General features: G+C 57.4%; 54 protein-coding genes (2 of these 54 cut by a window edge). 31 read left to right on the top strand and 23 right to left on the bottom strand.

The genetic code is table 11. The annotated features are described in order from the left end of the window. The 9 genes from ACR0AW_RS12405 to ACR0AW_RS12445 form a co-directional block, all read right to left on the bottom strand. A protein-coding gene (locus ACR0AW_RS12405) for a S41 family peptidase (protein ID WP_170733017.1) crosses the window boundary here: on the bottom strand, positions 1–869 show its 5' portion. 322 nt of this gene lie to the left of the window's left edge; only the first 869 of its 1,191 coding nucleotides appear in the window; it begins with the start codon at positions 867–869; its stop codon lies off the left edge, out of view. Between the two features lie 107 nt (positions 870–976). Continuing rightward, positions 977–2,050 carry a BMP family ABC transporter substrate-binding protein gene (locus tag ACR0AW_RS12410; protein WP_170733016.1) on the bottom strand — a complete coding sequence of 358 codons (1,074 nt, stop codon included), beginning with the start codon at positions 2,048–2,050 and terminating at the stop codon, positions 977–979. A gap of 34 nt (positions 2,051–2,084) precedes the next feature. Continuing rightward, positions 2,085–3,005 carry an ABC transporter permease gene (locus ACR0AW_RS12415; RefSeq protein ID WP_170392493.1) on the bottom strand — a complete coding sequence of 307 codons (921 nt, stop codon included), beginning with the start codon at positions 3,003–3,005 and terminating at the stop codon, positions 2,085–2,087. Between the two features lies 1 nt (position 3,006). Then, positions 3,007–4,089, bottom strand: a complete 1,083-nt coding sequence (locus ACR0AW_RS12420; protein ID WP_170392492.1) for an ABC transporter permease — start codon at positions 4,087–4,089, stop codon at positions 3,007–3,009. 38 nt (positions 4,090–4,127) lie between these two features. Continuing rightward, positions 4,128–5,645 (bottom strand): ABC transporter ATP-binding protein, encoded by a 1,518-nt coding sequence (locus ACR0AW_RS12425; protein WP_170420509.1) that lies wholly within the window; start codon positions 5,643–5,645, stop codon positions 4,128–4,130. Beyond that, the gene (gene xdhC, locus ACR0AW_RS12430) at positions 5,642–6,577 is read right to left on the bottom strand and encodes a xanthine dehydrogenase accessory protein XdhC (protein ID WP_170420511.1); all 936 of its coding nucleotides are present in this window, start codon (positions 6,575–6,577) and stop codon (positions 5,642–5,644) included. Before xdhC ends, ACR0AW_RS12425 begins: the two co-directional genes overlap by 4 nt. Next, on the bottom strand, positions 6,577–8,979 hold the full coding sequence (gene xdhB / locus ACR0AW_RS12435) for a xanthine dehydrogenase molybdopterin binding subunit (protein ID WP_170594400.1): 2,403 nt from the start codon (positions 8,977–8,979) through the stop codon (positions 6,577–6,579). The genes xdhC and xdhB overlap by 1 nt, the downstream gene beginning before the upstream one ends. Next, on the bottom strand, positions 8,976–10,337 hold the full coding sequence (xdhA, locus tag ACR0AW_RS12440; protein WP_170733014.1) for a xanthine dehydrogenase small subunit: 1,362 nt from the start codon (positions 10,335–10,337) through the stop codon (positions 8,976–8,978). Before xdhA ends, xdhB begins: the two co-directional genes overlap by 4 nt. A gap of 86 nt (positions 10,338–10,423) precedes the next feature. Next, positions 10,424–10,681 (bottom strand): hypothetical protein, encoded by a 258-nt coding sequence (locus ACR0AW_RS12445; protein WP_170733013.1) that lies wholly within the window; start codon positions 10,679–10,681, stop codon positions 10,424–10,426. On the opposite strand from ACR0AW_RS12445, the gene dnaE reads away from it, so the two are divergent. The 3 genes from dnaE to ACR0AW_RS12460 all read left to right on the top strand — a co-directional run bounded on the left by dnaE (position 10,680) and on the right by ACR0AW_RS12460 (position 14,853). Then, positions 10,680–14,180 (top strand): DNA polymerase III subunit alpha, encoded by a 3,501-nt coding sequence (gene dnaE, locus ACR0AW_RS12450; RefSeq protein ID WP_170733012.1) that lies wholly within the window; start codon positions 10,680–10,682, stop codon positions 14,178–14,180. The genes ACR0AW_RS12445 and dnaE overlap by 2 nt on opposite strands. An 86-nt stretch (positions 14,181–14,266) precedes the next feature. After that, entirely contained in the window at positions 14,267–14,479 is a 213-nt protein-coding gene (locus tag ACR0AW_RS12455; RefSeq protein WP_170733011.1) for a YMGG-like glycine zipper-containing protein, read from the top strand. A gap of 5 nt (positions 14,480–14,484) precedes the next feature. Then, on the top strand, positions 14,485–14,853 hold the full coding sequence (locus ACR0AW_RS12460) for a hypothetical protein (RefSeq protein ID WP_170392485.1): 369 nt from the start codon (positions 14,485–14,487) through the stop codon (positions 14,851–14,853). Between the two features lie 4 nt (positions 14,854–14,857). Here the strand turns inward: ACR0AW_RS12460 and ACR0AW_RS12465 are convergent, their stop codons facing one another. Next, complete coding sequence (locus ACR0AW_RS12465) at positions 14,858–15,052, bottom strand: SlyX family protein (RefSeq protein ID WP_170392484.1); 195 nt, start codon at positions 15,050–15,052, stop codon at positions 14,858–14,860. Positions 15,053–15,177: 125 nt separating this feature from the next. On the opposite strand from ACR0AW_RS12465, the gene hisS reads away from it, so the two are divergent. From hisS to hisG, 3 genes are read left to right on the top strand one after another with little or no spacing between them, the layout of a single operon-like run. Beyond that, entirely contained in the window at positions 15,178–16,677 is a 1,500-nt protein-coding gene (hisS, locus tag ACR0AW_RS12470) for a histidine--tRNA ligase (protein WP_170733010.1), read from the top strand. 3 nt (positions 16,678–16,680) lie between these two features. Continuing rightward, a complete protein-coding gene (locus ACR0AW_RS12475) occupies positions 16,681–17,769 on the top strand; it encodes an ATP phosphoribosyltransferase regulatory subunit (RefSeq protein ID WP_170733009.1) in 1,089 nt (362 codons plus the stop codon). Further along, a complete protein-coding gene (gene hisG / locus ACR0AW_RS12480; protein WP_170401909.1) occupies positions 17,766–18,455 on the top strand; it encodes an ATP phosphoribosyltransferase in 690 nt (229 codons plus the stop codon). Before ACR0AW_RS12475 ends, hisG begins: the two co-directional genes overlap by 4 nt. Here the strand turns inward: hisG and ACR0AW_RS12485 are convergent. After that, on the bottom strand, positions 18,452–18,883 hold the full coding sequence (locus tag ACR0AW_RS12485) for a DUF1489 family protein (protein WP_170392480.1): 432 nt from the start codon (positions 18,881–18,883) through the stop codon (positions 18,452–18,454). The genes hisG and ACR0AW_RS12485 overlap by 4 nt on opposite strands. Before the next feature lie 129 nt (positions 18,884–19,012). Here ACR0AW_RS12485 and ACR0AW_RS12490 point away from each other — a divergent pair, with 129 nt between their 5' ends. From ACR0AW_RS12490 to rpsD, 3 genes are all read left to right on the top strand, one after another. Beyond that, complete coding sequence (locus ACR0AW_RS12490) at positions 19,013–21,295, top strand: adenosylcobalamin-dependent ribonucleoside-diphosphate reductase (protein ID WP_170733008.1); 2,283 nt, start codon at positions 19,013–19,015, stop codon at positions 21,293–21,295. Positions 21,296–21,721: 426 nt separating this feature from the next. Continuing rightward, positions 21,722–22,036: a hypothetical protein gene (locus ACR0AW_RS12495; protein WP_480439136.1), complete on the top strand. Its 315-nt coding sequence runs from the start codon at positions 21,722–21,724 to the stop codon at positions 22,034–22,036. Positions 22,037–22,248: 212 nt separating this feature from the next. Continuing rightward, positions 22,249–22,869, top strand: a complete 621-nt coding sequence (rpsD, locus tag ACR0AW_RS12500; RefSeq protein WP_170392466.1) for a 30S ribosomal protein S4 — start codon at positions 22,249–22,251, stop codon at positions 22,867–22,869. 123 nt (positions 22,870–22,992) lie between these two features. Here the strand turns inward: rpsD and ACR0AW_RS12505 are convergent, their stop codons facing one another. Beyond that, positions 22,993–23,454: an Lrp/AsnC family transcriptional regulator gene (locus ACR0AW_RS12505; protein WP_170392465.1), complete on the bottom strand. Its 462-nt coding sequence runs from the start codon at positions 23,452–23,454 to the stop codon at positions 22,993–22,995. 103 nt (positions 23,455–23,557) lie between these two features. Between ACR0AW_RS12505 and ACR0AW_RS12510 the strand changes: the two genes are divergently transcribed. From ACR0AW_RS12510 to ACR0AW_RS12525, 4 genes are all read left to right on the top strand, one after another. Next, a complete protein-coding gene (locus ACR0AW_RS12510; RefSeq protein ID WP_170733007.1) occupies positions 23,558–24,973 on the top strand; it encodes an aminotransferase class V-fold PLP-dependent enzyme in 1,416 nt (471 codons plus the stop codon). Between the two features lie 64 nt (positions 24,974–25,037). Further along, on the top strand, positions 25,038–26,123 hold the full coding sequence (hisC, locus tag ACR0AW_RS12515) for a histidinol-phosphate transaminase (RefSeq protein ID WP_170392463.1): 1,086 nt from the start codon (positions 25,038–25,040) through the stop codon (positions 26,121–26,123). Further along, the gene (locus tag ACR0AW_RS12520; protein WP_170392462.1) at positions 26,120–27,040 is read left to right on the top strand and encodes a prephenate/arogenate dehydrogenase family protein; all 921 of its coding nucleotides are present in this window, start codon (positions 26,120–26,122) and stop codon (positions 27,038–27,040) included. The genes hisC and ACR0AW_RS12520 overlap by 4 nt, the downstream gene beginning before the upstream one ends. Beyond that, positions 27,037–27,858 carry an extensin family protein gene (locus ACR0AW_RS12525; RefSeq protein WP_170733006.1) on the top strand — a complete coding sequence of 274 codons (822 nt, stop codon included), beginning with the start codon at positions 27,037–27,039 and terminating at the stop codon, positions 27,856–27,858. The genes ACR0AW_RS12520 and ACR0AW_RS12525 overlap by 4 nt, the downstream gene beginning before the upstream one ends. Here the strand turns inward: ACR0AW_RS12525 and ACR0AW_RS12530 are convergent. After that, on the bottom strand, positions 27,855–28,856 hold the full coding sequence (locus ACR0AW_RS12530) for a DUF2125 domain-containing protein (RefSeq protein WP_170392459.1): 1,002 nt from the start codon (positions 28,854–28,856) through the stop codon (positions 27,855–27,857). The two genes, ACR0AW_RS12525 and ACR0AW_RS12530, sit on opposite strands and share 4 nt — an antisense overlap. Before the next feature lie 67 nt (positions 28,857–28,923). Here ACR0AW_RS12530 and ACR0AW_RS12535 point away from each other — a divergent pair, with 67 nt between their 5' ends. The 3 genes from ACR0AW_RS12535 to ACR0AW_RS12545 all read left to right on the top strand — a co-directional run bounded on the left by ACR0AW_RS12535 (position 28,924) and on the right by ACR0AW_RS12545 (position 32,384). Then, positions 28,924–29,454: a gamma-glutamylcyclotransferase gene (locus ACR0AW_RS12535; protein ID WP_170392457.1), complete on the top strand. Its 531-nt coding sequence runs from the start codon at positions 28,924–28,926 to the stop codon at positions 29,452–29,454. A gap of 68 nt (positions 29,455–29,522) precedes the next feature. Then, positions 29,523–30,701 (top strand): biopolymer transporter ExbB, encoded by a 1,179-nt coding sequence (locus tag ACR0AW_RS12540; protein WP_170636081.1) that lies wholly within the window; start codon positions 29,523–29,525, stop codon positions 30,699–30,701. A gap of 3 nt (positions 30,702–30,704) precedes the next feature. Next, positions 30,705–32,384 (top strand): peptidoglycan -binding protein, encoded by a 1,680-nt coding sequence (locus ACR0AW_RS12545; protein WP_170636080.1) that lies wholly within the window; start codon positions 30,705–30,707, stop codon positions 32,382–32,384. 87 nt (positions 32,385–32,471) lie between these two features. Here ACR0AW_RS12545 and clpA read toward each other — a convergent pair whose 3' ends face one another. Together clpA and gloB are read right to left on the bottom strand one after the other, a co-directional pair. After that, entirely contained in the window at positions 32,472–34,796 is a 2,325-nt protein-coding gene (gene clpA, locus ACR0AW_RS12550) for an ATP-dependent Clp protease ATP-binding subunit ClpA (RefSeq protein ID WP_170401887.1), read from the bottom strand. Between the two features lie 174 nt (positions 34,797–34,970). Beyond that, entirely contained in the window at positions 34,971–35,738 is a 768-nt protein-coding gene (gene gloB, locus ACR0AW_RS12555) for a hydroxyacylglutathione hydrolase (RefSeq protein ID WP_170512527.1), read from the bottom strand. A gap of 61 nt (positions 35,739–35,799) precedes the next feature. Here gloB and ACR0AW_RS12560 point away from each other — a divergent pair, with 61 nt between their 5' ends. The 8 genes from ACR0AW_RS12560 to ACR0AW_RS12595 all read left to right on the top strand — a co-directional run bounded on the left by ACR0AW_RS12560 (position 35,800) and on the right by ACR0AW_RS12595 (position 42,962). Then, on the top strand, positions 35,800–36,534 hold the full coding sequence (locus tag ACR0AW_RS12560; RefSeq protein ID WP_170401881.1) for a methyltransferase domain-containing protein: 735 nt from the start codon (positions 35,800–35,802) through the stop codon (positions 36,532–36,534). 302 nt (positions 36,535–36,836) lie between these two features. Next, positions 36,837–37,397: a F0F1 ATP synthase subunit delta gene (locus tag ACR0AW_RS12565; RefSeq protein WP_170392445.1), complete on the top strand. Its 561-nt coding sequence runs from the start codon at positions 36,837–36,839 to the stop codon at positions 37,395–37,397. Then, positions 37,398–38,936: a F0F1 ATP synthase subunit alpha gene (atpA, locus tag ACR0AW_RS12570; protein WP_170392443.1), complete on the top strand. Its 1,539-nt coding sequence runs from the start codon at positions 37,398–37,400 to the stop codon at positions 38,934–38,936. It begins immediately after the preceding gene. A gap of 15 nt (positions 38,937–38,951) precedes the next feature. Next, positions 38,952–39,830: a F0F1 ATP synthase subunit gamma gene (locus ACR0AW_RS12575; protein WP_170392441.1), complete on the top strand. Its 879-nt coding sequence runs from the start codon at positions 38,952–38,954 to the stop codon at positions 39,828–39,830. A gap of 20 nt (positions 39,831–39,850) precedes the next feature. Beyond that, positions 39,851–41,275, top strand: a complete 1,425-nt coding sequence (atpD, locus tag ACR0AW_RS12580; RefSeq protein ID WP_039537698.1) for a F0F1 ATP synthase subunit beta — start codon at positions 39,851–39,853, stop codon at positions 41,273–41,275. Positions 41,276–41,287: 12 nt separating this feature from the next. Beyond that, complete coding sequence (locus ACR0AW_RS12585; protein WP_170512562.1) at positions 41,288–41,698, top strand: F0F1 ATP synthase subunit epsilon; 411 nt, start codon at positions 41,288–41,290, stop codon at positions 41,696–41,698. A gap of 117 nt (positions 41,699–41,815) precedes the next feature. Then, on the top strand, positions 41,816–42,166 hold the full coding sequence (locus tag ACR0AW_RS12590; RefSeq protein ID WP_170401869.1) for an H-type lectin domain-containing protein: 351 nt from the start codon (positions 41,816–41,818) through the stop codon (positions 42,164–42,166). A 103-nt stretch (positions 42,167–42,269) separates the two neighbouring features. After that, entirely contained in the window at positions 42,270–42,962 is a 693-nt protein-coding gene (locus tag ACR0AW_RS12595) for a nitroreductase family protein (protein WP_170401865.1), read from the top strand. Positions 42,963–43,013: 51 nt separating this feature from the next. Here the strand turns inward: ACR0AW_RS12595 and ACR0AW_RS12600 are convergent, their stop codons facing one another. Next, positions 43,014–44,033 (bottom strand): ribose-phosphate pyrophosphokinase, encoded by a 1,020-nt coding sequence (locus tag ACR0AW_RS12600; protein ID WP_170512558.1) that lies wholly within the window; start codon positions 44,031–44,033, stop codon positions 43,014–43,016. 108 nt (positions 44,034–44,141) lie between these two features. Here ACR0AW_RS12600 and ACR0AW_RS12605 point away from each other — a divergent pair, with 108 nt between their 5' ends. Beyond that, positions 44,142–44,741 carry a 2-hydroxychromene-2-carboxylate isomerase gene (locus ACR0AW_RS12605; protein WP_170512556.1) on the top strand — a complete coding sequence of 200 codons (600 nt, stop codon included), beginning with the start codon at positions 44,142–44,144 and terminating at the stop codon, positions 44,739–44,741. An 18-nt stretch (positions 44,742–44,759) separates the two neighbouring features. Here ACR0AW_RS12605 and ACR0AW_RS12610 read toward each other — a convergent pair whose 3' ends face one another. The 7 genes from ACR0AW_RS12610 to ACR0AW_RS12640 all read right to left on the bottom strand — a co-directional run bounded on the left by ACR0AW_RS12610 (position 44,760) and on the right by ACR0AW_RS12640 (position 50,873). After that, positions 44,760–45,794 (bottom strand): beta-eliminating lyase-related protein, encoded by a 1,035-nt coding sequence (locus tag ACR0AW_RS12610; RefSeq protein ID WP_170512555.1) that lies wholly within the window; start codon positions 45,792–45,794, stop codon positions 44,760–44,762. After that, positions 45,794–46,267 (bottom strand): YcgN family cysteine cluster protein, encoded by a 474-nt coding sequence (locus tag ACR0AW_RS12615; RefSeq protein WP_170733005.1) that lies wholly within the window; start codon positions 46,265–46,267, stop codon positions 45,794–45,796. Before ACR0AW_RS12615 ends, ACR0AW_RS12610 begins: the two co-directional genes overlap by 1 nt. Then, positions 46,264–47,196 (bottom strand): bifunctional riboflavin kinase/FAD synthetase, encoded by a 933-nt coding sequence (locus ACR0AW_RS12620; protein WP_170733004.1) that lies wholly within the window; start codon positions 47,194–47,196, stop codon positions 46,264–46,266. The genes ACR0AW_RS12615 and ACR0AW_RS12620 overlap by 4 nt, the downstream gene beginning before the upstream one ends. Positions 47,197–47,256: 60 nt before the next feature. After that, positions 47,257–47,700 carry a MaoC family dehydratase gene (locus ACR0AW_RS12625; protein WP_074736482.1) on the bottom strand — a complete coding sequence of 148 codons (444 nt, stop codon included), beginning with the start codon at positions 47,698–47,700 and terminating at the stop codon, positions 47,257–47,259. A 100-nt stretch (positions 47,701–47,800) separates the two neighbouring features. After that, on the bottom strand, positions 47,801–48,676 hold the full coding sequence (locus tag ACR0AW_RS12630) for a TIGR01459 family HAD-type hydrolase (protein WP_170733003.1): 876 nt from the start codon (positions 48,674–48,676) through the stop codon (positions 47,801–47,803). Between the two features lie 196 nt (positions 48,677–48,872). Then, a complete protein-coding gene (locus ACR0AW_RS12635) occupies positions 48,873–49,793 on the bottom strand; it encodes a manganese-dependent inorganic pyrophosphatase (protein ID WP_170512514.1) in 921 nt (306 codons plus the stop codon). 99 nt (positions 49,794–49,892) lie between these two features. After that, positions 49,893–50,873 (bottom strand): TraB/GumN family protein, encoded by a 981-nt coding sequence (locus ACR0AW_RS12640; RefSeq protein ID WP_170733002.1) that lies wholly within the window; start codon positions 50,871–50,873, stop codon positions 49,893–49,895. 121 nt (positions 50,874–50,994) lie between these two features. On the opposite strand from ACR0AW_RS12640, the gene ACR0AW_RS12645 reads away from it, so the two are divergent. The 6 genes from ACR0AW_RS12645 to ACR0AW_RS12670 all read left to right on the top strand — a co-directional run. Beyond that, positions 50,995–51,669: a DUF2161 family putative PD-(D/E)XK-type phosphodiesterase gene (locus ACR0AW_RS12645; protein WP_170594561.1), complete on the top strand. Its 675-nt coding sequence runs from the start codon at positions 50,995–50,997 to the stop codon at positions 51,667–51,669. Positions 51,670–51,843: 174 nt separating this feature from the next. Then, on the top strand, positions 51,844–52,131 hold the full coding sequence (gene groES, locus ACR0AW_RS12650; protein WP_010441779.1) for a co-chaperone GroES: 288 nt from the start codon (positions 51,844–51,846) through the stop codon (positions 52,129–52,131). Between the two features lie 55 nt (positions 52,132–52,186). Beyond that, a complete protein-coding gene (groL, locus tag ACR0AW_RS12655) occupies positions 52,187–53,830 on the top strand; it encodes a chaperonin GroEL (protein WP_170392413.1) in 1,644 nt (547 codons plus the stop codon). Between the two features lie 182 nt (positions 53,831–54,012). Further along, positions 54,013–54,855, top strand: a complete 843-nt coding sequence (locus ACR0AW_RS12660; protein WP_170733001.1) for a DMT family transporter — start codon at positions 54,013–54,015, stop codon at positions 54,853–54,855. Positions 54,856–54,893: 38 nt separating this feature from the next. After that, positions 54,894–55,667, top strand: a complete 774-nt coding sequence (locus ACR0AW_RS12665) for an alpha/beta fold hydrolase (RefSeq protein ID WP_170401841.1) — start codon at positions 54,894–54,896, stop codon at positions 55,665–55,667. Next, on the top strand, positions 55,664–56,101 hold the 5' end (the start) of the coding sequence (locus ACR0AW_RS12670) for an alpha-D-ribose 1-methylphosphonate 5-triphosphate diphosphatase (RefSeq protein ID WP_170401837.1). The gene runs 714 nt beyond the window's last position; only the first 438 of its 1,152 coding nucleotides appear in the window; it begins with the start codon at positions 55,664–55,666; its stop codon lies beyond the right edge, outside the window. The genes ACR0AW_RS12665 and ACR0AW_RS12670 overlap by 4 nt, the downstream gene beginning before the upstream one ends.

Consider the following 56,101-nt stretch of genomic DNA (forward strand, 5'->3'; position numbering starts at 1 on the left):
ACAAACACTATCGCTGCGGAAAACGTGAATTTATCGACAAGCATAACAACCTGCTTGTTTGCACTTTCTGAGATCGCGTCGATCAAGGGCATCGTTAGAAGAAAGTCGCCACCAGTGTTTCCGCGAACATCAATTAGTAGTGTTTTGTTCGAGGATGCGCGCACGCATTCCACCGCGGCTGAGATGGCTTTAGGCAGCGCATTTTCCTTCGGATCAAAGAAGCTTGGTAACGCTATTGATAGCCCTAGCTCTTGCCAGTCCTTTATCTCTACAAATATCTCGGGTTCCCAGGCTGGATCAGCCTTGCCGTGCTCGTTTCTCGGGTAGAGCATCGATCCAGGAACTGTATGTTCATTGGCCACTTTCAGATTGGCTATCCGCCCATTTTCGTCCTGCACACGGAACTCGGTCGTGCCGCCGTTTGACGAAAAACCCAAACGTGCCAAAGCGTACGGCCAAGCCAGTAGAATCGGGCCGATGACCCGTTTCCTTTGGCACGTTCCCGCCAGAAATTTCTCTGCAGTGGCTTCAATCTGGCTCAAAGCTGAGCCGTTGACCGCTATCAACTCTCCTCGCGGTGCGGCTATCTCTGGCGCCGCGTCGATGAATTGAACGGAACGTCCAACGCTCACGAATCTCAGCGGTAGCACCGCGATCGCATCATTCGGGATCAGCCGTGTGTGCCCATTGCCGGGAAGTGCCAATAAACGCATCGCTGACAACAGAAAGGCTTCGACAGAGCCCTCTGAGGCATATTGCCGGGTTTCACCAATACAGTCGTCAATCACGGCCTTTTCGATCTGTCGAAAACTGGGATCGGTCGGCAGGGCAGTTTCTAAAATTTGGTTCAGGTCTTCCGTGAGCGACATGTTTCACGATGCGCATAGCCACTCGTCAATGTCCAGATTGGGCTCAGGGCGACTAAAAAGGCCCGCAAAAAACATGCGGGCCTTGTTGTTAGTTTCCGGGTCAGTTTCTACTGCGGGATTTCGCCTTCCAGCCCCTCAACGTAGAAATTCATGCCCGCCAGCGTACCGTCATCGGCGGTCTCGCCTTCGGCCAGCCAGTCACTGCCGTCCTGCTTTTTCAGCGGGCCAGTAAAGGGGTGGTATTCACCGGCTGCCATCGCGGCTTTCAGCGCCAGTGCTTCTTCTTTAACATCAGCCGGAACGGCGTCCGAAATCTCACCAATTGCTACCATGCCTTCCCGGATGCCATCCCAAGTGTTGGCACTTTCCCATGTTCCGTCCATCACGGCCTGGGTCCGCGCGATGTAGTAGGGAGCCCAATCGTCGATGATTGAAGACACACGCGGGAAGGGTGCGTATTCGCTCATGTCGGAGGCTTGGCCAAAGGTGACAACGTTTCCTGCCTCTTGCGCGGCTGCCTGCGGTGCAGTCGAGTCAGTGTGCTGCAGGATCACGTCCGCGCCCTGTTCGATCAGAACTGTGGCGGCGTCAGCTTCTTTCGCAGGATCGAACCAAGTGTAGGCCCAGACGATCTTGAACTCGACATCCGGATTCACCTTCTTGGCGTGGATATAGGCTGAGTTGATACCACGGATCACTTCAGGGATCGGGTAGGACCCGATGTAGCCGATGATATTCGATTCCGTCATTTTACCGGCGATGTGGCCTTGGACTGCGCGACCTTCATAAAAACGGGCCGAGTAGACCGAGACGTTGTCGGCGGTCTTGTAGCCGGTTGCGTGCTCGAATTTCACATCCGGGAATTTCTTCGCGACATTGATGGTCGGATCCATGTAGCCGAACGAGGTGGTGAAGATCAGGTCCGCGCCTTCCAGCGCCATCTGGGTCATCACGCGTTCTGCATCTGGGCCCTCAGGCACCGACTCGACGAACACGGTTTCGACCTTGTCGCCAAAGTGCTCTTCCACGGCCAGACGGCCCTTGTTGTGCTCATAGGTCCAGCCGCCATCGCCCACTGGGCCGACATAGACGAAGCCGACTTTGGTCTTGTCTTGGGCCACGGCCCCCGAGGCCAGACCCAGCGCCATTGCGGCGCTTGCCAAAAGTGTAGTGAATTTCATGTGTTACTCCCCAAGTTGGTTCAGTTGGCCTCGCCTAGTGCGAGGCATGGAAGGTCCGGCCCAATGCGGCAGGTGCGCTGCTCTTGTCGGCCGAAAGGATCACAAGCACAAGGATCGTGATGATGTAGGGCGACATTGCCAGATACTCGACAGGAATGGCAACGCCCGCTGCCTGCAAATTAAGCTGCAACACAGTGATGCCGCCGAACAAATAGGCGCCCAGCAAGACACGCCATGGTTTCCAGCTGGCAAAAACCACCAGCGCCAAGGCAATCCAGCCGACACCGGCAGTCATGCCCTCGGTCCACTGCGGCACGCGGATCAGGCTGATGTAGGCGCCGCCCAAGCCAGCGCAAGCACCACCAAACAGGATCGCCATGATGCGAATTTTGATGACTTTGTAGCCCAGCGCATGCGCCGCATCGTGGTTCTCGCCAACCGCGCGCAATATCAGGCCGATGCGTGTGTATTTCAGCGTGGCCCAGACGGCGGCCGTCAGGGCAATTCCGACGTAGAGGATCGGGTCGTGCTGAAACAGGATTGGTCCAATAACGGGGATATCGCTGATCACCGGGATATGGATTTCACCCATGCTGGGCGGCTTGATTCCTACGTAGCTCTGCCCCATCAGCGCGCTGAACCCGAGGCCGAACAATGTTAGGGCCAGGCCACTGGCAACTTGATTGGCCAGCGCCACCTGCGTCAGCAGCACAAACAACAGCGATAGCACCGCGCCACCGATTGCTGCCGCAATAAAGCCCAGCCAGGGCGAACCGGTCTCGACCGAGATTGCGAAGCCGCTGATTGCGCCCACGATCATCATGCCCTCGACACCGAGGTTCAGGACGCCTGCTTTTTCGACCACCAATTCTCCGATTGCGGCCAACAAAAGTGGGGTTGCGGCCACCATTAGCGAGGCGACCAGAAGGACGGGGTTAATTTCACCAAGGTCCATATCACGCTACCTCGCTACGGGCCGCACGGATGCGGTAGTTTGTCAGAAGATCGAATGCCAGCAGGAAGAACAGAAGCATCCCCTGGAAAACCTGAATGGCTGCGGCGGGCAGACCCAGCTGAGATTGGGCGATTTCACCGCCAATATAAGTCAACGCCATCAGGCCTCCGGCCAGCAGGATGCCCACCGGATGCAAACGGCCAAGGAAAGCCACGATGATCGCGGTAAAGCCGTAACCGACGTTGAAATCGATGCTGACCACGCCAGCAGGGCCCGAGACTTCGAACATCCCCGCAAGACCGGCCAGCGCGCCGGCCAGACCCAGACAGAACAAGATCAGGCGGGCAGGGTTTACACCTGCGAACTTCGCCGCACGCGGGGCCTCACCTGTCAGGCGGATGTGGAAGCCCAGCATGTGCCGGTTCAGCAAGACATATGCAAAGATAACAGCGATCAGGGCAGTGACTACGCCCCAGTGCATGCCTGAACCCGCAATCAGCTCGGCATTATACGCGCTGTCGTAGGATTGCAGATTGCGCGAACCGGGAAAGCCGAACCCTTCGGGATTCTTCAGCAGGCCTAGCGAGACCGAGGCCAGCATCTGTTCGGCCACATAGACCAACATCAGCGACACAAGGATTTCATTGGTACCGAAGCGCACTTTCAGGAAGGCTGGGATCATTGCCCATAGCCAGCCGCCAAACGCGCCTGCAATCACCATGATCGGAAAGATGTAGAATGCATCCAGCGGATAGAATGCCAGACCAGCGCCCGCACCGAAAATGGCCCCCATAATGTACTGACCTTCGGCCCCGATATTCCAGATACCGGCGCGGAAGCCTAAAGACAGGCCGATGGCGATCAAAACCAGGGGCGCGCCCTTAACCAGCAATTGCGGCCGATAATAGAAGGCGAACTCGCCAAACAGGGGTTCCCAGAAAATGGTTCCAATAGCCTCGACCGGGTTTTTGCCTAGAATGGCGAACAGGATGCCACCAAAAACCATCGTCGCCAGGACCGCGACCAGAGGGGTGGCATAAGACCACGCCTTGGACGGCTGAGGCCGTTTCTCCAACACAATCATTTGCTCATACCCCCGCGTTTCTCTTTTCTTTTAAGTGTTTAGACATGGGCCACCTCCATGCCATGCGCGCCGCCCATCATCAGGCCGATCTCATCGACCGTCAGACCCGTAGTTTCACGCGGGGCGCTTAGTCGTCCTTCGTTCAAGGCGGCGAAACTGTCTGAGATTTCCATCAGTTCATCGAGGTCTTGCGAGATACAGATGACCGCAGTTCCCTTGGCCGCCAGATCCAGAATGGCCTGCCGGATCGAGGCCGCCGCCGCTGCATCCACGCCCCAAGTCGGCTGGTTCACGACCAGAACATCCGGGTTTTGCAGCACTTCGCGACCAATCACGAACTTCTGCAGGTTCCCGCCCGACAGGGACCGGGCGGCATTCTCAGGACCCGGCGTACGCACGTCAAAGGCGCTAATGATCTTTTCGGCAAAGCTCTTGGTCTCAGACCACTTCAGAAAGCCGTTATTCTCCAGCCCCTCGCGGACCGACCCAGTCAGCAGAGCGTTTTCAGTGAGGCTCATATCAGGGGCAGCCGCGTGGCCCAGCCGTTCTTCGGGTGCGGTCAACACGCCCAGCTTACGCCGCGCGGTCGGGCCGAGTTTGCCGATGGGTTGACCGTTGAATTTGATCGCATCTGCGGTGGTCGGAATTTCGCCAGAAAGCACACCCAGCAATTCATCCTGACCGTTCCCCGCGACACCCCCGATCCCCAGAACCTCGCCCTTGCGGACGGTCATGTGGACGTTGCGAAGCGCGGTTCCGAATTCCGACGGCGACGGCACTGACAATCCGCTGACATCCAGCGCAACGTCACCGAATTCCCGGCCGGAACGTTCAGGTGTCTGCAGGGTTGACCCCACCATCATCTCAGCCATATCGCGCGCTGAGGTTTCGGCTGGTACACATTCGCCCACATTCTTACCCAGCCGCAGAATCGTGGCGTGGTCGCATAGCGTTCGAATCTCTTCCAGCTTGTGCGAGATATACAGGATCGATGTCCCTTCCGAGCGCAATTTGTTCAGCGTTTCGAAAAGGATTTCAACCTCTTGCGGCGTCAGAACCGAGGTCGGCTCGTCCATGATCAGCAACTTCGGGTCCTGCAACAAGCAGCGGATGATTTCGACCCGCTGACGCTCACCTGCAGACAGATCGCCAACCGTGCGGAAGGGGTCCAAGGGCAGGCCGTAGGTTTCGGATACTTCGCGGATACGCGAGGCCAGATCACCCATTGGGGGCGGGTTCTCCATCCCCAGAGCGATATTCTCGGCGACGTTCAACGCATCGAATAGCGAAAAATGCTGGAACACCATCGCGATCCCGTCCGCACGGGCGGCGCGCGGTTCAGGCGGTGCATAGGGCTGCCCACGCAGCAGCATCGTGCCGCTGTCGGGTTTCACCAGCCCATAGATCATTTTGACAAGCGTGGATTTGCCCGCGCCGTTCTCGCCCAGCAGTGCGTGAACTTCGCCTTCACCGATGTCAAAGGACACCTGATCATTGGCCACGACGCCGGGATAGGCTTTGGTCAGCCCTTGCAAGCTCAGAAGTGGAGTGGTCACGCGCTCAGGTCCTTCTTCAATTCGTTCTGTCGGGCGGGGCGTAACAGTTGCGCTGCCACGCCAACGGCGATCATCTGCGGGTGTTTGCCCAAGCCCGGATCGCCGATCGGACAGGTGATCCGGCTGATCCGCTCGGGCGGATGTCCAAGGGCCGCAAGCCGCGACCGGAATCGCGCCCATTTCGTAGCCGAGCCGATAAGCCCCGCAAAGAGGAAATTGTGCGAAAGCAGCCGGTTGCACAGTTCCAGATCCAGATTGTGCGAATAGGTAAGCACCAGATGCTCGGCGTCGGTTGGCGCGTGGCGAACCAGCTCGGCGGGTTTTGCGGTCGGAACCGGGGTTACACCGGTTGGAACCACATCGGGAAACCGCTCGGGTCCGGTATCGACCCAGGTGATTGCCAGATCGGGTAGGGGGGACAAAACGTCCACCAGCGCCCGGCCGACATGGCCTGCGCCCCAGATCCACAGATTACGCGTCGGTTTGTGAACGGGTTCGACCATCCAACCTTCGATCAGTCGGGGCTCGGGCACGACACCCTGTCCTCGCGCTGCCGCCAGCAGACGTTTGACCGATAGCGGCATCTCTCCGCCCGACGCCGAACGCGCGATGACGGTATCGTCCAGTGCATTCAGCGTTTCATGATCAAATACTTCACTCAGCAATGAAACTGCACCGCCGCAGCATTGCCCCATGTCGGGGCCAAGAGCGTGATGCGTTAGTCGGGTGGCGGTGGTTTGGGATCGCGCAGCTTCAGTTGCCTGATACTCCAACGTGCCTCCACCGATGGTGCCACTTTGCCCGTCCTTCCAGACTAGCATCGCGGCCCCCACTTCACGTGGAGACGACCCTTTGATGCCGGCGATGACCACCCGGACCACTGTTCCGTGGGTTTTGACCGCCTCCCTCAAAGCCTCCAAGTCAAATCCCATCAGATGCCTCCCTTCATCTTTTGGACGCCGCGCCAAACCTCTTCAGCCGTGGCTGGTGCATCAAGAGCGGGGTAGACCTCTCCACAGGCCGCGACCGCATTCGACAGGGCCAGCCATGCTGAAATCCCGAGCATGAACGGAGGTTCGCCCACCGCTTTCGAACGATAGATCGTGTCCTCACGGTTTTCGGCATTCCAGAGTGCGACGTTGAATACGTCGGGTCGATCTGAGCAGGCGGGGATCTTGTAGGTCGAGGGTGCGTGTGTGCGCAGGTTGCCCGTGCCGTCCCAGACCAGTTCCTCGGTCGTTAGCCAGCCCGCGCCTTGCACATAACCGCCTTCGACCTGCCCGATATCCAACGCCGGGTTCAACGAAGCACCGGCATCATGCAGGATATCGGTGCGCAGAATGCGGTTCTCACCAGTCAGAGTGTCGACGGCCACTTCAGTGACCGACGCTCCGTAGGCGAAGTAGAAGAACGGACGGCCTCGTCCGGCGATCCGGTCCCATTCGATCTTGGGTGTCTTGTAGAAACCGGTCGCCGACAGGCTGATCCGACCCTGATAGACCAGCGCCGCAGCTTCAGCGAAGGTGTAGCGTTCTGCGCCAACCGAAACATGGCCATCAGAGAAGGTGACAGTCGACGGATCGGCCTGATGCCGCTCGGCCAGATAGTCCGCCATTCGATCGCGGATCGTATCGCAGGCCGCCTTCACGGCCATACCATTCAGGTCACTGCCCGAGGATGCTGCCGTGGCCGAAGTGTTCGGTACCTTGGCCGTATCCGTGGCGGTGATTTTGACCATCTCCAGGGGGATGCCAAAGCGCGAAGCCGCCACCTGCGCGACCTTCTGGAACAGGCCTTGACCCATCTCGGTGCCGCCGTGGTTCAGATGGACCGAGCCATCCTGATACACATGCACCAAAGCGCCTGCCTGATTCAGGTGGGTCAGCGTGAAGGAAATCCCGAACTTGACCGGAGAGAAGGCGATGCCCTTCTTGATCACACGATTCTCGGCGTTCCATTTCGCAATGGCGGCCTTGCGCGTTTCGTAATCGCTGGATTTCAGTAGGGCCTGAGTCATCCCGTGCAATTCGAAATCGCTGACCTCCATTCCGTAGGGTGTGGTATTGCCACCAGCGGGCAGAGGGCGCACGGGGGCGTCCCCGGTTTCGACCGCGCCGCGGCTCGTCAGGTCCTCATGCGGGTCGGGATGACCCAAAGGCTTCTCGGACGGCGTGATCTCGGCAATCGCATGGGCCGGTTCGTAGTAGTTTCGGCGGCGCAGTTCCACCGGGTCCAGACCCAGCTCATACGCAGCGTGGTCCATCACGCGTTCGATGCCAACCATGCCCTGCGGGCCGCCGAAGCCGCGATAAGCGGTGGCGGATTGGGTGTTGGTCTTCAGCCGGTGGCTTTCGATCCGTGCATTTGGCAACAGATAGGCATTGTCCGAATGCAGCATCGCGCGGTCGGCGACGGGCAGGGACAAGTCCTGTGCCCAGCCGCAGATGGCGTAGTGGTGGAACGAGACGCCCTGAATATGGCCGTTCTCGTCAAATCCGGCCTTATAGGCGATGCGGAACGCGTGGCGTTTGCCGGTGATTGTCATATCATCGTCGCGGTCATAGCGCATCTTGCACGCCTTGCCAGTTGCGCGAGCGGCGACCGCGCAAGCAACGGCCAGCGCATTGCCCTGGCTTTCCTTGCCGCCAAAACCGCCGCCCATACGGCGCGTCTCGACCCTGACGGCGTGCATCGGAACGCCCAACGCATCAGCCACCTTGTGTTGGATCTCAGTCGGGTGCTGGGTCGAGCTGTGAACCAGCATATCCGCGCTTTCATTCGGCACGGCTAAAGCGGCCTGACCTTCCAGATAGAAATGCTCCTGCCCGCCAAGCTCGAATGACCCTTCGATCACATGGGCGGATCCTGCAATAGCCGCATCAGCATTGCCTTTGGCATAGATGCGCGGGCCGTCTTCGAACCGACTGTCGGCGGCCAGAGCCTCTTCGACGGTTAGGATCGGGGTTTCCTCGGCGTAGTCGATCTTGCCCAAACGGGCCGCCTTGCGGGCGGCCAGATGGCTGCTGGCGATGACCAGAAACACAGGCTGGCCGATATAGTGAACCGTGCCGTCCGACAGTAGCGGTTCATCATGGATCGAAGGCGATACGTCGTTGGCGAAGGGCAGATCATCCGCAGCCATAACCATCACGACGCCCTCGGCAGCCTTCACCGCAGATAAGTCCATTGCGGTGATCTTGCCTTTGGCAATCGGGCTGAGGCCAAAAGCCAGATGCAAACTGTCCCTGGGTGTTGGGATATCGTCCACATACCGCGCGGTTCCTGAAACGTGCAGCGGTGCTGCGTCGTGGGGGAGGGGTTTGGTCACGCTCATGCCGATACCTCCAGCACATTGGTCACTTCGCCCTGATCTTCCAGGAAGTATCTTTCGAGCATCGCTTTGGCGGTTTCCAGTCGATAGGTGGCCGAGGCGCGCATGTCCGTGAGTGGTGAATAATCGTCAGCAAAGGCAGGCAGCGCGGCGTCAATCGTCTCGCGCGCCCAAGGTTTACCGACCAATGCGGCCTCGACATGGGTTGCCCGTTTCGGGATGCCGGCCATGCCGCCGAACGCGATGCGCGCCTGCGTGACGATGCCGCCCGAGACGGTGATGTTGAAACACCCGCAGACGGCCGAGATGTCCTGATCGAACCGCTTGCTGAGTTTATAGGCCTTCAGGCGATCCAGCTGACGGGGGAAACTGACAGCTTCGACGAATTCACCGGGAACGCGGTCCTGTTTGCCATAGTCGATAAAGAACTCTTCCAGCGGAAGGGACCGGCGGGTGTCGCCTTTGCGCAGATGAAGGGTTGCGTCCAGAGCAATCAGCGCAGGCGGGTTGTCACCAATGGGCGAGCCATTGGCGATGTTGCCGCCCACCGTTGCAGCATGGCGCACCTGAACACTGGCATAGCGACGGATCATTTCGGCGTAAGAGGGGTGAAGATCGGCCAGAGCCTCACCCATCCGATTCATGTCGACCATTGCGCCAAAGCGAATTTCATCGTCGGTGATGGTGATTTGTTTGAGATCATCGCAACGGTTGAGGAAGATTACTGGATCCAGGTCGCGCAGTTGCTTTGTCACCCACAGGCCGACATCTGTTGCTCCGGCAACCAGCGTGGCATCCGGGTTTTCAACATATACAGCTGCCAGTTCATCGGAAGATTCAGGCAGCATGCGCGACGCAGCAGAAGATGCGAGTGGCTTGTCTTTGACCCAGACTGGCACGGGACGGTCCTCGACCGCTTTCGCGGCGCGAATAATCGGTGCATAGCCAGTGCAGCGGCACAGGTTTCCGGCAAGCTGGGTGTCATGATCCGTGGCGCCCGTCGCATGACTGGCGACCATCGACATGACAAAACCCGGAGTGCAAAAACCGCATTGCGAACCGTGCAGGTCAACCATTGCCTGTTGAACGGGATGTGCTTCGCCATCCGGGCCGCTTGCCCCTTCGACTGTACGAACCGCTTTGCCATGCAGCTGGGGCAAGAACAGGATGCAGGAGTTCAGAGCTTTTGCACCGTCTTCGTCCGTCACCATGACCGTGCACGCGCCGCAATCGCCTTCGTTGCAGCCTTCTTTGGTGCCTGTCAGACCGCGATCTTCACGCAGCCAGTCCAGTAGGGTGGCCGTCGGATCGACATCCGGCAGCTCCACTGTCTCTCCGTTCAGAAGAAACGTGATGTTCATTCGAGAAACCCGTCGCGTTACCCGGTTGCGCCCGTTCGGCCCTCCTTCGATGCGACGTAGAAAGAGTGGCGGGCGGTAGCTTGCTGTCAGATGTTAGAAACAGCGTACCTTATCTGGCAAGAAAAACTGCCTATATGATACACCATTGCACCCGAGCGGCCCATGATTGTCGTGTATGTGTGAAGCTTAATAAATTGAAAATAAACACTTTTGGGGAAGGTGTGCGTTCCTGCGCCCGAAGCACCTTCTGAAAAAGCCGAATAATCACCGATGATTTTTTCGGCATTCGATGGTGCCGGTTCCCGCTTTTGCAACGTCGCTGGCTGAGATAGCTTAGCCTGCATGAGCAGTTCCCCCCGATTCATTCACCTCCGCGTTCACACTGAATATTCGTTGCTGGAAGGTGCCGTGCGGCTGAAGAAGCTGCCGGACCTGTGCCAGAAGATGGAGATGCCCGCCGTCGCAGTGACGGATACCAATTCAATGTTCTCGGCCTTAGAGTTTTCGGTCACCGCCAGCGGGGCGGGTGTGCAACCGATCATGGGCTGTCAGGTCGATCTCAGTTACGTTCAGGCGCAGCCGGGAGAAAAGCCAAAATCACCCGCGCCGCTGGTGCTGCTGGCACAATCCGAGGTGGGATATGAGAATCTGATGAAGCTCAGTTCCTGCCTGTATGTAGACAAAAGCGGGCAGTTGCCGCAGGTCACTTTGGACGAATTGGCGGAACGATCAGATGATTTGATCTGCTTAACCGGCGGTCCAGACGGGCCCGTAGGGTTGCTGTTACAGCAAGGTCAGCGCCCTGCTGCCGAGGCTTTGGTGGATCGTTTGTCCGCGATTTTCCCGGATCGCCTTTATGTTGAGTTGCAGCGTCACCCAGGCGAAGGAGGCCAACCTGAGGCCGAGCGCTTGACCGAGCGCAGTCATGTCGAGATGGCCTATGAAAAGAACTTGCCGCTGGTGGCCACCAATGACGTCTATTTTCCGACTTCGGACATGTACGAGGCCCACGACGCGCTGATCTGTATCGCCGAGGGGGCTTATGTCGACCAGCAGGACGGTCGCCGACGTCTGACCGCGCAGCACTATTTCAAGTCTCAGCAGGAGATGGTGACGCTGTTCGCCGATCTGCCCGAAGCCGTCGAGAATACGGTTGAAATCGCGCAACGCTGCGCCTTCATGGCTTATCGCCGCGACCCGATCCTGCCGAAGTTTGCAGATGATGAGGTCGCCGAACTGCGTCGCATCGCCAACGAGGGTCTGCAAAAACGTCTGGCCGTGATCCCGCATGCCGTGACTTCCGAAGAATATCAAGAACGGCTGGATTTCGAACTTAGCATTATCGAAGGGATGGGTTTCCCTGGCTATTTCCTGATCGTTGCCGACTTTATCCAATGGGCCAAGGATCATGACATTCCGGTGGGTCCGGGGCGAGGCTCGGGTGCGGGATCACTGGTGGCTTATGCGTTGACGATTACCGACCTTGATCCGCTGCGGTATTCGCTTCTGTTTGAACGGTTTCTGAACCCCGAGCGGGTTTCTATGCCCGACTTCGATATCGACTTCTGCATGGATCGCCGTGAAGAGGTTATCCGCTACGTGCAGCAGAAATACGGGCGCGACAAAGTGGGGCAGATCATCACCTTCGGTGCCTTGCTGTCGAAGGCGGCTGTGCGCGATATTGGGCGTGTATTGCAGATGCCATACGGGCAGGTTGATCGCCTGTCCAAGATGATCCCGGTCGAAGGCGTCAAACCCGTTTCCATCGAAAAGGCGCTGAAGGATGAGCCGCGCCTGCGGGAAGAGGCACGCAATGAAGAGGTCGTGGACCGTCTGCTCACATATGGCCAGCAAGTCGAGGGGCTGCTGCGCAACGCCTCGACACACGCTGCCGGCGTGGTGATCGGAGATCGGCCGCTGGATGCACTGGTTCCAATATACCAGGACCCGCGTTCGGACATGCCTGCGACCCAATTCAACATGAAATGGGTTGAACAGGCCGGCCTTGTAAAGTTCGATTTTCTGGGTCTGAAAACACTGACCGTGATCCAGAACGCAATGGATTTGATCTTTAAGTCAGGGCGTGACCTTCACATAGCTCCCGATGGCACGGAACTCTATGAACCCGCCGAAGGGGCAATAAATCAGATCAACGCCATCCCGCTGGATGACGAGGCGACGTACAAACTCTATTCGGCGGCCAAGACGGTGGCGGTGTTCCAGGTTGAATCCTCTGGCATGATGGATGCGCTCAAGCGGATGAAGCCGGATTGTATCGAGGACATCATCGCCCTCGTCGCGCTTTATCGACCCGGCCCAATGGAGAACATCCCCAAGTTCTGCGAGGTCAAGAACAAGCTTAGCGAACGCGACACGCTGCACCCGTCCATCGACCATATCTTGGATGAGACGCAGGGCATCATCGTTTATCAGGAACAGGTGATGCAGATCGCGCAGGAAATGGCGGGTTACAGCCTTGGGGGCGCGGACTTGCTGCGCCGCGCGATGGGTAAGAAAATTCAGGAGGCGATGGATGCAGAGCGGCCCAAGTTCCTCAAAGGTGCTGCCGAAAACAATGTGGATGAGGCCAAGGCGACCGAAGTCTGGAACCTGCTGGACAAGTTCGCCAACTATGGCTTCAACAAATCCCACGCCGCCGCCTATGCGGTGGTCAGCTATCAAACCGGCTGGCTAAAGGCGAACCACCCGGTCGAGTTCATGGCAGGTGTCATGAACTGCGATATCCATCTGACCGACAAGCTCGCGATCTATTTTGAGGAAGTCCGCAAGGGGCTGCAGCTGCCCTATGTTCCGCCGTGCGTAAATCGATCCCAAGCGACCTTTGATGTGGTCGATGAGCATTTGGTCTATGCGCTGGGCGCGCTCAAGAACGTAGGCGTCGAGGCAATGAATCTTGTGGTTGAGGGGCGTGGCGAAAAGCCTTTCGTAAACCTGTTCGACTTCGCCCGCCGTGTTGACCTGAAGAAGGTCGGCAAACGCCCGCTTGAGATGCTGGCGCGCGCCGGTGCCTTTGACGAGCTCGATAAAAATCGTCGCCGTGTGTTTGAAAGCCTTGATCCGTTGGTTCAGTATTCGGCGGCGATTCACGAGCAGAAGAATTCCAACCAAGTTTCCCTGTTTGGCGAGGCAGGCGATGACCTGCCCGAACCGCGTCTGTCCCCTTCGCCTGATTGGCTACCTGCCGAACGCCTAAGCGAGGAATTCAAGGCGATCGGATTCTACCTGTCTGGCCATCCGCTGGATGACTATATGCCGGCCCTGAAGCGCAAACAGGTACTTACACTGGATCAGGTGACTGAAAAGGCGCGCTCTGGCCCATTTATTGCCAAGATGGCAGGCGTCGTTGCCGGACGGCAAGAAAGGAAATCAGCGCGCGGCAATCGGTTCGCTTTTACCCAGCTCTCTGACCCCACCGGAGCATTCGAGGTCACGTTATTCTCGGAAACACTGGAGAAATCCCGAGAGTTTCTGGAAACCGGCGCACAGGTGGTACTGACGGCTGAAGCGACCATGGAGGCCGATCAGCTGAAACTGCTGGGCCGTTCCGTTGGTCCGGTTGATACAGTTGTGGCCGATGCGGGTGCAACGGGTTTGCGTGTGTTTGTCGAGGATTCGAAGGTTTTGCCGAACATGGCCACGGTACTGGAAGGCGCAGAGGCTTCAGCCAAAAGGGTGGCCAAGGGACCTGTTTATGTTTGTCTATTCGATCCCGGACTGCCAGGCGAGGTCGAGATGGATCTGGGCCGGGAATTTCCGATCAACCCAGAAATCAAAGGCGCGCTGAAATCGCTCGAGGGGATATCGGAGATCGAAGAAATCTGATCCCGAACCGTAATGTTGCCACACGCGATGGACCCCGCTAGGCTGGGTGAACATCCTCAAAGGTCATTTCACAGGAGGGTTCCGAAATGGCAAGTTCAGGCAATGTTTTCAGGATATTTACACTCGCCGCGGCATGTTCACTGGCATTGGCCACCGTGGTACATGCAGACGACAAAAAGAAGAAAAACACTCTTACCGGGGCCTTGGTCGGCGCGGGCGTTGGCGCGCTGGTCGGCGATGGTAAAGGGGCTGCGGTCGGTGGGGTGGCCGGTGCGATTATCGGACATAACTGGAAGTGAAGCTGATGCAGTCAATTCTCGTAAAATCTACTTTCTGTGCCACGCTCTTTGTCGTACCCACATTCGCGCTGGCTGACGATTCAGCAGAGCAGATGGTACAGGATGCCTTGCCTGTGATGCACTACACATGTGCGTCGATCGCAGAGGAGGCTGATGGCGACGAAGAATTTGTCGTGGCCGTTGTTGGAAAAATGACGGCCCTGTCACTCTATAACCGCCAGATCAATATCGAAGATCATGCGGCCACTGACGAGGAAAAGACCCAACTGCGCGAAGCCTTCATTGCTGCTCTGTCAGAGGGTTGTGCCGCCGACAAGAATGCCCTTCTGGGCGGTGTGGTCGATAACGCGGTGAAGTCGACGCTGGGGTTGTAACCCCTCAGTAATGCGGCGGGCGTTCGTCTCCGAACACAACTCCGCCTGAACCTTCCTGCGCGCGTTCTGCTTCACGCTGCAGCAACATCTCGACGCGGCGGGTCAGGCGGTCGATCTCGTTCTGTTGGTTTGTGACGACCGAGTTCAGCTCTTCGACCGTGCGGGTCAGATGGGCGATCTGCTCTTCCAGATGCTGCATGGGGCTCTCCTTATAGGCGTCTCATAGCGACCCTGTGACGCCCTGACCAGAGAAACCCCGCCTTGCTCCGATGCGGGCCATGGGATAGACCGCGCGCGGAACACTAAATCCCAAGGACGCCCCACATGGCCAAGCCCAAGAAACAGCCCCGCCCCAAGGCCGTAACGCCGAAAGGGTTCCGTGACTATTTCGGCGAGGAAGTCACGCAGCGCACCGAGATGCTGCGGACGATTGCGGGTGTCTATCATCGTTACGGGTTCGATGCCTTGGAAAGCAGCGCGGTTGAAACGGTTGAGGCGTTGGGCAAGTTCCTGCCCGACGTGGACCGCCCGAACGAGGGCGTGTTCGCATGGCAGGAGTTTGACGAAGGCGGCTCAAAAGGTTCCGGGGGCGACTGGATGGCCCTGCGCTATGACCTAACTGCGCCTCTGGCCCGCGTCTATGCGCAGCACCGCAACGACCTGCCGACGCCTTATCGCCGCTATGCGATGGGTCCGGTCTGGCGGAACGAGAAGCCGGGGCCGGGACGGTATCGTCAGTTTTATCAGTGCGATGCGGATACGGTGGGCACGGCCTCAATGGCTGCGGATGCCGAGATTTGCGCTATGCTGTCGGACACGCTGGAAACCGTTGGAATCCCGCGCGGTGACTATCTGGTGCGGGTCAACAACCGCAAGGTTCTGAATGGAGTGCTCGAAGCGATGGGTTTGGATGAAGACGCCGCCGCCCGAGATAACGTTCTGCGCACGATCGACAAGTTCGACAAGGTGGGCGAGGCTGGTGTGCGTGAGCTTTTAACCAAAGGCCGATTGGATGCCTCTGGCGCTTTTATCGATGGTGTTGGTCTTAGCGGTGATCAGGCCGAGCCGGTGATTGCCTTCCTGACTTCTAAAGCTGCAGATATCGCCGGAACGCTGGCCAACCTGCGCGCCGCTGTGGGTGACAGCAAGATCGGTGCGGACGGGATCGCTGAGTTGGAGCAGATTGGTGCGCTGCTGGATGCAGGCGGGTATGGTTCGGACCGGATCGAGATTGATCCTTCGGTCGTGCGTGGCCTCGGCTATTACACCGGGCCGGTCTATGAGGCCGAACTGACCTTCGAAATATACGACGAGAAGGGCCGCAAGCGGCAATTCGGGTCGGTCTCGGGTGGTGGTCGCTATGATGATCTGGTCAAGCGGTTTACCGGACAGGAAGTACCCGCGACCGGCATCTCCATCGGTGTTGACCGATTGTTGGCCGCTTTGCGTGAAAAGGGGCGGATCGCGGCGCAAGCGACTGGCCCGGTGGTTGTGACAGTCATGGATCGCGACCGCATGGCGGATTACCAGACGATGGTCGCTGAACTGAGGAATGCAGGGGTCCGGGCCGAGGTCTACTTGGGCAACCCTAAGAACTTTGGAAATCAGCTGAAATATGCGGACAAGCGGAACTCTCCGATTGCGGTGATCGAAGGCGGTGACGAAAAGGCAAATGGGATCGTGCAGATCAAGGACCTGATTCTTGGCGCCAAGATTGCCGAAAGCGCCACGCTTGAGGAATGGAAAGAACGGCCCAGCCAGTTCGAAGTGCCCCGTGGCGATCTGGTCGCTAAGGTGCGCGAGATTCTGGACAATCAGGACTGACCCATGCCGAACCGTTCCCAAATACAGGCCCGCGCCGCCATGATGCGTGTCCGGTTCGAGGCGGCGGGCGCGCAGGTGGTTGATACGCCTCTGCTGCAGCCAGCCGGGGCGCTGCTGGACCTCTATGGAGAAGATATCCGCGCCCGTGCTTACGTAACCTCGGACGCGCTGCGGGGTGAGCAGATGCTGCGCCCGGATTTCACCCTGCCGGTGGTGCAGATGCACATGTCCGATGGGGCTGAACCAGCAAGATACACCTATTCCGGCGAAGTGTTCCGCCGTCAGGAACACGATCCGGATCGTGCTAATGAGTATATCCAAGTCGGCTACGAAGTATTTGATCGCGAAGACCCCGCCGGAGCCGATGCCGAGGTGTTTTCGTTATTTGCCCTGCAATTGCGCGGGCTGCCCTTGCGGGCAGCGACAGGTGATATCGGTATTCTGATCGCCGCTGTTGAGGGTCTCAAGACCACTAGTCGTCGTAAGGCTGCACTGATGCGGCATCTCTGGCGGCCTCGCCGGTTCCGCGTTTTGCTGGACCGATATGCCGGACGCAAAGCTAGTCTCGAGGGGCGCGATGCTCTGCTTGACGCGGTCGATCCATTGGCGATTGACGTGCCCATGATAGGCAAGCGCCGCACGCCCGAAATTCTCGAACGGATTGATGCCCTGCGCGAAGACCGCGCTGCGCCGCCGATCTCGGACAATGAACTGGCCGGTTTGGAGACGCTGCTTAATGTGCGCGAAACCATGCCTTTCGCGCTGGAACAACTGCGTGACATTGCGGTTGATCTGCCACAGATCACATCTGCTTTGGATCGTTTGGAAGCTCGTATCGCAGCCCTGCAGGCGCGTGGCGTGGATGTGGATACACTGGATTTTGAGGCGTCTTATGGCAGGACCTCGATGGAGTACTACGACGGGTTTGTGTTCGGCTTTTACGCCGAAGGCCGCCCTGATCTGCCACCGGTTGCGACCGGTGGGCGCTATGATGCGCTGACCAGGCAATTGGGTGGTGGGGCCGAGATTCCGGCAATTGGCGGCGTGATCCGCCCGGACCTGATGCTCGAAATCGAGGAGGCTGCGCAATGAGCCTGAAACTCGGGGTGCCTTCGAAGGGCCGGTTGATGGACAAGACCTTTGCATGGTTTGAAAAGCGCGGCATTACACTGTCGCGCAGCGGATCAGACCGGGAATACGCGGGCAAGGTTGATGGGATTGGTGGCGTCTCGCTGATCCTATTGTCTGCAGGAGAGATTCCGCGCGAGCTGGCGGCGGGACGCATTCATTTGGGCGTGACCGGCATCGATCTTGTGCATGAAAAGCTGCCGCGCTGGGAACAGCAGGTGGAAGAGGTTGCACCTTTGGGGTTCGGCAAGGCGGACCTTATCATCGCAACCCCAGCCTGCTGGGTCGACGTGGACACTCTGGATGATTTGGATGCAGCGGCGGCAGGTTTTCGCAGGGCGCATGGCCATCGGCTTCGGATCGCTACCAAGTACCACCGTCTGGTCCGCGAATTCCTGACCGAAGCGGGAGTGGCCGATTATACGCTGGTCGACAGCCAGGGCGCAACCGAGGGGACGGTGGTGAATGAGACAGCCGAGGCGATTGCCGATATCACCTCGACCGGGGAAACACTGCGGGCGAACCACCTGAAAATCCTGTCGGATGGGTTGATCCTGCAATCGCAGGCCACGCTGTGGCGCAGCCGCGTGGCCAAATACGATGCGGCTGAAAAGACGGCTTTGAATGAGCTGCTGGACAGGTTGGCCTAAAGCACCCCAATTTCCGCTAATGCGCGGTTCAGGTCGTCGGGCAAGGCATCGTCCTGCTCGCGATTTTTAGGCAAGTCGGCAGGGGTGTCCTCAGGCTTGAGATACCGCCAGCCCTGGAATGGACGCTTCAGAGCGTTCTGCGTTCTGTGTACCTCGGGGTCAAGGACGATGGCGCAGCGGCGGATGCCATCCTCGCCTCGGACTTCATCCAGCCGCAGGATGCGCTGGCGGCACTGGACCACACCTTTGATCACCCAATAGATCGACCCGCCATTCAGAATTTCAGCGTCGCGCTTGGGCCACATGCGGGTGACGTGGCGCGGGTATCCGTCCTCATAGAGTGGTTTGCGGCTGTCTTGCCACGCCATCAGCGTGTCGACGCTTTCTGACCCAACCGAAAGTTTGATGAGGTTTACGTACTTATCCACAGCTTTCCCACAGAGTCGTCCCAAGGGTGATCCCTATATTGTAGCCCTCATGCGCTTGTCATCAAGGTGTTGTGGTTTAGATGTGATCTGGGCTAATCTGAATGCCTCTTTCAGCACAGGGAATCACCAATGAGCCGCTTTGCCGCCCCCATCGCCGAGCAGATCTGGGATATGAAATACCGCTTTAAACAGGCGGATGGTACGCCCATCGATCAGACAGTCGAGGACAGCTGGCGGCGCATAGCTCGTGATCTGGCGCGTGTAGAAGAAGACCCGGCGCATTGGGAAGAAAAATTCTATGAGGCGCTAGAGGATTTCAAATACCTTCCTGCTGGCCGCATCACCGCCGGGGCGGGCACCGCGCGACAGGTAACCCTGTTCAACTGCTTTGTGATGGGGACGATCCCCGACAGCATGGGCGGTATCTTCGACATGCTGAAAGAGGCCGCGCTGACCATGCAGCAGGGCGGGGGGATCGGTTACGATTTCTCAACCATCCGTCCGCGCGGCGCCGATGTGAAAGGGGTCGCAGCGGATGCCTCGGGCCCGCTAAGCTTTATGGACGTCTGGGACGCCATGTGCCGCACGATCATGTCTGCAGGCTCGCGTCGTGGTGCGATGATGGCGACCATGCGCTGCGACCATCCAGATATCGAACAGTTCATCACCGCGAAATCCGACCCGGCGCGTTTGCGCATGTTCAACATGTCGGTTCTGGTCACCGATCCATTCATGGAGGCCGTTAAGGCCGATGGACCGTGGGATCTGGTATTTGACGGAAAGGTCTATCACACCGTTCAGGCGCGGGATCTTTGGAACAAGATCATGCAGGCCACCTATGATTATGCCGAGCCGGGCGTGATCTTTATCGACCGGATCAACCAGGCGAACAACCTGAATTACGTCGAGACGATCTCGGCGACCAACCCGTGTGGAGAACAACCTCTACCGCCTTATGGTGCCTGTCTGCTGGGTTCGATCAATCTGGCACGGTTGGTTGCCGAGCCGTTCGAGGATGCCGCGCATCTGGACGAGGAGGCCTTGCAAGAGCTGGTGGCCACCGCCGTTCGCATGATGGACAACGTGGTGGACGCGTCGAAATTCCCGCTGGCCGAACAAGAAGCCGAGGCGCAGGACAAGCGCCGTATCGGGCTGGGCGTGACTGGTCTGGCCGATGCGCTGTTGATGTTGGGTTTGCGCTACGGCTCGGACGAGGCGGCGCGTCAGACCGAACGCTGGTTGCACGCAATCGCGCGCGCCGCGTATCTGGCGTCGGTCGATTTGGCGAGGGAAAAGGGCGCTTTCCCACTGTTTGACGCCGAGAAATATCTGGCCAGCGGCACCATGCAACTGATGGATGACGATGTGCGCGACGCAATCCGCGAACACGGCATCCGCAACGCGCTGCTGACCTCGATCGCGCCGACGGGTACGATTTCGCTGTATGCGGGCAACGTGTCTTCGGGGATCGAGCCGGTTTTCGCCTATGCCTACACGCGCAAGGTGCTGCAAAAGGACGGTTCGCGCACCGAAGAAGAGGTTGTGGACTATGCGGTGCAGATGTGGCGCGACAAGTTTGGCGACGCCGAATTGCCCAAGTATTTCGTGAATGCGCAAACACTAAGCCCGTCCCATCACGTAAAAATGCAGGCGGCGGCGCAAAAGTGGATCGATAGTTCGATATCGAAGACGATCAACTGTCCCGAAGATATCAGCTTTGACGCCTTCAAAGACGTCTATATGCAGGCCTGGGATCAGGGATGCAAAGGCTGCACTACCTATAGGCCAAACGATGTGACCGGCTCGGTTCTGAGCGTATCGGAAAGCGACGACAAAGCGCCGGGTGAAAGCGCGGATGCCCCGCATGAGGTTGACGGGGGCGAGGTCGTTTATATGTCCGAACCGCTGGATCGCCCACAATCGCTTGAAGGGTCGACTTACAAGCTGAAATGGCCGGACAGCGAGCACGCAATCTATCTGACAATTAACGATATCGTCATTGCCGGACGCCGTCGTCCCTTCGAGGTGTTCATTAACTCGAAGAATATGGAGCATTATGCTTGGACGCTGGCTTTGACCCGGATGATATCGGCCGTGTTCCGACGCGGTGGCGATGTGTCCTTTGTGGTCGAGGAACTGAAAGCTGTGTTTGACCCGCGCGGCGGGGCCTGGGTCAAAGGCAAGTACATTCCGTCCATCCTGGCCGCGATTGGCGGCGTGATCGAGCAACACATGGTCAATATCGGCTTCCTTGAGGGCGAAGGCATGGGCCTGAAATCCGATCCTCAGGCGCAGGTGGTCAACATGGACGCCCCGCGTGGCAAGGCTTGCCCATCCTGTGGTCAGTTCGACATGGTGATGATCGAAGGCTGCATGACCTGCCGCAGCTGCGGTTATTCTAAGTGTGGCTGATTTGGCGTAAAAGCTATCTGCAATCAATCAAAGTCGGCTATCTTCGCGGACTTCGGATCGAAGCGAACTTAGCGCGGTGCGCCAGACGTTCACCAACATTCGACGAAAAGTATCAATATGAGGCTGTTCTTTAGCAACATTTTCGTGATTGCTACATTTCGGTCTCTTTTCCGCCCATTTTTTCGTTGATACACAAGCACAGTTACTTGTGGGATGAGTAAAAGTGCGGGCGGACAGATGAGAACCGGTTATAACGGTCGGATAGCAATATTTTGGACACAGACGGAAGTTGACGGGCTTGAGGCGGCGCCTTTGGCCCACTTGCGCGTTGGTAGCTCTTGGTCCTGGAGGGGGCGAGGGGTCCAACTCGCCGCAAGTGCTGAACAAGTTGCGCTGCACGCAGACTCCACCGGTCTTGGATCTATATTGGCGGCCAGAGCCAGTTTCACCAACCCCGGCGAGATCAACGAAAGTGCCAAGATCGAGTTGTCAAACGGCGCTCAGACTTTCGTTGCCGAGCTGGTGCGTGAGGTGAACGAAGCGTCTCTGGTGCTTGTGTTTGAGGATGGATACCCTGAGCCTGATCAAGATTTCTGGGTCAGTTCGGCAGCTTCGCATATTGAACCTGTTGAGATTGACAGTGGTTATGACGACAAGGTTGTCGTGTTCCCGGCGGCTCGTGCAAATGCAAGTTCAGTGCCGGTAAATCTATCAAATACTGCCGGTTGGGCCGCTGAATAACGGATACTTCTCAGAAAGATTCCAACTCTAAGCAGAAATCCTACCCTTTGCTTGCTGTGGCGTGTTGACTCTGGCCGAAGCAGGGATATAAGCGCGGCTTCATTGGTGTTGGTGGCCCCCGCAAGGGGATGCCTGTCATGGGGGAAACCTCAAGAGGACAACGCCCTTCATAGTGGCCCATCGGGGCCTCAATCTAAAGAAGGAGATCAGCCGTGACCAAACGCACGTCTGCCAAGTACAAAATCGACCGCCGGATGGGCGAAAACATCTGGGGTCGTCCGAAATCCCCGGTTAATCGTCGTGAATACGGCCCCGGCCAGCATGGCCAGCGCCGCAAGGGTAAACTGTCTGACTTCGGTCTGCAGCTGCGTGCCAAGCAGAAGCTGAAAGGCTACTACGGCGACCTGACCGAGAAGCAGTTTCGCCGCATCTATGCAGAAGCTGAGCGTGTCAAAGGCGACACCGGTGAAAACCTGATCGGTCTGCTGGAGCGTCGTCTGGACGCCGTTGTTTACCGCGCCAAGTTTGTTCCGACCGTGTTCGCCGCACGTCAGTTCGTGAACCACGGCCACGTTAAAGTGAACGGCAAGCGGGTCAACATCCCGTCCTACCGCGTCAAAGAAGGCGACGTTATCGAAGTGCGTGACAAGTCCAAGCAATTGGCCGTTGTCCTGGAAGCTGTCGGCTTGGCCGAGCGTGATGTGCCTGACTACATCGACGCCGACCACTCGAAAATGACCGCGACCTTCGTGCGTGCACCGGGCCTGAGCGATGTGCCTTACCCGGTTATGATGGAACCGAACCTGGTCGTTGAATTCTACGCGAAGAACTAATCTTCGCCGACCTGTTGAGTTTAAGGGCCGCGCTTTCAGCGCGGTCTTTTTTGTTTTGATGGGGCTCTGCCCCAGTCGCTGCGCGACTCCCCCGAGATATATTTGGCCAGATGAAGAGGCGGATCAGATAGGAAGCGGGCGACTTTCGGCAATGGCCTCCATTGCGAAATAGGAGGTGACGCTGTCCAGTTCGATCTTATCGATGAGGCGTTGATAGACTTTGTCGTAAGAGGCCATATCTTCTGTAACGACCTTGAGTTGATAGTCATAGTCGCCGCCAATGCGATGGAAATCGACCACTTCAGGAATGGTCAGGACATGACTGCGAAAGGCCTGCAACCATTGGGCAGAGTGGTGGCGCGTGCGTAGCATGACGAAAACCACCAGATTCAGCCCAAGCTTTTCACGCGCGATGCGCGCCGTAGAACCTTGCAGGACACCTGCGTCGTTCAAGGCCTTTATTCTTCGCCAGCAGGCATTTTGGGACAGGCCGACCCTATCTGCTAATTCTCGCTGGGAAAGTGTTGCGTCTTTTTGCAGTTCCTTCAGAAGACGCGTGTCAATTTGATCTAATTTTTTCTCCATACAAGCTCATATGACACAAAACTCGGACATATAAAGCATAAAATTGTGAGGTTTCCACAGGATGGATCAATCATATTGGAGTTAGCAATATGGAGCCTGTGTTATGACCTTGTCCAACTTTCGCGCAGAAATTCAATCTGCTGCTCACGGAAATACTCTGCGTGATGGGCTGATCGGTGAGGGGGTACTCATCCCGGGTCTGCATGGGGACGTGCCGCTTGTGTATGCGGACTACGTTGCCTCGGGTCGCGCGTTGCGACAGGTCGAAAATTTCGTGGCTGAGCATGTGTTGCCGTTCTATGCCAACAGCCACACCGAAGCCTCCTATTGCGGTTCCTATATAACCCGTTTGCGCCGCGAGGCGCGGGCCGAGGTCGCCCGCATAGTTGGCGCCAAGGAAGAGGACGCGGTGATCTTTACCGGGTCTGGCGCTACAGCGGGTCTCAACCGGCTGGTTAGTCTGCTGGGAGTGCAAGAGGCTAATCAGCCGGTCGTTTTGATCGGTCCGTATGAGCATCATTCGAACATTCTGCCGTGGCGTGAAAGCAAGGCGCGGGTGATCGAGATTCCAGAAGCCGTTGACGGCGGTCCCGATATGCGGGCGCTAAAGGCAGTGCTGATCGAACACGCAGATTCCGATCTTGTGATTGGGTCATTCTCAGCGGCGTCAAACGTCACAGGCATCATCACCGACCCTGATCCTGTGACGCGGTTACTGAAAGAACATGGTGCGCTTGCGGTATGGGACTATGCGGGTGGTGGACCTTATTTGCCAATGGACATGGGGCCGGAAGATGCGCGGAAGGACGCGATTGTTGTCTCTCCGCATAAGTTTCCGGGCGGGCCGGGGGCGTCGGGTGTTCTGGTCGTTAACCAATGCGCTGTGAAGCGGACGTGTCCGAGTTGGCCCGGCGGTGGGACTGTCAGCTTTGTCTCGCCTTGGCGGCACGACTACAGCGCCGATCTCGCGACACGGGAAGAGGCGGGTACACCAAATGTGATCGGAGACATTCGTGCGGCCTTGGCCTTCATCGTGAAAGATGCGGTTGGAGCGGATGAGATCGCGCAGCGTGAAGCGCAGTGTAACCACATGGCGTTGGATGGGTGGTCCGACAACCCACATCTGACATTGCTAGGTGCCGAGAATGCACACCGCCTGCCGATATTCTCGTTCCTCGTGTGTGATCGGAATGGGCAGCCGGTGCATCAGCAGCTGTTTACCCGGATGCTCAGCGATATCTACGGCATCCAGGCACGTGGCGGCTGTGCCTGTGCCGGACCCTATGCGCATCGTCTGCTGGGCATTGATCGGGCAACATCGGAAGAATTGCATGCGGCCCTGTCGGAGGGTGAGGAAATGAAGAAACCGGGTTGGGTGCGGTTGAATTTCTCTTACCTCATGAGCGAAGAGACCGTTCAGTTCATTATCGACAGCGTTAACGAGCTGTCGCGCCGGACCGAGGAGTTCGTCCCATTCTACAATGCCGATCCGGCGACGGCGCGCTTCAAAGCGGCGTAAGATAATTGCCGCTTTTCTCAACCCGTTGAGAAAGGTATGAGGGGCCAAGCTAGTGGAGCCCCTCATGAACCAGATCACACCTCAACCCGGCATAATGGACATCGCGCTGTATCAGGGCGGACAGTCGCATGTTGACGGTGTTGCGGATGTCATCAAGCTGAGTTCCAACGAAAACCCGTTTGGGCCAAGTCCCAAGGCGATCGAAGCGGTGCGCGAAAGTGCCGTTTCGCTGCATCGTTATCCCAGCACCGATCATGCCAGCCTGCGCGCCGCAATTTCTGAACGGCACGGACTGGATGCCAATCGGGTCATCTGCGGTGTCGGCAGTGATGAAGTGTTGCAGTTCGTAGCGCAGGCCTATGCTGGTCCGGGTGATGAGGTGATTTATACCGAGCATGGATTCTCCATGTATCCGATCATCGCGCGAATGGCGGGCGCGACCCCGGTCATGGTGCCCGAGAGGGATCGCCGTGTAGACGTAGATAGCATCCTTGCCGCGGTCACTGGGCAGACACGGATTGTCTTTGTGACCAATCCGGGAAATCCTACTTCAACCATGGTCTCTGACGCCGAATTGCAGAGGTTGGCGGATGCATTGCCAGCCAATTGCCTGATGGTGCTGGATGGTGCGTATGCCGAATTTGTCGATGGTTTCGATGGAGGCGCAGGGCTGGTGGACCGGTTTAGCAATGTCATCATGACCCGGACGTTTTCGAAAGTGTACGGTCTAGGTGGGATGCGCGTTGGCTGGGGCTATGCGGCGAAAGAGATTATTGATGTGCTGAACCGCGTTCGTCAGCCGTTCAACCTATCGCTGACGGCTCTCGCGGCGGCCGAGGCCGCCGTGCGGGATGAGGAATATCTGCGGTTCTGCCTGTCTGAAAATGCACGCCTCCGGATTTGGTTGTCTGATGAACTGGCGAAGGTCGGCGTTTCATCCGATGTGTCATGCACGAATTTCATCCTCGCCCGTTTTGCTGACAGGGCCGAGGCGGAAGCCTGCGATGACTATTTGAAAACGCAGGGTTTGATCGTGCGGCGGGTCGCGGGCTACAACCTGCCAAACGCGCTGCGGATCACCGTAGGCGACGAAATCGCCTGCGGTCGCGTGGTTGCAGCGATTACTGCGTTCAAAGGGGGCGCTGTATGAGCCAGATTTACGACCGTGTTGCGCTGATCGGGTTGGGCCTGATTGCATCGTCCATGTTCTGGGCGATCAAACGGGCTGGGCTTGCGGGGGAAGTGACGGGCTATGCGCGATCCGAGGCAACCCGCGAGACGGCGCGCCAGATCGGCCTTTGTGACCGGGTTTGCGAGACCGCGGAAGAGGCGGTCGAAGGTGCTGATCTAGTGGTTTTGTGTGTCCCCGTTGGTGCAATGGGACCTGTGGCGCAGCAGATTGCGCCGGTTCTGAAATCCGGTGCCACCGTTTCAGACGTGGGGTCGGTAAAGCGTCACGTGATTGACGCCGTCTCACCCCACATACCCGATAGCGTTCATTTCATTCCGGCACACCCTCTGGCCGGGACCGAGCATTCCGGGCCTGAATCGGGATTCGCCGAACTGTTCGACAACCGTTGGTGCCTGTTGGTGCCGGTCGAAGATTCCGACCCGGATGCAATCGCTCGCCTGCGGGCTTTGTGGGAGGGTCTGGGATCGAATGTCGATGAGATGGACGCCGCGCATCATGATTTGGTGCTGGCGGTCACCTCGCACGCACCTCACCTGATTGCCTATACGATGGTGGGAGTTGCGGATGATCTCCGGCGGGTTACAGACACCGAAGTCATCAAGTATTCGGCAGCTGGTTTCCGCGATTTCACTCGCATCGCGGCTTCGGACCCGACGATGTGGCGTGATGTGTTTCTGACCAACAAAGACGCAACGCTGGAGATTCTGGGCCGGTTTACGGAAGAGCTCTTTGCGCTACAGCGGGCCATCCGAACAGGTGACGGAGAGCAATTGTTCGACTACTTTACGCGCACACGGGCGATCCGCCGCGGCATCATTGATGCGGGCCAGGATACGGATGCGCCAGATTTTGGGCGGGGAAAAACATCGACATGAGAAAGATCGGTTGCAGCCATTTGATTTTCTGCGTTGCTTTGGCGGCAACGACTGCAAATGCGGCGGCGCCTGAAACTTCTATTGTGCCGTTGACGCGCCCGGAAACCACCCAAGCGATGGTGGCAATCGTCACCCCCAACATCCGGCCTGTGCTACGGCCCGCTTCGCCGCAGGTAACGGCCGCTGCAGCCCGTCCCGCTGAATTACCATTGCTCGGGCCCGAGAATTCGATCCGCCCGTTTGTGCGCCCGGAAGAATTGGAACAACGCGTCTTTCTTAAGAAACGCAAGCTGCGTAAGGGTTCAGTCTGTGGCGATATCGATATTCAGGGTAAGCCGGTTGGACGTGTGAAGGGCAAGATCAAAGCCTGCGGGATTAAGGATGCAGTGCAAATCACCTCAGTATCGGGGGTCAGGCTGAGCCGCCCGGCGACGATGGATTGCGGCACTGCACAGGCGCTGAACAATTGGGTCGACAAAACTGTAAAGCCCACGTTCAAACGCCGAGGTCCGGTGGTCGAGCTACAGGTCGCCGCGCATTACGCCTGCAGAACACGTAACAACCGTAAAGGGGCGCGGATTTCTGAGCATGGTAAAGGGCGCGCCATCGACATTTCGGGCTTCAAGATGGCCGATGGTGAGGTGGTGACGGTTCTGAATGGCTGGCGCAAAAATCCGTCCAAGAAGCAACTGACCAAGGTATGGCGCGGCGCGTGTGGGCCATTTGGCACGGTTCTCGGACCAAACTCTGATCGCTACCATCGGGATCATTTCCACCTAGACACCGCGCGCTACCGCAGCGGCACCTATTGCCGTTAACGCAGTACCAGTCTCGGGGCAGGACCAAGGGGCAACGGACCCAAGGCGACGAACCCATCTCTGAAATTCAGCTGTAAATCCAGCGCATTTGGGTTGCCACCCAGTCCAGCCATGAAACCCAATGCGCGGGTCACAGGATCGACTGCCTGATCCGGCAGCGCACCTGCGGCGTTTGCCATCGCGATCATGTCGCGCCAGTTTTCGGCTTTCATCGCAATTTCACCCGTTGGAATGCCCTGTTCGTCAACTTCCAGTTCGCCGGTGGCGAACAGACGCAGCTCACCCCATTTCATTTCTGCCAAACGCAGATCAATCGCAACGGGTTGGGGGCGACGCTGCTCAAGTGCGGTGCGGTCCCAGGGTTTGTCGAAAGTGACAAACATATCCATTTCCAGCGTTTCGAACGATTGCGGCAGGGTCGATGCTGAACGCATCAGGCGTCTCAGATCATCGCCGGGGGTAAATCCGTCGATCTTCGCGGTAATCCCATAGCTTTCGGGCGCTCCAGATTGCTCCATCACAAGGCTCAGCGACTGGCCTCCGGCTTGCGGATCACCTTCGGTTGTCAGCAGCCAGCGCTTTGAGGTCAGCGCCATTTTCTCGAGCACCAGCGCGACACCGGGTTGGAGCTGCAATTCGGCTTGTAGCGCTTCGGCCTGAACGGTCGTGGTCTGGTCGAAATAGGAAAGGCGCTGCGGCGTACTGGCAAAGCGCAGCATCTGGCGGCCGGGCCAGATTGCTGGGCTTTGGAACTCGACCCAGTCCGCACTCCATGCCGTTCCGTTGACCGGATCGGCCAAAGCGGGATTATTCAGGCGTGTGATGTGCTGAAACGGATATCCGGCCGTCGACACGTCCGAGAATTCGGCCTGCCAGCCCAGTTCTTGCTGTCGGTCAAACCAACCGGTTAGGGCGTTTCGCAGACCATAACCGGCGACAAACCAGTAGGCGCTCCACGCGAGGGCGATAAATACGAAAACGCGTATCAGACGGCGCATGATGAATGGCCCTTTTTCCTGCCTCGGATTTGATGTTTATAGGGCCAAACGGGCAAGGACCAGTGCAATGACGATGTGGGTATTCGGATATGGATCGCTGCTGTGGAACCCGGGCTTTCCGGTGGCACGCAGCGAACGCGCTAAATTGCACGGATATGCGCGGTCGTTTTGCATGCGCTCTATCCACCATCGCGGCACGGAAGAAGACCCCGGTTTGGTGTTGGCGCTGGACGAACAGCCAGACGCGCATTGCACTGGATTGGCGCTTGCTGTCGAGGCAGGTCACGAAGAGCGCACTTTGGCTGAATTGCGTGAGCGTGAGCTGATCTCGTCAGCCTATCTGGAACGGATGCTGGACGTGCATCTGGACTGCGGGCAGATCGTAAATGCAGTGACTTACGTCATCGATGCTCACCACGTTCAGTATTGCGGCGGTCTTCCATTGGAAGAGCAGGCTCAGATCATCGCCCACGCGGTTGGCGGACGTGGGCCAAATACCGAATATCTCTACAATACTGCCTCGCACTTGACCGAGATCGGACTGCACGACCCTGATCTTGAGTGGTTGTCGCAACGGGTGCGGACAATCAGCGCATAAACTCTTGGCGTCACGGGGCGAACTTCGATAGGTTCAGCCCAGAGCAGACAATACCAGGAGCCACGCGCATGGCGCAGGCACAACAGGGCGTGAGACCACATTTCTCACAACCGATCCGTCAGATTTTGATGATGCTGATCGCAATAGGGCTGTCAGGACTTGGCGTGTTCATGGCGTTGCCATATGTGCTGCCGGTTATTCAGGCCAATCTGTATCTTAACGGGTTCATTTTGCTGGTCTTTGTCATCGGTGTCGCTGCCTGTTTTCTGCAGGTCACACAGCTGATCGGATCGGTTCGTTGGATCGAAGCCTTTGCCGGAGGCGTCGAACGTGACGATGTGCGCCCGCCGCAACTGCTTGCCCCACTGGCGTCGTTGTTGAGGGAACGCGGGGCGCGGTCTCAGATCAGCTCTAGCTCTACCCGATCGATCCTCGATTCCGTCGCCGAACGGGTCGAAGAAGAGCGCGAGATCACCCGTTATATCACCAACGTGCTGATCTACCTTGGCCTACTGGGGACATTTTTTGGTTTGGCCACCACTGTCCCCGCCATCGTTGATACGATCCGCAGCCTGAATCCGCAGGAAGGTGAAGAAGGTCTGGCCGTCTTCAACCGTCTGATGACAGGATTGGAAGCGCAGCTGCAGGGCATGGGCGTTGCTTTTGGGTCGTCATTGCTGGGTCTGGCCGGTTCATTGATCGTCGGCCTGCTGGAACTGTTCGCGGGCCATGGTCAGAACCGGTTCTATCGCGAATTGGAGGAATGGTTGTCCTCGATCACCCGCGTTGGCTTTGCAGCAGGCGATGAGGGCGGCGCGGAACTGGCCGTGCTGACCCCAGTACTGGACGCCATGTCCGAGCAGATGGATGCGCTGCAGGATATGTTCTCGGCGCAAGAAGCTGATCGGACGGACGTATCAGCCAAGCTGGGGCAATTGGTCGATGTCATCGGGGAAATGAACCAGCGTCAGGCCCAGACCGAAGGTGTTACGGCTGCGCTTGAGCGTGTGGCGCTGGGGCAAGACGCGTTGCTTGATCACATGCGCGAACATGGCGCGGGCGAGGGGATCGATGCGGAAAGCCGCATGCGCCTGCGGTCGATGGATGTGCAGTTGCTGCGTATCCTCGAAGAGATTTCCGCCGGTCGCCAGGACAGCATGAACGAGCTGCGCAAGGATTTTGAGCTACTGGTCAAAGCATTGACCTTGCCACGGGGCGCCGTACGTACGCCGCCAGAAGGAGAGTAACTCATGGCGCTGTCCCGCCGCACAGGTCAACGATTCTCGGGCTCGGTCTGGCCCGGCTTCGTGGATGCGATGACGGGATTGTTGATGGTGCTGACCTTTGTGCTGACCATCTTCATGGTCGTGCAATTTGTGCTGCGCGAAACGATTTCGGGGCAAGAGGATGAACTGACTGCGCTGTCCGACGAAATCGCCGCTCTGGCCGGGGCGCTGGGGCTGGAAGAGCGGGAAAACAGCCGTCTTCAAGCGCGTCTTGGGAACTTGAATGCAACGCTTAATCAGGTCGAAGACGATCTAGCGCAGGCACAAACCCGCATAACCGACTTTGAAGCACAGGTCGCGGCTTTGCTGGCTGATCAGGCGCGTGCGCAGGGGGATATCGCCGCGCTAGAAACGCAACGCGATGAGTTGCTAAATGAACAAGATGCCTTGAATTTGGCACTTGCTCAAAGCAGACAAGAAATCGACGCACAGGCCGAAGCCGCCCGCCTTGCCGCGGCTCGACGCGAAGCACTTGAAGCTCTCGTCGCCGAACTTGAAACCAGCGAAGATGCACAGGCAGCTCAGATATCCGAGCTGGAACAGCAACTGACCGAGGAAGAGGCCGCGCGTCTGGCCGAAGCCGCCGCTGCTGAGGCGTTGCGTGATCGATTGCAGAATGCAGATGCTGAACTGACAGCGATGACCTTGGCGCTGGAAGCGCAGCGAAAGGAAGCCGAGGATACCCTGACTTTGCTAGCTGCGGCACAGGCTGCCAAGGCAGAGCTTGAGCGTCAGTTCGGTGAGATCAATGCCGAAGAACTGAGGGAACAACTGCAGGCGGCGCTGGATGCCCAAACCCAAGCACAAGCAAATGAAGCTGAACAAAGGTCACTGGCCGAGGAGCGCGCGGCGCTGCTGGCGCTCGCCCGAGAGGCGCTTGCATCGGAACAGGAAATCTCGACCGAAGCGCAACGTCAGACCGCGCTGCTTAATCAGCAGATGGCAGCCCTGCGCAGCCAGTTGGGATCGCTGCAGGCTTTGTTAGACGATTACGAAGAACGTAATACCGCCGCCGAGATCCAGATACAGACGCTGGGCCAGGATCTGAATGCCGCTCTAGCGCGCGCAGCCTCGGAAGAACGCCGTCGCCGACTGCTGGAAGAGGCTGAACGTATTCGGCTGGAAGCCGAGGCCGAGAAACTGGCGGGCCAGAATCAGGAGCTTGCCGCGCAGGCCGAGGATTTGCAGCGCTATCGCTCGGAATTCTTCGGGCGGTTGCGCGATGTGCTGGGTGATCAGGATGGCGTGCGCATTGAAGGTGACCGCTTCGTGTTCTCGTCTGAGGTGTTGTTTGCCACCGGGTCCGCAAACCTATCTGCGGAAGGTCGTCAGGAGGTTGCCAAAGTTGCCAATATCCTGCGAAGCGTTGCCGCAGAAATACCCGAAGGGTTGAACTGGGTCATCCGTGTCGATGGTCACACCGACAATGTGCCACTTGCAGGAAGCGGACGATATCGCGACAACTGGGAGCTCAGCCAGGGTCGTGCCCTTTCTGTGGTGCGCTACATGGTTGATGCGCTGGGCATTCCACCTGATCGTTTGGCGGCAAACGGGTTCGGAGAATTCCAGCCCGTTAATCCCGCCGACACACCCGAGGCGCGCGCCCAAAACCGTCGGATCGAGTTGAAGCTGACAGAGCGGTAAGGCTGGTTCGAACCGCTGTGGATTACCTGCCAAACAAGAAAAACGCCCACCGAAAAGGCGGGCGTTTTTCGTTATAGAAGCCGTGGGTTAGTCCGCTGTCAAAAGCGGGGGCTTGTCGCCCGGAATGCGGGGCTGATCGGGGCCCAGGATTTCCAGGTTCAGCTCGCCCTTCTTCATCGAGACACGGACCACGCCGCCTTTGGCCAGTTTGCCGAATAGCAGTTCCTCGGCGAGAGGTTTCTTGATGTGCTCCTGAATGACACGGCCTAGAGGACGCGCACCCATCTTGTCATCATAGCCCTTGTCGGCCAGCCATTCGGCGGCACGCGGTGTCAGATCGATGGTCACGCCACGATCCAGCAACTGTGCTTCCAGCTGCAGGACAAACTTCTCAACGACCTGCAAAATGACCTCTTTCGGCAGCGGCGCGAATGAGATCACGGCGTCCAGGCGGTTGCGGAACTCCGGCGTGAACATACGTTCGATCGCTGCGGTATCCTCACCTTCGCGCCGGTCGCGGCCAAAGCCAATGGCAGCCTTAGCCTGTTCCTGTGCACCCGCGTTTGAGGTCATGATCAGGACCACGTTGCGGAAATTCACCGTCCGGCCATTGTGGTCGGTCAATTCGCCGTGATCCATCACCTGCAACAGGATATTGAACACGTCAGGGTGCGCTTTTTCGATCTCATCAAGCAACAAGACGCAATGTGGGTGCTGGTCGACACCGTCGGTCAGCAAACCACCCTGATCAAACCCGACATAACCCGGAGGCGCACCGATCAGACGGCTGACCGCGTGCTTCTCCATGTATTCCGACATGTCGAAGCGCAGCAGTTCAACACCAAGCGTGTCAGCCAACTGTTTCGCCACCTCTGTTTTGCCAACACCGGTGGGGCCAGCGAACAGATAGTTGCCGATGGGTTTTTCGGGCTCACGCAGACCGGCGCGCGCCAGTTTGATCGCACTGGACAGCGCTTCGATCGCTTCATCTTGACCAAACACCACGCGTTTCAGCGAGGTTTCGAGATCTTTGAGAACCTCGGCATCATCCTTGGTGACGTTCTTGGGTGGGATACGCGCAATCTTGGCAACCACCGCCTCGATCTCTTTGACGCCGATGGTCTTGCGACGTTTGCTTTCGGCCAGCAGGTGTTGCGCTGCCCCGGCCTCATCGATCACGTCGATGGCCTTGTCGGGCAGTTTGCGGTCGTTGATATAGCGCGCCGACAATTCGACAGCTGTCTTGATCGCGTCGGCAGTATATTTGATCGAGTGATGCTCTTCGAAATACGGTTTCAGACCGCGCAGAATTTTGACACTGTCCTCGACCGACGGCTCGTTCACGTCGATTTTCTGGAATCGGCGGCTCAGCGCGCGGTCTTTTTCGAAATGCTGACGGAACTCTTTATACGTGGTCGAGCCCATGGTGCGCAGTTTGCCACCCTGAAGCGCTGGCTTCAGCAGGTTCGACGCATCCATTGCACCGCCCGAGGTTGCACCCGCTCCGATCACAGTGTGAATCTCGTCGATGAAGAGAACTGCATCAGGGTGCTCTTCCAATTCGGTCACAACCGCTTTCAGACGCTCTTCGAAATCGCCGCGATAGCGAGTTCCTGCAAGCAGGGCGCCCATATCAAGCGAGTAGATGGTGGTTTCCGACAACACGTCCGGGGCCTCGCCCGCAACGATCTTATGCGCCAGACCTTCGGCGATGGCGGTTTTGCCGACACCGGGGTCACCTACCAGCAACGGGTTGTTCTTGCGTCGGCGACACAGCACCTGAATACAGCGTTCAACCTCGTCCGAGCGTCCGATCAGCGGATCTACATCACCGGCGCGTGATTTGGCGTTCAGATCAACGCAATATTTGCCAAGCGCGCTTTCTTTCTGCTCAGCGTCACCAGAGGTCGTCTGAGCCTCTTCTTCGGCTTCATCAGCACCCGTTACAGGACGATTCTCTCCATAGGCCGGGTCTTTGGCCACACCATGTGCGATGAAGTTTACCGCGTCATAACGGGTCATGTCCTGCTCTTGCAGGAAATAGGCTGCGTTGCTTTCACGTTCGGCGAAGATGGCCACCAATACATTGGCCCCGGTCACCTCTGTGCGGCCAGAGCTTTGAACGTGGATCGCGGCGCGCTGAATGACACGCTGGAAGGCTGCCGTGGGCACGGCTTCGGACCCGTCGATATCAGTGACGAGGTTTGACAGATCTTCGTCGATGAATTCGACCAAGGTGCTGCGTAACTCGTCCAGATCGACGCTGCACGCTTTCATGACGCGCACCGCATCGGGTTCTTCCAACAGCGCCAGCAGCAGATGCTCTAGCGTTGCGAATTCATGTCGCCGTTCATTCGCCGCCGCAAGGGCCGCGTGGATGGCTTGTTCAAGTGTGCTCGAGAATGAAGGCACGCGGGTGCTCCTCTGTATTGGGCCGGAAGGGGGCGGGCTGCAGGCCGGATCCCCATCCCAACCATGTCCTCATACTATTAGAGTTTGGTTGATCCCGCCCCGGCTTCAAGGGTTTTCTTTCACTTGACAGTCACATTTGTTGTGACCGTGGCCGTGATTGGGGCTTGAAACGGGTTAAAAGCTGTCTTTTTGGGCTCGAATTTCGGCGAATACGGACACGGGATCAGAGTTTTCCATGCCCAGATGGGCCTGAATCGCCGGATCAGTGGCCCTTAGAAACGGATTTGTCGCCTTTTCCAGGCCCAAAAGCGAGGGCACAGTGGGTTCTCCGGCAGCGCGGGCGCGATTAATATCGGCCACGCGGTCAAGCAAGGCTGGGTTGTCGGGATCGATGGTCAGGGCGAACTTGGCGTTTGCCTGTGTGTATTCGTGGCCTGAGCACACGATTGTTTCATCGGGCAGGGCCGCCAACTTGCTGAGAGAGGCCCACATTTGCGCAGGCGTGCCCTCGAACAATCGTCCACATCCCAGCGCCATCAGGCTGTCAGCGGTGAATACAACGCCAGTTTGGGGCATGTAGAATGCAATGTGCCCAATTGTATGACCGGACACATCAAGAACCTCGACCGGCTCACCGCCGATATAAAAAGTGTCACCTTCAACCACCGCCTGATCGAGTTTTGGCAACCGATGCTCATCTGCTTTTGCGCCGATCACACGCGCGGGCTGTTTCGCCAGAATGTCGCCCAGCCCGTCCACATGATCCCAATGATGATGGGTCAGCAACACATGGCTTAGCTGCCAGCCGCGCGAATCCAGTTCGGCCAGAATCGGAGCTGCCTCTGGCGCATCGATCAAGGCAGTCTCACCGCTGGCCGGATCATGGGCTAGAAAGGCGTAATTATCGCTGAGGCAAGGAATGGTGACGATCTCAAGAGGCATGGCCTTTTGCCCTTTCATTGCTAGACTGCGCCCAGCTAAGCCGATTGACCGGGTGTCCGCAATGCATCTTGATGTGCAGGATCTGAGGAATTTCTACTATCGCAGCACCCTGGGTCGCGCGGCCCAGGCAGCGATCCGTGGTCGGTTGGTGGATCTTTGGCCCGAAGCCAAAGGGCAAACTGTGGTCGGATTTGGTTTTGCCGTACCTTTATTGCGGCCTTACCTCAAAGATGCGCGTCGTGTGATTGGTCTTATGCCTGGTCCGCAGGGTGTAATGCCATGGCCTGCGGGGATGCCCAATGTTTCCGTTCTGACCGAAGAGACGATGTGGCCAATCGAAACTGGCCATGTGGATAAACTCGTGGTGATGCATGGTTTGGAAACTTCAAACCGACCCAGCCAATTGCTGGAAGAATGCTGGCGCGTTCTGGGGCCCGGAGGGCGTGTGCTATTTGTCGTACCGAACCGGGCCGGGCTTTGGTCGCGCTCAGACCGGACGCCGTTTGGCTTTGGGCAGCCCTATTCAACGACCCAATTGGAAAACCAATTGCGAGCGCACCACTTCGTCCCCGAAAACCATTGCTCGGCGCTTTACCTGCCGCCTTCGTTCCGTCGGTTTTGGCTAAAATCAGGTAGCCTGATCGAGAAGACTGGACAACGCATCCCAACCGTCATGGCCGGAGGCGTGCTTATGGTTGAGGCCAGTAAACTCATTCGCCCGCCTAGCGGGAGCGTTACCAAAGACACAGCGAAGCGCCCGATCAAAGCGTTGGATGGTTTGTTAAAGCCTGCGTGACAGTCCGGCGCATTTTGAACGGAAAAAATGCGGGAAAAAGGTCACAGGAATCGCAAAAACCTGCATATTCGTAACATTTTTCAACTGCCCCAATCGGTCCAAAGGGTCGCAGTTGGGTTAAGTGTATGAAAAATAATAATTTGTGGATAAAACTGTTACCGCTATAGCGTATTGCTTGGTTGGAACACCTCTGCTACATCCCCGGTGATTTTGATCCCCGCCCTAAATGGACGGGGTTTCCTCACGCCCCAAGGTAGCGGCCGCTACTCAAAATCGGGGCCTCAAATATCGGAAGGGTGGACGTGTCCGAACCAGCTTCGATTTCCACTGGCATCGCCGAGCGCTATGCCACCGCGATCTTCGAGATCGCTAAAGAGAATAACGACCTTGCAGGTCTGGAAACCGGAATCAACGATCTGGCAGCAGCATTGGGTGACAGCGCTGAATTGCGCGACCTGATCGCATCGCCTTTGGTTTCGCGCGCCGAACAGGAAAGCGCAATCACTGCTGTTGCTGACAAGATGGGCCTACATGCCATCCTGCGCAATACGTTGGGTCTGATGGCGCAGAAACGTCGTCTGTTCGTTGTACCGCAACTGGTGCAGGTTCTGCGCGACATGCTGGCTGACGAGCGTGGCGAGGTGACCGCCGATGTCGCCTCGGCCAAGGCGCTCACCAAGACCCAAATGGATAAACTGTCCAAGACGCTGTCCGAGCGTGTGGGCAAGACCGTGACAATCAATGCGACCGTTGATGAAAGCCTCATCGGCGGTCTTGTCGTTAAAGTGGGCTCGAAAATGATCGATAGCTCGATCCGTTCGAAGCTGAACTCCCTACAGAATGCAATGAAAGAGGTCGGATAAATGGGAATCCAAGCTGCAGAGATTTCTGCAATCCTGAAGGACCAGATCAAGAATTTTGGTCAGGAAGCCGAAGTGGCCGAGATCGGCCGCGTGCTGAGCGTCGGTGACGGGATTGCCCGTGTATACGGCCTGGACAATGTGCAAGCCGGTGAGATGGTCGAATTCCCCGGCGGCATCATGGGTATGGCGCTGAACCTGGAAAGCGACAACGTCGGTGTTGTTATCTTCGGTTCCGACCGTGACATCAAAGAAGGTGACACTGTTAAGCGCACCAACTCGATCGTGGACGTTCCGATTGGTGACGAGCTGCTGGGCCGCGTTGTTGACGGTCTGGGCAACCCGCTGGACGGCAAAGGCCCGATCAACGCGACCAAGCGTGGCGTTGCAGACGTTAAAGCGCCGGGCATCATTCCGCGTAAATCGGTTCACGAGCCGATGGCAACCGGCCTGAAATCGGTTGACGCAATGATCCCAATCGGCCGTGGCCAGCGTGAGCTGATCATTGGTGACCGTCAGACCGGTAAAACCGCCGTTGCTCTGGACGCGATCCTGAACCAGAAAGTTTACAACGACGCAGCAGGCGACGATGAGTCGAAGAAGCTGTACTGCGTGTACGTTGCGATCGGTCAAAAGCGTTCGACCGTTGCTCAGCTGGTGAAGAAACTGGAAGAGTCCGGCGCGATCGACTACTCGATCGTTGTGGCGGCAACCGCGTCCGACCCGGCACCGATGCAGTTCCTTGCACCCTACGCCGCAACCGCGATGGCCGAATACTTCCGTGACAACGGCCGCCACGCGCTGATCATCTATGATGACCTGTCGAAGCAGGCTGTGTCCTATCGTCAGATGTCGCTGCTGCTGCGCCGTCCGCCCGGACGTGAAGCCTATCCTGGCGACGTTTTCTACCTCCACTCGCGTCTGTTGGAACGTTCGGCAAAGCTGAACGAAGACTTCGGTGCGGGCTCGCTGACCGCTCTGCCGGTTATCGAAACTCAAGGTGGTGACGTTTCGGCGTTTATTCCGACCAACGTGATCTCGATCACCGACGGCCAGATCTTCCTGGAAACCGAACTGTTCTATCAGGGTATCCGCCCCGCCGTGAACACCGGTCTGTCAGTTTCGCGTGTGGGCTCCTCGGCTCAGACCAACTCGATGAAGTCGGTTGCCGGTCCAGTTAAGTTGGAACTGGCTCAGTACCGCGAAATGGCTGCCTTTGCGCAGTTTGGTTCTGACCTCGACGCCGCGACCCAGCAGCTGCTGAACCGTGGTGCGCGTCTGACCGAGCTGATGAAACAGCCGCAGTACTCGCCGCTGACCAACGCTGAAATCGTCTGCGTAATTTTCGCCGGTACCAATGGTTACCTCGATAAGATCGACGTGTCCGATGTTGGTCGTTACGAAGCTGGCCTGCTGGCGCATCTGCGTGGCAAGCACGCGGATCTGCTTCAGTGGATCACGGACGAAGATCCCAAGATCAAGGGTGACGCTTCCGACAAGATCAAGGCTGCGCTGGACGAATACGCCGCAACCTTCGCTTAAGGGAGAGGCGGGCATATGCCAAATCTTAAGGACCTTAAAAACAGGATCGAGTCGGTCAAATCGACCCGCAAGATCACCAAGGCCATGCAGATGGTCGCGGCTGCAAAACTGCGTCGCGCCCAGGAATCTGCCGAAGCCTCGCGTCCCTATGCCGAGCGGTTCAATGCCGTGATGGCGGGGCTGGCGGCTTCGGTCGGGGGCAGCGACAGCGCCCCCAAGCTGCTCCGTGGCACGGGCAGTGATGATGTCCATCTGCTGGTTGTCATGACAGCTGAACGCGGCCTGTGTGGCGGCTTCAACTCGAACATCGCCAAGCTCGCTCGCCAAAAGGCGGACGAGTTGCGCGCCAAAGGCAAGACGGTCAAGGTTTTGACCGTCGGCAAAAAAGGCCGCGACGCGCTCAAGCGTGATTTTAGCGATCTGTTCGTTGGACATATCGACCTGAGCGAGGTCAAGCGTCTGGGGTATTCCAACGCGCAAGACATCGCCAAGGACGTCCTGTCTCGTTTCGACGGGGGTGAGTTCGACGTTGCCACGATCTTCTACTCGAAGTTCGTCAACGTTGTGACCCAGATCCCGACGGCACAGCAGGTCATCCCCGCCTCGTTCGAAGACGAAGCGACGGGTGACGACAGCGGTGCGGTATTCGACTACGAGCCCAGCGAAGAGGCCATCCTGGCCGACCTGCTGCCCAAGGGGGTTGCCACTGCGATCTTCTCGGCTCTGCTCGAAAACGGAGCGTCTGAACAGGGTGCACGGATGTCCGCAATGGACAACGCGACACGCAACGCGGGTGAGATGATCGACAAGCTGACGATCCAGTTCAACCGCTCGCGTCAGGCCGTGATCACCAACGAGCTGATTGAAATTATTTCCGGCGCCGAAGCGCTGTAGAGACATACCGGAGACGAAACATGGCGAATGCAAAAGGCAAAGTCACACAGATCATCGGGGCCGTCGTCGACGTGCACTTCGAAGATCAGCTGCCTGAAATTCTGAACGCGCTGGAAACCACCAACAACGGCAAGCGCCTGGTGTTGGAAGTTGCTCAGCACCTGGGTGAAAACACCGTCCGTACCATCGCGATGGACGCGACCGAGGGTCTGGTCCGCGGCGAAGCCGTGACCGACACTGGCGCACCGATCTCGGTTCCGGTTGGTAACGCCACTCTGGGCCGCATCCTGAACGTGGTTGGCGAGCCGATCGACGAAAAAGGCCCGGTTGAAGCAACCGAAGCCCGTGCGATCCACCAGCCCGCACCGACTTTTGACGAACAGTCGACCGAGTCGGAAGTTCTGGTAACCGGCATCAAGGTTGTTGACCTGCTGGCCCCATACGCTAAAGGCGGTAAGATCGGCCTGTTCGGCGGCGCCGGCGTTGGTAAAACCGTTCTGATCATGGAACTGATCAACAACATCGCAAAAGTGCACTCGGGCTTCTCGGTGTTCGCGGGTGTTGGTGAACGGACCCGTGAAGGCAACGACCTGTACCACGAGATGATCGAATCGAACGTTATTAAACCGGACAACCTGTCGGAATCGCAGGTGGCCCTGGTTTACGGTCAGATGAACGAACCTCCCGGAGCGCGTGCACGTGTTGCTCTGACAGGGCTGACCCTGGCCGAGCAGTTCCGCGACCAGTCCGGCACCGACGTTCTGTTCTTCGTCGACAACATCTTCCGTTTCACGCAGGCGGGTTCTGAGGTTTCGGCTCTGCTGGGTCGTATTCCTTCAGCTGTGGGCTATCAGCCGACGCTGGCGACTGACATGGGCGCTCTGCAGGAACGCATCACCTCGACCAAGTCGGGCTCGATCACCTCGGTTCAGGCGATCTACGTGCCTGCGGACGACCTTACCGACCCGGCGCCAGCAACCTCGTTTGCTCACTTGGACGCGACCACCGTTCTTAACCGTGCGATCTCGGAAAAGGGTATCTACCCTGCGGTTGACCCGCTCGACTCGACCTCGCGTCTGCTCGACCCGGCCATCGTTGGTGAAGAGCACTACAAGGTTGCGACCGACGTTCAGCAAATCCTTCAGCGCTACAAGTCGCTGCAGGACATCATCGCCATCCTCGGCATGGACGAACTGTCGGAAGAAGACAAACTGACCGTGGCACGTGCCCGTAAGATCGAGCGCTTCCTGTCGCAACCGTTCGACGTGGCCGAAGTCTTTACCGGTTCGCCGGGCGTTCAGGTTCCTCTGGATGTGACCATCGCGTCGTTCAAAGCGGTTGTCGCTGGCGAATACGATCACTTGCCCGAAGCGGCCTTCCTGATGGTTGGCGGCATCGAAGAAGTGATCGCCAAAGCGGAGAAGATGGCCGCAGAAGCCGCCTAAGGAGTATCCCTGATGGCAAACACGATGCAATTCGACCTCGTCAGCCCCGAGCGGAGCCTTGCTTCGCTTAGCGCGACGGCGGTCCAGATTCCCGGCGCGGACGGGGATATGACGGCAATGCCCGATCATGCCCCCACAATTACAACTCTGCGCCCGGGCATCCTGAAGGTCGAAGCACCCGAAGGCTCCAGCGAATACCTGGTCACCGGTGGGTTTGCTCAGATCAATGGTGATGGCCTGTCGGTTCTGGCCGAAAAAGCCATCCCAGTTGCCGAAGTAACACGTTCGCATCTGGACGATCTGATCGCCGAGGCCCGCGCTTCGCACGAGGCGGCCAAGGCCGGTGAAGATCAGACGATCGTCGACGATGCTGCCAAGTTGCTGGCTGACATGGAAGCCCTAGGAACGCATATGAGCCTGTAAGGGTTCATGACATTCTGATCACTTGGAACGGCCCCGTATCCGCGGGGCCGTTTTTTTGTCGTGATTTTGCCATTCGCTGAAGTTAAGCTGCAGGAATTGAACAATAAAAGACGATAGATGAAAAAGTTTCAAACCCATCCCATCGGCATTGATCAGGGCGAGGAGGTCTTGTTTTCCGATTTCGCCGATGGTGGCGTGATGTGGACTGGTGAGGGCCCGCGTGAGCGTCGCGTAAGCGTCCGTTTTTCAGAAGTGTTCCGCTCTGTGCCAATCGTCCAGATAGGCGTGGTGCTTTGGGATGTGGATACGTCTTCCGCTTTACGCGCTGAAGTTCAGGCCGAAGATATAACGCCGGAAGGATTCAATGCGGTGTTTCGCACCTGGTCTGATACGCGTATCGCCAGAATTCGGGTGAATTGGACCGCAATTGGAGATGTTTCGCATGAAGACGATTGGGACATCTCGTGAAGCAGGCCTGTTCGTGACATAAGATTGCGCACCTTCGCGCGTCGTCCCATAAAGAAGACTGGCCACCCCAAATAGCGGCTAACGCAACCGGAGGATCTTACAGGTGTTTGCAAGAGATCATATCGAATACGAAGCCTTGGACCTTCCGGATCGTATGGACTTGTCTGATGAAGAAATGCTGGCCGAAGCGCGAGCGTTCTACGACAAGATGAAACGCCGCCATACCGTGCGTGACTATTCGGACCGGCCCGTCGAGCGCACGGTCATCGAAGAGTGCATTCGCGCAGCCGGAACAGCGCCCTCAGGGGCCAATCATCAGCCCTGGCACTTTGTGGCCATCTCGAACCCTGAGATGAAACGCCGTATTCGGGAAGAGGCAGAAGCTGAGGAGCGCAGGTTTTATGAAGGCGGTGCCGGAGATGAATGGCTGAAGGCGCTTGAACCAATCGGGACTAACGATCAGAAGCCGCATCTGGAAGACGCACCGTGGCTGATAGTGATTTTCGCCCAACGTTGGGGTCATTTCGATGATGGAGATCGGTTCAAAAACTACTACGTGCCTGAAAGCACGGGCATTGCCACGGGCTTTTTGTTGACTGCGTTGCACCATGCAGGGCTGGTTTCACTGACCCACACACCCAACCCGATGAAATTCCTGAATAAACTGCTAAACCGCCCTGATCATGAAAAGCCTATTATGATCGTAGCTGTAGGCCACCCGCAAGACGACGCGAAGGTGCCAAAAGTTGCAAAGATGAAAAAACCGTTGGAAGAAATCATGACGGTCGCCGAATAGGCAGGCCGTCATGAATTCAGACATTATCTATGGTAGTCAGCAGTTTTTCGATCAATCCATATGATAAAGTGACTCGTAGATCGGCGTCAGTGTCTTGTCTTCGAACAGCGATGATACGCTGGTGCCATTCCAAATGTTCAGGATCGCCTGCGTAAAGATCGGCGCGGTGGGCACGATGCGGATATTGGCGGCCTTGTTGATCTCAGCCGTAGGCTGGATCGTGTCCGATAGGACCAGAGATTTCATCACCGAATTGGTCACACGTTCAACCGCCGGTCCACTCATGACACCGTGGGTGATGTAAGAGTGCACTTCCTTGGCACCGTTATCCATCAGCACCTGAGCAGCTTTGCACAGAGTGCCAGCGGTATCGCAAATGTCATCGACGATCAGGCAGATTTTGTCTTTCACGTCACCAATGACAGTCATCTCAGCCACTTCGCCTGCCTTTTCGCGGCGTTTGTCAACGATCGAAAGGGGCGCATTGATGCGTTTGGCCAATTCACGGGCACGTGCAACACCGCCGACATCCGGCGAGACCACCATCAGGTCGTCCATCTGATCCTTGAATTGTTTCTTCACATCCAGGGCAAAGATCGGAGAGGCATATAGGTTGTCCACCGGCATGTCGAAAAAGCCCTGAATCTGGGCTGCGTGCAGATCCATGGTTAGAATCCGTTCGATACCCGCACCAGTCAGCATGTTTGCCACCAGCTTGGCGCTGATTGGTGTGCGCGCCTTGGTGCGGCGGTCCTGACGGGCGTACCCGAAATACGGAATGACAGCGGTGATCCGGGCTGCGGATGAACGGCGCAGCGCATCTGCGATGATCAGCAGCTCCATCAGATTGTCATTGGCGGGGTTCGAAGTCGGCTGGATAATGAACATATCCTCGCCGCGTACGTTCTCGAACACCTCGACGAAAATCTCGCCGTCGTTGAACCGTTCGACCCGCGCATCGACCAATCCCTGGTCAACGCCGCGATGCAGGCTCATGCGGCGTGCAATGGTTTCGGCAAGCGGAAGATTGGCGTTCCCAGCGATAAGCTTGGGTTCGTGAAGTGTCGGCATCGGCTGATTTTCCCCGGGCAGCAGTGGCAATGTGACAGATTCGTGATGTTGACACCGCTTAGCATGGGTCTACCGTCCCGCAAAGATAACGCAGCGGAGAAAGTGAACATGGCCCAGATTGACTACTTTTTTGCGACACTCTCGCCCTATTCCTATCTGGCGGGAATGCGACTTGAAGAGATCGCGGCAAAACACAGTGCGACGATCAATTACAAACCGCTGGATATCATCGCTTTGTTCGGCCGAACCGGTGGAGTGCCGCCAAAAGACCGACACATCTCCCGCATCGAGTACCGCGCGCAGGAACTGGTGCGCCAATCGCGTAATCTGGATATGCCGTTGAACTTGCAGCCTGCGCACTGGCCGACGAACATGGCGCCGTCCTCATATGCTGTGATTGCGGCCATTCAGGATGGATCAGGGGATGTCGGAATGCTGTGCCATTCTTTCCTACGAGCGTGTTGGGCAGAAGAAAAAGATATCGCCGATGATGGCGTTATCCGCGATTGTCTGGAGCAGGCCGGGTTTAATCCAAATCTTGCTGACAGCGGCCTGTTGGTAGGTGCTGAAACCTACGCCGCCAATCTCGAAGAAGCCGTGGATCGAGGTGTTTTTGGTGCGCCGTTCTATATCACCCCGGACGGTCAAAGGTTCTGGGGTCAGGATCGTCTTGACGACCTAGACAAGCATTTGGCCGAGATGAAATAGCCGAGCAGAGGAGCACGGTTAAAGAAGGCTTAGAAACCGATTGATCTGGTCGGTTCCGATGGACCAGTCACAGACAAGGCGGCAGGCCAGCATCTCGTCTTCGTCGTCACCATCCAACGTGTCACCCCACAGATGATACACGGCGCCTGCCTCGTGCAGGCGCTTGTGTTGGCCGCGGGGAAAGCTTGCGAAAATCATATTCGCGTGGGGTTCATGTAAGAATTCTGCCCCGACCGTGCGCAGCCCATCTGCCAGACGCGCGCAATTGTCATTGGCCTTACGTGCCGATTTAAGCCAGAGATCGTCCTGCAGGTAGGCGGCCATCTGGGCCGACAGGTAACGGTGCTTGGAAAACAGGTGCGCACCGCGCTTGCGCCGCAATTCGAATTCCCAGGCTTTGCTTTCATCAAAGAAGATGACGGCTTCGACTCCCATCAGACCGTTTTTAGTGCCGCCAAAGCTGACGGCGTCAATACCGGCTTTCCATGTCATTTCTGCCGGTGAGCAATTCAAAGAGACAAGGGCATTAGTGAAGCGCGCGCCGTCCATATGCACCGGCAACCCATATTTCTTGGCAACGCCACACAAGGCGTGCAGTTCGGCCAGCGAGTAAACCGAGCCGCGCTCGGTCACTTGAGTGATTGAGACAGGCCCACGTTGAGGACCATGCACGCCGCGGGTTTCTTCCCCCTCAATGGACTTGGTCAACGCTTCGGGGGTCATCTTGTCGCCACCGGGAACCAGCGTCAGCTTTGCACCGGTGTAGAATTCGGGCGCGTTGCACTCATCCTCGTGGATATGAGCAACGGGTGAGCAGAACACGGTTTCCCACGGGTTGCTTAGTGTCGCCAACGCCAGTGAATTCGCCGCTGTTCCCGTCGCGACCAGATAAACCGCTGCACCCGGAGCTTCAAAAATGCCGCGGATCTGATCGCGCACTTCGTTCATCAAGGTGTCTGCACCATACGCCATCTGGTAGCTCTGATTTGCCTCGGTCAGCGCGGCCAGAACTTCAGGATGGACAGGTCCGGAATTGTCAGAAGCAAAATGCATCAGTTCGGTTCCTCGATGATGTAATCTTCCCATTCTTCCATGGGTGTTTCGAATTCGGATACGGTGCGCCTCTGCACCGAAACCCCGGCGGCATGCACACTTTCTGGCGTACCAGACAACAACGGGTGCCAGTCGTAAAGCGGTTTGCCTTCCCACAGCAACCGATAGGCGCAGGTCTGCGGCAGCCAATAGGCATGATCGTCGATATTGTCGGGTGTCATGACGATGCATTCGGGCACGAACCGGTGACGGATATCATATTGCATGCACCGGCAAGTTTCGTCGTCCAGCAAGCGGCAGGCAACACATGTCAGGGCGACCTCGCCGGTATCTTCGTCTTCCAGCTTATTCAGGCAGCATTTGCCGCAGCCATCACACAGGGCCTCCCACTCGCGCTGGTTCATCTTGCGCAGCGGCTTTCGTTCCCAGAATCGGAGCGCGAGGCCAGCTCGATCAATTGGATCCGTGGTCATGGGTTGGCCAGAAGCTCTCGGGCGCGCGCGCAGTCGGCATCCATCTGCGAGATCAACCCGTCAAGGCCGTCGAATGTCATTTCGGGCCGCAGATAGTCGACCAGACCAACGGACAGCGTCGCGCCGTAAAGATCGCCTGAGAAATCGAACAGGAATGTTTCGATGTTGGGAACCTCACCTTGGAACATGGGCCGGGTCCCGACCGATGCCGCCCCGTGATAGCTGCCCTGATGCGGGCCATCCAAAACGTCGACCAAAACTGCATAAACGCCGAATCTCGGAGGGTGCAGCCCTTCGATCGACATATTGGCCGTCGGGTATCCCAAGTCTCGTCCGCGTTGCTCGCCTCCGACGACCTCACCCTCAATCCGGTGCCAGTGCCCCAACATTGTTGCCGCATCGCGCGGGCGCCCCTCTGACAGAGCTGTCCGGATCGCAGTCGACGAAACCACATTCTCGGTGCGCTCCAACAGGGGCGCGATGGTCACACCGAACCCCATCTCTTCGCCAAAGCGAACCAGGTCCTGAGGGTTACCGCTGCGCCCTTTGCCAAAACAAAAATCGGCACCCACGACAACATGAGAAAGCCCCAGACCATCGCATATGACATTCCTCGCAAAAGCTTCGGGCGTCATACCCGCGAGCGTTGAATTAAAAGGCAGTTCATAAAGCTTCTGCACGCCGAGTTTTTCCAGCCGGTGCGCGCGTGCATTGCCGCGCATCAGACGAAAGGGCGGTGCCTCTGGGGAAAAATACTCTCGTGGATGCGGCTCAAATGTCATGACCCCCAGCGGCGCGTTCAATTCAGCATTGCGCGCCAACTCGATGACGGATTGATGGCCAAGATGAACACCGTCAAAGTTCCCGATGGCGACACTTGCGCCTCGGTCTTCTGGTTCAACAAACTGGAAGTCCCGGATGATATGCATGCGGCTTGCCTAGCGGGACTGCCCGTCAGGTTCAAGCCGCAGTTCGGTTAAGGTGGATTATCAGTCGAACTTGCGGCTCGGAGCCAGCACCATGGCCTCACCCACCAGCACTTTCTTTCCGTCAACTGCGCAGTGGCAATCCAGCTTAACCCGGCGTTTGGCGAAATCGATATCGATCACCTTGACCTCGGCATAAACCATGTCGCCCGGACGCACCGGCGCCAGAAATTTAAGCGATTGTCCCATGTATACGGTTCCATGTCCGGGCAGCTGCTCTCCGATCACGGCAGAGATCAGGCCGGCGGTCAGCATGCCATGGGCAATACGTCCTTCGAAAATCGTATCGCGGGCATAGTCATCATCCAGATGAACCGGATTCCGGTCGGTCGATACTTGAGCGAACATCTCGATATCTTCATCGGTCACGACTTTGCGCAAGTGCCGTGACATGCCCATTTCGATGTCTTCGATGCAAATCGTTCCGCGCGGAAGGTTGTCCAACATGCTGCCCTCATTCGAGATCGAAAGAGCAACAAAAGACCATCATATGCCGCTCGTCGGCAACTTTATTACTTCGCAGTTGCAGAAAATCAAGTCTTTTTTGCTATCTCAGGCGACCAATCGAATAGGTTGGATTGATCTGTTCCTTCTCGTTATGAGCTTTCAACGCGTCTTCGTCTGGATGATGTGATGTTTTGGTTTCTGCGGCTGCCAAACCGCCGGTGATGAAGAGGGTATCAATGCCTTCCCCCATGCCTCCAGCGATATCTGTTTGCGGCCCGTCCCCTATGGCAAGTATTTCAGAATCCGACACATCAACCCCAATCGCCTGCAACCTGCGCCGGGCCAGATCGTAGATCGGCGGGTGTGGCTTACCGAAATATAGGCTTTCACCACCCATCTCGGTATAAAGTCGGGCCAAAGCACCTGCGCACCATTCGCGCGTTTCGCCTCGGTCCACCACGATGTCCGGATTTGCGCAGAGCAGTTTCATCCCTTTCTGCTTGGCATAAAGAAAGTCGGGCCGGTTCACATCTGGGTCCGCCATCGGGTCGAACGGGCCGCAACACACGATGCCTTCGGCCGCGTCCAGCGGAACGCGTTCAATGTGGATCGGATGATCCAGCAGTTTCAGGGGTTCAAAAAAACCGGCATCCCGCTGCCATTCCCCCATGAAGTAGACTTTTTCGCCAATCGCCCCGCGAAACATCGCTGAACGCGCCGAATCACCGCTGGTTGCAATCGTGTCATAGGAATCTGCTGGCACATTAAATTGCGAAAGCTGCACTGCAACGCCAGCACGAGGCTTGGGAGAGTTGGTTACAAGAACCACCGTGCCTCCGGCTTTGCGATAAGCTCGCAGTGCCGCGACGGCCTCGGGGTAGGCAGTTATCCCATTATGAACGCACCCCCACAAATCAACAAACAGCGCTTTGTAGCGGTCAGAGATTTCAGCGAGTGAAGAAACGATCTGGGTCATGGCGCGCCTCGTGCAGCAGGGAATGCGAGATGTCAAAGCCTATGGCAGAGCGTGGCGCAATTGGCCAGAGGTGCAGCCCAAGGCGGAGCGGCCGAAATCAACCCCCTTGTTCATCTGGCTAAAAATATCTCGGAGCACGAGGCAGAGCCTCGCAAAAAAAAAGCGCCCGGTTTCGGGCGCCTTTGATAATCTAAATTCAAACCTTGAGGTTCGGAATGATCTGCTTTTTCCGGCTCATCACGCCGGGCAACACAACCGCGTCACCGTCCACGGTTGCGCCAAAGCTCTTCTCAGCGACACCTTTGACCAGATCATTTGGAACCAGCAGCGTTGCCTCTTCGTTCAGAATGTCGACCACGAACAACAACACCTGATCAACGCCGTCTTCCTTGGCCACATCAGCCATCGAGCTTACGATGCTGTCCTTGCGATCCAGCACGACACCGGGGGCTGTGGTTTCCAGAACCGAGACCCGGAACTTGGTGCCGTCTACTTCGTATTCTTTGCTGTCCATGCGGATCAGTTCGGCGTCCGAGAATGACGATACATCCGATTTTGCCGCAAACATGTCGGCGGCGTAGGCCGAGACATCCAGACCAAGTTCAGCCGCCAGTTTCTCAGCCACGGCGCGGTCGTGCGCGGTGGTTGTGGGTGAGCGGAATTCCAGTGTGTCCGACAGGATGCAGGTCAGCGCGGCACCTTTGATCGCGTCGGGCATCTTGGCGGCGTCGTCACCCATTAGATCGACCATGATGGTTGCCGTGCAGGCCAGCGGGCGCACGGTGATGTCGATAGGGCCTTTGGTTTCAAGCCCGCCAACCAGTTTGTGGTGGTCGATTATGGCGCGGATATCTGCGCTATTGATGCTGGCGGGCAACTCGGCCGGATTGTTGGTGTCGACGATGACAACCGGTGCATCCTCGGCCACGTCCTCGATGATTTGCGGCTTGGGCAGGTCCCAACGCTCAAGCATAAAGGCGGCTTCGGTGTTGGGTTCGCCTAGCAAAACGGGCTGTGCCTGTTCACCTTTCACTTCGTTCAGATACCACGACCACAGGATCGGAGAGCCGGTGGAATCGGTGTCGGGAGATTTGTGGCCAAAAACTAGCGTTGTCATGTCTCGTGTCCTGAAGAATATGGATTTGCGCGCCTTATAGGGTGGTCAAACACGGTTGTCACCCGGAAGCAAACTTGCTGCGACCCTTGGTCTGAAAACCTAGAATTCAGCGCGTTCCAGTGTATATCCGGCTTGCTGTAGCTGGTTCAGTAAGCCGTAGTCGTTGCTCAGATGTCCGGCCCCGACAGCGATCACCGCGGTCTGATCCTTCAGGTCCAGAATCTTTTCCATCCAGTTGGCGTTGCGTTGCACCAGAAGCTGATCCTCGAACCCTTTCCATTCGGCGTTAAACTCTTCTGGTGTCATCCCTGAAGCTTCAAGTCCCTGAATTTTCGCAAGCTCAATGATCGCGGCGTGCTGCTCTTCGATATAGGCGTTCGCCATGGTGATCATTTGGTCGTCCCCGGCCTGCAGCGCCCCGGCCAGCCTGGTCAGTGAGGCCACTTGTTCCTCCAGAGGATGGCTGTCGAACATGGCGATCAGATCCTCGATCCGCTCTAGCGAATACTGGGGTATCCCGTGTTGTTCGGCCAGTTCCGTCAGGCGCGTGTCCATGCCGCGATCAAAGTCTGGGGTATTCATCCGGCAAGGCGGAATGCCCAACATCATGCTTAGAAACCAAGGGCGCATCTTGGCGGCCATCCAGGCGGGAATGCCACGCTCGGCCAGAGTCGCGGACAGCGCTGTCCAATCTTCTTCCGACATCAGGTCAATCAAAGTGGGGCCGGACGTAATCAGGACCGGGCTGAAATCATCGGCCAGATCTTTTTCGAACGCGTCCATTTCGTCCTGTGTGACCTCGAAGAAAAACGCGTCGGCCTGACTCAGAACTGGCTCCAAGCGCTCGACCACGGGTGCCATGCGGGGGTCGCTGGTGTGGAGGGTGCCGATCAGGTGCAAGACGGTCCCGTCTTTTGTCGCGATCCAGTGGTTGCCCTCCGGAAACGGAATGTCACTGATTGTCTTCTCGAGATCAGCTTGACTTTCGGCCGACAGGTCAAGCCAAAGATCTCTCCCTTCGCAGGCCGCATGGGCGGTAATCGGAAGCAAAAGGCCGAGACAAAAGCTGAGCAAGCGCATATGGAACCTTCCGGAAATGGCGAATATGACCAAGACGTACTCCTGCCTTCTTGTAAGTTGCAATGTAGTTTGTCTTCAAACCGTGGCTGGCAATCCGCGCGAAACTACATAGCATAGCGTTATGAAGCTCGAGCAGGATCTCTATCCACCCATCAAAGCCTTGTTGGAACGTCAGGGATATACCGTGAAAGGTGAGGTTGGCGCCGCCGATATTGTTGCTCTGCGGGATGGGCAGGAGCCGGTGATCGTGGAACTCAAGCTGCGCTTCAGTCTCGCGCTGTTTCATCAGGCCATCACACGACTGAAAATAACCGATCAGGTCTATATTGGGGTCTGTAAACCAAAAGGCCGGGCAGCGCGACGGGCGTTGAAGGATAATCTGGCGCTGTGCCGCCGCCTGGGATTGGGCCTGATCACCGTGCGCTCTGATGGAGCGGTCGAGGTTCAATGCGATCCCGGCCCCTATGCGCCGCGCAAGGATAAGGTCAGGGCTAAGCGATTGCTGCGCGAGTTTGAAAGGTTGCAGGGCGATCCCAATGCGGGCGGTGCCACGCGTCATGGGATCGTAACGGCCTATCGGCAAGATGCGCTAAAATGCGCGGCCCATCTGGCAGAGAACGGAGCGGGCAAGGGGGCCGATGTCGCAAAGGCCACTGGCGTAAGTGCGGCGACACGTTTGATGTACGACAATCATTACGGCTGGTTCGAAAAAGTGGAAAAGGGCGTCTACGCGCTGTCTGAGGCAGGGCAAGAAGGTCTGAAACACTGGGCGTACAGCTGGGATCAGCCAGACTAGGTGCCTTGTTCTTGCCTGCTTATCGCGCCAGGCAAAAAAATCTTTCACATATTGTTGACTCGCTTCCTGCAACTCCCTAGCTATGCGTCGTTATCACTCATGAGACCCGAGTGCTAACGCCTCGTCAGTCGGCGAGGGGAGGATAACAAACTTTGAGCCCAAGGAGCTGCAAAGATGGCATTGAAACCGCTTCATGACCGTGTGCTGGTTCGTCGCGTAGAAAGCGAAGAGAAAACCGCAGGCGGACTGATCATTCCCGACAGCGCAAAAGAAAAGCCCAGCGAAGGCGAAGTCGTTGCAACCGGCGAAGGCGCGCGCAAGGACAGCGGCGAACTGATCGCGATGGCTGTAAAAGCTGGCGACAAGATCCTGTTCGGCAAATGGTCGGGCACCGAGGTTCAGGTCAACGGCGAAGAGCTGCTGATGATGAAAGAAAGCGACATCATGGGGATCATCGAGTAAGCGCACCCGCTTTCTCTGATCTTCATTTCAACAGATATTCTCAAGGAGAGACAACATGTCTGCAAAGGACGTCAAGTTTGACACTGATGCCCGTAACCGCATGCTGGCCGGTGTAAATGTTCTGGCCGATGCTGTTAAAGTGACCCTGGGCCCGAAAGGCCGCAACGTGGTTCTGGACAAATCCTTTGGCGCGCCGCGCATCACCAAAGACGGTGTTTCGGTTGCCAAGGAAATCGAACTGGAAGACAAGTTCGAAAACATGGGCGCGCAGATGGTGAAAGAAGTCGCCAGCCGCACCAATGACGAAGCCGGCGACGGCACCACCACCGCAACCGTTCTAGCCCAAGCCATCGTTCGCGAAGGTCTGAAGCAGGTTGCTGCTGGCCTGAACCCGATGGACCTGAAGCGCGGCATCGACCTGGCAACTGCCAAGGTTGTCGAAGGCATCAAAGACGCTTCGCGTGAAGTCAAAGACTCGGCAGAAGTTGCTCAGGTTGGCACCATCTCGGCCAACGGCGAAGCCGAAATCGGCCAGCAGATCGCAGACGCGATGCAGAAGGTTGGCAACGAAGGCGTTATCACCGTCGAAGAAAACAAAGGTCTGGAAACCGAGACCGATGTTGTCGAAGGTATGCAGTTCGACCGTGGCTACCTGTCGCCTTACTTCGTCACCAACGCAGACAAGATGATCGCAGAACTCGACGACTGCATGATCCTGCTGCACGAAAAGAAACTGTCCTCGCTGCAGCCGATGGTTCCGCTGCTCGAGCAGGTGATCCAGTCGCAGAAGCCGCTGCTGATCATCGCGGAAGACGTTGAAGGCGAAGCGCTGGCGACCCTCGTGGTCAACAAACTGCGCGGCGGCCTGAAAATTGCTGCTGTCAAAGCACCGGGCTTCGGCGACCGCCGCAAGGCCATGCTGCAGGACATCGCGATCCTGACCGGCGGTCAGGTGATCTCCGAAGATCTGGGCATGAAGCTCGAGTCTGTCACCATGGACATGCTGGGCACCGCCAAGAAAATCGAAATCACCAAAGACGAAACCACCATCGTCGACGGTGCTGGCGAGAAAGCCGAGATCGAGGCACGCGTTGCTCAGATCCGCACTCAGATCGAAGAAACCTCGTCGGACTACGACCGTGAGAAGCTGCAAGAGCGCGTTGCCAAACTGGCAGGCGGTGTTGCCGTTATCCGCGTCGGCGGCATGACCGAGGTTGAAGTGAAAGAGCGTAAGGACCGTGTCGACGATGCTCTGAACGCAACGCGCGCTGCTGTTCAGGAAGGCGTTGTTGTGGGCGGTGGTGTTGCTCTGGTTCAGGCCGGTAAAGCACTGGAAACTCTGGAAGGTGCAAACGCCGACCAGAACGCAGGTATCAACATCGTTCGTAAGGCAATCGAAGCGCCTCTGCGCCAGATCGCCGAGAACGCTGGTGTCGACGGTGCGGTTGTTGCTGGCAAAGTTCGCGAAAGCGACGACGCAGCATTCGGCTTCAACGCTCAGACCGAAGAATATGGCGACATGTTCTCGTTCGGCGTCATCGACCCGGCCAAAGTTGTCCGTACCGCTCTGGAAGATGCGGCATCGGTTGCTGGCCTGCTGGTCACCACCGAAGCAATGGTTGCCGACAAGCCCGCCAAAGAAGGCGCGGCACCTGCCGGCGGCATGCCCGACATGGGCGGCATGGGCGGCATGATGTAAGCTGCTTAAGCCTTAGTGCTTAATAGCGGGGTCGCCTTTGGGCGGCCCCGGTTTTGTTTGGAATGTCTGTTGTGCATTCGTATCATTGGCGCTGGTAGGCTCTGGTCCGAGGAGGGTCGGGATTGGCTCGGCAATCGGGAATGTGAGTGTGCAAATCCCTTTGAAACGGCTATGCGGTTGATATGCGACTGTTTCTTCTGACCGCTTTAACCATGTGCGCCTTCGCCGCGAATTCGATCCTGAACCGCCTTGCTATCGACAGTGGCGCAAGTGATCCGGCGGGATTTGCCATCATCCGGGTTTTGGCTGGTGCCTTGGTTTTAACGGTATTGGTGGCGCTTCGGGGCGGCTCGATCCCTGTTTTTGATCGTCGACGTGTTGTTGGGGCCGGGTCACTGTCGCTTTATATGATCGGGTTTTCAGTAGCGTATCTGACGCTTGATGCCGGGCTTGGTGCGCTGATCCTGTTCGGGGTTGTGCAAATTACCATGTTTGCGATTGGTGCAATGACCGGTTCTGCACCCACTTTGAGACAGATATTGGGTGCCGGTATTGCGCTTGGTGGACTGGCTTTTGTTCTTTGGCCTGCTGGGACGGTTCAGGTCGACCCGACAGGGGCCGGCTTAATGACGGCTGCCGGGGTCGGGTGGGCCATATATTCCATCGCGGGCCGGTCCGAACCAGATGCATTGTCGGGAACTGCAGCAAATTTCATCATGGCGTTGCCCGTCACGGGATTTGCCCTGTTCCTGCTGGGAAGCAATTGGCAAATGTCTCCGCTTGGCTATGGGCTGGCTGCGCTTTCCGGAGGCGTCACGTCCGGTCTCGGCTATGCGCTATGGTACCGTGTCGTGCCACAGCTTTCACCGGCGGTGGCCGCGATCGTGCAACTCAGCGTTCCAGTTATCGCAATTGCTGCCGGGGTCATCCTGTTAGCCGAGATGGCAAGTCTAAGGCTTCTACTCGGCGCCGGATTTGTACTCGGCGGCATCGCACTGGCGGTGCTGCGCCGGAACCGTGGCTAGGGGTTCCCTCGGCCTGGGTTAGGCCTTATCTGGCGTGTATGAAATTTCTTGCTGTTCTCCTCTTGTGCCTTATGCCTGCGGTGGCCAATGCGAAATGCGTGGTTCTTCTGCATGGCCTCGCGCGCACAGAGGCCTCGTTTACCGTCATGGAACAGCTTTTTCATGCGCATGGTTACACTGTGGTTCGTCCAGGTTACCCTTCGACAGACCTACCAATACCAGACCTCGCCAACCAGACTTTACCAGCTGCGTTCGCCGCCTGCGGGGAGGATACGGTTAACGTTGTAGCGCATTCGATGGGGGGCATTCTGCTGCGCTATTGGTTGCAGGACAACGACCCCGAGAATCTGGGACGCGTTGTCATGCTCGGACCTCCTAATCAGGGCAGCCAACTGGTAGACGAGCTTGGCGCCTGGGAGGTTTTCGGCTTTCTGAATGGCCCTGCAGGGCTTGCGTTGGGAACCGGACCAGAGGGTATTCCACGCCGCCTGCCGCCCGTGGAGTTCGATTTGGGGGTGATTGCAGGCGAGAACTCATTGAACCCATTGTTCTCGTCTCTGATCGATGGTCCAGATGACGGCAAGGTATCGATAGAGACCACAAAGGTTGAGGGTATGGCTGATCACATCGTCTTGCCGGTGACGCATACGTTCATGATGAACAACCCGCGGGTCATGGCGCAGACCCTGCATTTCATCGAATTCGGACAGTTCGATCCACAAATCACCTGGCTTGACGGGGTGATGGATATCATCGACCAGATCTGTCTTGGGGAAGATTGCTCGGAACCGGACTCGGAGCCCACTCAATGAACTCATTGGAACTGACATTGACCGGCGCGAATGTTCTGTTGCCCGGCGAAGGGGTGTCGCGTGCTGAACTGACGATCGCCGAAGGTACCATTCAATCCGATAGGGCAGGGCGGCAGATTGATTTGTCAGGATACCTCATCCTGCCTGGCATCATTGATTTGCATGGCGACGGTTTTGAACGTCACATCGCGCCCCGGCGCGGTGCCATGAAGCAGATGGCAGAGGGCATTTTATCGGTCGAGGCGGAACTGGCCGCGAATGGAATAACCACAGCTGTTCTGGCGCAGTTCCACAGTTGGGAAGGCGGCGTGCGCGGGCCCGAGTTTGCTGGTCAGGTTTTTGACGCCATCGCTGCGGTTCGGGATGATGTTGTAACCCAACTGATCCCTCAACTGCGCTTCGAAACCCATATGCTGGACGACTATGACGGGCTG

It is taken from the genome of Ruegeria sp. C5, assembly GCF_056537605.1.

What these genes read in the sequence shown, in the direction of transcription:
- ACR0AW_RS12410 (WP_170733016.1), bottom strand. Translation starts at nt 2,050, where the DNA reads ATGAAATTCACTACACTTTTGGCAAGCGCCGCAATGGCGCTGGGTCTG.
- ACR0AW_RS12415 (WP_170392493.1), bottom strand. Translation starts at nt 3,005, where the DNA reads ATGGACCTTGGTGAAATTAACCCCGTCCTTCTGGTCGCCTCGCTAATG.
- ACR0AW_RS12420 (WP_170392492.1), bottom strand. Translation starts at nt 4,089, where the DNA reads ATGATTGTGTTGGAGAAACGGCCTCAGCCGTCCAAGGCGTGGTCTTAT.
- xdhC (WP_170420511.1), bottom strand. Translation starts at nt 6,577, where the DNA reads ATGGGATTTGACTTGGAGGCTTTGAGGGAGGCGGTCAAAACCCACGGA.
- xdhB (WP_170594400.1), bottom strand. Translation starts at nt 8,979, where the DNA reads ATGAGCGTGACCAAACCCCTCCCCCACGACGCAGCACCGCTGCACGTT.
- xdhA (WP_170733014.1), bottom strand. Translation starts at nt 10,337, where the DNA reads ATGAACATCACGTTTCTTCTGAACGGAGAGACAGTGGAGCTGCCGGAT.
- dnaE (WP_170733012.1), top strand. Translation starts at nt 10,680, where the DNA reads ATGAGCAGTTCCCCCCGATTCATTCACCTCCGCGTTCACACTGAATAT.
- ACR0AW_RS12445 (WP_170733013.1), bottom strand. Translation starts at nt 10,681, where the DNA reads ATGCAGGCTAAGCTATCTCAGCCAGCGACGTTGCAAAAGCGGGAACCG.
- ACR0AW_RS12455 (WP_170733011.1), top strand. Translation starts at nt 14,267, where the DNA reads ATGGCAAGTTCAGGCAATGTTTTCAGGATATTTACACTCGCCGCGGCA.
- ACR0AW_RS12460 (WP_170392485.1), top strand. Translation starts at nt 14,485, where the DNA reads ATGCAGTCAATTCTCGTAAAATCTACTTTCTGTGCCACGCTCTTTGTC.
- ACR0AW_RS12465 (WP_170392484.1), bottom strand. Translation starts at nt 15,052, where the DNA reads ATGCAGCATCTGGAAGAGCAGATCGCCCATCTGACCCGCACGGTCGAA.
- hisS (WP_170733010.1), top strand. Translation starts at nt 15,178, where the DNA reads ATGGCCAAGCCCAAGAAACAGCCCCGCCCCAAGGCCGTAACGCCGAAA.
- ACR0AW_RS12475 (WP_170733009.1), top strand. Translation starts at nt 16,681, where the DNA reads ATGCCGAACCGTTCCCAAATACAGGCCCGCGCCGCCATGATGCGTGTC.
- hisG (WP_170401909.1), top strand. Translation starts at nt 17,766, where the DNA reads ATGAGCCTGAAACTCGGGGTGCCTTCGAAGGGCCGGTTGATGGACAAG.
- ACR0AW_RS12490 (WP_170733008.1), top strand. Translation starts at nt 19,013, where the DNA reads ATGAGCCGCTTTGCCGCCCCCATCGCCGAGCAGATCTGGGATATGAAA.
- ACR0AW_RS12505 (WP_170392465.1), bottom strand. Translation starts at nt 23,454, where the DNA reads ATGGAGAAAAAATTAGATCAAATTGACACGCGTCTTCTGAAGGAACTG.
- ACR0AW_RS12510 (WP_170733007.1), top strand. Translation starts at nt 23,558, where the DNA reads ATGACCTTGTCCAACTTTCGCGCAGAAATTCAATCTGCTGCTCACGGA.
- hisC (WP_170392463.1), top strand. Translation starts at nt 25,038, where the DNA reads ATGAACCAGATCACACCTCAACCCGGCATAATGGACATCGCGCTGTAT.
- ACR0AW_RS12520 (WP_170392462.1), top strand. Translation starts at nt 26,120, where the DNA reads ATGAGCCAGATTTACGACCGTGTTGCGCTGATCGGGTTGGGCCTGATT.
- ACR0AW_RS12525 (WP_170733006.1), top strand. Translation starts at nt 27,037, where the DNA reads ATGAGAAAGATCGGTTGCAGCCATTTGATTTTCTGCGTTGCTTTGGCG.
- ACR0AW_RS12530 (WP_170392459.1), bottom strand. Translation starts at nt 28,856, where the DNA reads ATGCGCCGTCTGATACGCGTTTTCGTATTTATCGCCCTCGCGTGGAGC.
- ACR0AW_RS12535 (WP_170392457.1), top strand. Translation starts at nt 28,924, where the DNA reads ATGACGATGTGGGTATTCGGATATGGATCGCTGCTGTGGAACCCGGGC.
- ACR0AW_RS12540 (WP_170636081.1), top strand. Translation starts at nt 29,523, where the DNA reads ATGGCGCAGGCACAACAGGGCGTGAGACCACATTTCTCACAACCGATC.
- ACR0AW_RS12545 (WP_170636080.1), top strand. Translation starts at nt 30,705, where the DNA reads ATGGCGCTGTCCCGCCGCACAGGTCAACGATTCTCGGGCTCGGTCTGG.
- gloB (WP_170512527.1), bottom strand. Translation starts at nt 35,738, where the DNA reads ATGCCTCTTGAGATCGTCACCATTCCTTGCCTCAGCGATAATTACGCC.
- ACR0AW_RS12560 (WP_170401881.1), top strand. Translation starts at nt 35,800, where the DNA reads ATGCATCTTGATGTGCAGGATCTGAGGAATTTCTACTATCGCAGCACC.
- atpA (WP_170392443.1), top strand. Translation starts at nt 37,398, where the DNA reads ATGGGAATCCAAGCTGCAGAGATTTCTGCAATCCTGAAGGACCAGATC.
- ACR0AW_RS12575 (WP_170392441.1), top strand. Translation starts at nt 38,952, where the DNA reads ATGCCAAATCTTAAGGACCTTAAAAACAGGATCGAGTCGGTCAAATCG.
- atpD (WP_039537698.1), top strand. Translation starts at nt 39,851, where the DNA reads ATGGCGAATGCAAAAGGCAAAGTCACACAGATCATCGGGGCCGTCGTC.
- ACR0AW_RS12585 (WP_170512562.1), top strand. Translation starts at nt 41,288, where the DNA reads ATGGCAAACACGATGCAATTCGACCTCGTCAGCCCCGAGCGGAGCCTT.
- ACR0AW_RS12590 (WP_170401869.1), top strand. Translation starts at nt 41,816, where the DNA reads ATGAAAAAGTTTCAAACCCATCCCATCGGCATTGATCAGGGCGAGGAG.
- ACR0AW_RS12600 (WP_170512558.1), bottom strand. Translation starts at nt 44,033, where the DNA reads ATGCCGACACTTCACGAACCCAAGCTTATCGCTGGGAACGCCAATCTT.
- ACR0AW_RS12605 (WP_170512556.1), top strand. Translation starts at nt 44,142, where the DNA reads ATGGCCCAGATTGACTACTTTTTTGCGACACTCTCGCCCTATTCCTAT.
- ACR0AW_RS12610 (WP_170512555.1), bottom strand. Translation starts at nt 45,794, where the DNA reads ATGCATTTTGCTTCTGACAATTCCGGACCTGTCCATCCTGAAGTTCTG.
- ACR0AW_RS12615 (WP_170733005.1), bottom strand. Translation starts at nt 46,267, where the DNA reads ATGACCACGGATCCAATTGATCGAGCTGGCCTCGCGCTCCGATTCTGG.
- ACR0AW_RS12620 (WP_170733004.1), bottom strand. Translation starts at nt 47,196, where the DNA reads ATGCATATCATCCGGGACTTCCAGTTTGTTGAACCAGAAGACCGAGGC.
- ACR0AW_RS12625 (WP_074736482.1), bottom strand. Translation starts at nt 47,700, where the DNA reads ATGTTGGACAACCTTCCGCGCGGAACGATTTGCATCGAAGACATCGAA.
- ACR0AW_RS12630 (WP_170733003.1), bottom strand. Translation starts at nt 48,676, where the DNA reads ATGACCCAGATCGTTTCTTCACTCGCTGAAATCTCTGACCGCTACAAA.
- ACR0AW_RS12635 (WP_170512514.1), bottom strand. Translation starts at nt 49,793, where the DNA reads ATGACAACGCTAGTTTTTGGCCACAAATCTCCCGACACCGATTCCACC.
- ACR0AW_RS12640 (WP_170733002.1), bottom strand. Translation starts at nt 50,873, where the DNA reads ATGCGCTTGCTCAGCTTTTGTCTCGGCCTTTTGCTTCCGATTACCGCC.
- ACR0AW_RS12645 (WP_170594561.1), top strand. Translation starts at nt 50,995, where the DNA reads ATGAAGCTCGAGCAGGATCTCTATCCACCCATCAAAGCCTTGTTGGAA.
- groES (WP_010441779.1), top strand. Translation starts at nt 51,844, where the DNA reads ATGGCATTGAAACCGCTTCATGACCGTGTGCTGGTTCGTCGCGTAGAA.
- groL (WP_170392413.1), top strand. Translation starts at nt 52,187, where the DNA reads ATGTCTGCAAAGGACGTCAAGTTTGACACTGATGCCCGTAACCGCATG.
- ACR0AW_RS12660 (WP_170733001.1), top strand. Translation starts at nt 54,013, where the DNA reads ATGCGACTGTTTCTTCTGACCGCTTTAACCATGTGCGCCTTCGCCGCG.
- ACR0AW_RS12665 (WP_170401841.1), top strand. Translation starts at nt 54,894, where the DNA reads ATGAAATTTCTTGCTGTTCTCCTCTTGTGCCTTATGCCTGCGGTGGCC.